We start from the raw sequence: 52810 nt of genomic DNA, 5'->3' as shown, positions 1-52810 counted from the left end.
CCCCCGAGGCGCTCCGATCGTCGTGCGTCGTCCTCCTGCGTCCTGCGTCGTTCTCGTGCGTCGTGCGTCGTGCGTCGTGCGTCGTTCGTCGTTCCTCGCGCCCCCGAGGCGGTGACCCTTTCCGTTCCCGGGTGCTCCGGCGGTCCGTGCTCCGTCCGGTCCGGCGCCCCCGCCGGTCCGTCCGCACCTCCCGCCGGGAGGTCAGTACGAGTAGACCGGCGCGAAGACGAGGTTGAAGTTCTTGTTGGACTGGTCCGCGTAGACGGTGCCCGAGTTGTCCTTCACTCCGAGGGTGTTGTTCTGGTTCGACGCACCGGCGCCGGTGGCCGTCTGCTGGGTGGAGTTGTAGTTGCCGTCGACCGACCCGAAGATGTTGCCGCTGCCGAAGTCCGAGACCACGCCGCTGTTCGAGCCGTGACCGGCAGCCGCACCGTTGTCGGCCGCCGCGGCACCCGCCCCGGCCAGCAGCAGGCCGGCGGCGAGCGGGACGGACGCGACCAGCGCGGCCAGACGTGTGGTGCGGAAGCGCGCCATGGGATTTCCTCCGTGGATTCTCACCGGGTATGACCAGATGGAAAAAGTGTTTCCGGAGTCCGTGGCCAGACGGGGCTCCGGGGCTGCGACGCCGAGGGACAGACTTCCGCAACAAATCGACAAAGCACCAGCACCACTGAGCCTTTTCCCCCATTAGCGTGACGCGGTGGCAGTGGCGCATAATCCCGGGCCGAACGGTTCGTCGACAGACACACCGCCCGCCAGCTGCCGTTTCGCCCGGACGGCGGCAGCGGGAGTCCCGTCCGGACGGGCGCGTGGGCGGGGATTTCCGGCGAGTCGTGCGAGCCCCGGGGTGCACGAACGGTCCGTCCACGCCCCGTCCTGGTGCGACGACCCCGCGAAGTCGATATTTCGCCATTTCGCGAAATCCTCATACCATCCGGATGACTTACTATGATGGTCGGTTGAACGGCGCGCGAATATACTGACCATCATCTTGTGATGATCGGCGGATTCCCCCGGTTCAGAGCATCTTCCCCGGGTTGAGGATCCCCAGCGGATCGAACGCCGCCTTGATCTGCCGCTGCAGCTCCAGCCCGACCGGGCCGAGCTCGCGGGCCAGCCACTCGCGCTTCAGCAGGCCGATGCCGTGCTCACCGGTCACCGTCCCGCCCAGCTCCAGGCCGAGCGCCATGATCTCGTCGAAGGAGCTCCGGGCCCGGGCCGTCTCGTCCTCGTCCCCGGCGTCGAAGATCACCACCGGGTGGGTGTTGCCGTCGCCCGCGTGCGAGACCACGCCGATGGTCAGCCGGTGCCGGTCGGCGATCTCCGCCACGCCGTTCAGCATCGCGGCCAGCGCGCTGCGCGGCACCGCCACGTCGTCGATCATCGTGGTGCCCAGCCGTTCCAGCGCGGGCAGCGACAGCCTCCGCGCCTGCAGCAGGAGTTCGGACTCCGCCCGGTCCTCGGCCGGCACCACCCCGGTGGCCCCGGCGGCGGTGCACAGCTCGCCGACCGCCGCCAGCCGCTCCCGCCGGTCCGGGCCGTCGAAGGCGACCAGCAGCAGCGCCCGGGTCGACTCCGGCAGCCCCATCCGGGCCATCCCGTTCACCGCCCGGACGGTGGTGGTGTCCATCAGCTCCATCAGCGAGGGCGTGTGCCCGGCCGACACCACCGCGCACACCGCCGCCCCCGCGGCGTCCACCGAGTCGAACTCCGCCGCCAGCACCAGCTGCGGCCCCGGTGCGGGCCGCAGGGCCAGCACCGCCTCGACGACCACGCCCAGCGTGCCCTCCGAACCGACCAGCAGCCGGGTCAGGTCGTACCCGGCCACGCCCTTCGCGGTGCGCCGCCCCGTCCGCAGCAGCCGCCCGTCGGCCAGCACCACGTCCAGCCCGAGCACGTACTCGGCGGTCACGCCGTACTTCACGCAGCACAGGCCGCCGGCGCCGGTGCCGATGTTGCCGCCGATGGTGCAGGACTCCCAGCTCGACGGGTCCGGCGGGTAGGCCAGCCCCAGGGCCTCGGCGGCGCGCGACAGTTCGGCGTTGACCACGCCCGGCTGCACCACGGCGATCCGGTCGACCGGGTCGAGGTGCAGGATCCGGTCCATCCGGGTCAGCGACAGCAGCACGCAGCCGTCCACCGCGTTCGCCCCGCCCGACAGGCCCGTCCGGGCGCCCTGCGGCACCACCGGCACCCGCAGCTCGGTCGCCGTCCGCATGACGAACCGCACCTGCTCGACCGTCTCCGGGAACACCAGCACCGCGGGCTCGCCCGCCGCGCAGAAACCGGCCATGTCCCGCGCGTACGCGGCCGTCACGTCCGGATCGACCGCGACCGCCCCGTCCGGCAGCCCCGCGCGCAGCCGTTCGACCAACCCACCCACGGCAACCTCCACTCGACTCGCCCGCACTCTCCTCCTGCCCGCCCGCCCGGACAACCACCCGCCGCCCCCTCCCGCGGTGTCGGTCCGCTCCGGCACCCTGGTCCCATGCGCGCACCCCGGATCCAGTGCCCCGACTGCGACCGCCCGGTCGCCCTCATGCCCACCCGCCGCACCGGCTACGGCGTCGTCCACGACCACAAGCGCGACCGCCGCTCCCTCACCCTCTGCACCGCCAGCATGCGCCAACTCCCCCTCGCCGAAGCCACCCTCTGGCAGGACGCCCTCCCCGGCCTGCCCGGCCCGGACGTCCCGCCCACCCTGTTCTGACCCCCGCCGCCGGCGCCTGCCCGGATTGAACGGTGGATCGGATGCCAAAATTCGGTATCCAATTCATATAGTGCATTTGTATGCTCATCCTGTCGGGTGAATGACTCGACGTACCCAACAACTTGGGGGACGAGCAGATGACCGAGCCGCAGAACACCACATGGAGCCTGGAGCCCGGCGACACCATCGAGCGCAAGCAGCTCCACACCCGTTTCGGCGGACGGACCCAGGGAGGCATCGGTCCGTCGGCGAAGACCCCGAACGTCATGATCTTCACCGACCCGGTCGCTGGGGAGAAGCACGGCTACTACGACGGCTGGATGCCCGACGGGCACTTCCACTACAGCGGTGAAGGACAGTACGGCGACCAGCGCATGCTCTCGGGGAACGCCAGCATCCTCAACCACAAGGTAGAAGGACGCGCACTGCGCGTCTTCAAGGGTGCCCGCGGCCTGGTCACCTACCTCGGTGAGTTCGAGATCGCCGCTGCCGACCCGTCCTACGAGGCGGACGCGCCGGAGACGAACGACGGACCGCTCCGGAAGGTCATCGTCTTCCGACTTCGCCCCGTCGACACTCGACCCCAAGCCCCGACATCACGCCTCGGCCGGCTGCTCGGGGCCACCGATAGCACCAACCCCGTACAGCGCCTCCCTCTGGAGCAGCAGCTAACGGAGAAGATGTTCGTTGACCCTAACCGTGAGGCGTATGAGGCGGAGCGGAAGGAGTCGAAGCTCGTCTCCGCCCTGGGCGACTACCTGCGGACCAAGAACCACCAAGTGGGACGGCACCAGATCATGCCAACCGGTGAGACTCGCCCTCTCTACACCGACGTGTACGTCGAAGCCCTGAACCTGCTAGTCGAAGCCAAGGGAAGCGTCACACGCGAGAACATCCGAATGGCGATCGGCCAACTCGCCGACTACTCGCGGTACCTCGGCACTCCCCGCAAGGCCATCCTGGTCCCCAGCCAACCCCGCACCGATCTGCTCGACCTGGCAGCCAGCCAGGGGTGTGCTGTCATCTGGCCTGACGGGAAGGGCTACCACAGCACCGATCCGACGATCACGCTCTGACCGTTCGGGGCCAGCCCTTCGCCGGGCCGGCCCCGAGCCTCGCACGAACCGGATCAACCGCCCCAGCGTTCGCGGTGGTTACGGACCCGCACGGGGTCGATGAGGTGCTGGGGATGAGTCCGCAGCTCGCCCACCAACTCGCCATGCTTGACGACGCCCAGTTCATCCGTGAGGACGATCGCGCCACCGTCGAACATCACGTGACAGGTCGGACAGAGGCAGAGCACGTTGTCCGTGGTGTCTGGACCGCCGTACGGACTGCCCAACGCTTGGATGTGGGCACCCTCGCTATATACGCCACCCGGCAGAACCACCACCAGGCCGCAGATCTGACAGGCACTCCCATGCCAGGACTTCACCTGCCGCACGACCGCCCCGCTGCGGACGGTCCGCTGCACCTCCGTCCGCGCCCGTGCGGGCGTTGCGTTTCCGGACGGTAGTGGGGCGGGAATGGTCATCGATACCGGCTGCACGTCCTGGTCAGGGGCTCCGGGTACGTCGACCTCCTGATCCGCTTCCAAGCGGAATTGCCAGATCCGGTGCCCGTCGGAACCGACCGTGCTGCCGTAACTCGCCACCCGGTACAACCCGTCGTAGCGGTACCCGCTGAGCGGCGCAAAGTGCGAGCCTCGGTGCGCCCCGCGCAGCACCCGAACGAGTTGACCCTCGAGGTGGCTGGTGACCAGTGCTGCGTTCCCGGGATCGTCCAAACTCTGGTCACTGACCTGGTTCTTCGCTGCATCCTGCCCGCCGTGCCCGGTGTAAACGATGACGTCGCCATAGTCCTGGTCGTCCTTGTACCCACCAGAGACCACGATCGACTCAGCACCACTACGCTTCGTCCCGCAGATCCCCGCCTGCAACGGACGGTGCACCCCTGCCTCGTGCGCCTCACGGCGCGAACTGAACTCCTGGCCGATCTCAACACCGGGAACCTCACCGATCACGAGCCGCCCCCTCTCATCCATGACTGACCTGACAGATGATCTCTGCCAGAGTCGAGGCGCGGGCCGACACCGCTGCGCGCTGCAACGCCCCCATCCCGATACAGGAGCCCATGCTGTCGTACGACTACGAAGCTTTCAAGAAGCACAGGCGGTCCGTTCGCTCTGGGAACGGCAACGGCCTCCCGACCGCATCGCTGCTGGTCGGGGGCCGTTACTGGACGGAGGGTGTGGAATTTGAACCCACAGTGACACGAGGCCACGATAATTTTCGAGAACGCCCGGACGGTGTTGCGCCGCACCCCTCTGAGCGGAGTGAGAGCGCCCCTGGGATGCAAGGAAGTAAACGCACGTTCCACATATGTCCCAAGGTCCCATAGCTGGTTCACCGGATCACGACTCTCCCGTCGGCGCCTGCGGCCTCTTCGTCCCGAAGCAGGCTTTCAAGCCCCGCTGGTCTCGGAGCAAGTTCAAAGCTGCAGGTCAGGGCCTCGGTCAACATTGGTCTCTACTGGCATCCTGGGGCTCTAACTCCAAGATCGTCTCCATGGTTTCTCCGGAGCACGCGCTGGCGACGCTGCGCCAGGTGGAGAAGGAAGCACCAGAGCGGCTCAAGTCGTGGAGGGCATCGATGCCGTACACACCCCGCAAGGCTGACACGCTCGGGACTCGGCGAGTCGCGGGTGCGCGCAACAACTAGCCACCCAGGCCGCCCTTCCGTATTGAGGGCAGCACGGCAGCAAGCGGGAAACCCTGGCAGGGGTAAACCGGCTCCAGGTACCCTTGAACCACAACTTCACACGCTCCACTACTTCAACCGCGTCCCACCGCATGGGGGCCGCAGTTAGACCAGGAGATACCAGATGCCGCTCACCGAGCAGGCGCAGCACGCTCTCATGCTGCTAACCCGTCGCGCCGACAACACGTGCGACCTTTTCATCCTCGACCGCGTAGACCGCGCGAAGGACGAGATCATTCGGCTGAACTCCAGCAGCCTGGCTCCGTTCCAGGTGCGCAGCGCCATGGCACATGCAGGCGCAGTGCTGCAGGAACGGCGCAAGCTCGTGCCGTCGATGCGGCTGAGCGAGCTGGAGCCGCAGGAGGAGCCCGGCGTGGAGGAGATGAGCTTCGCCACGGTCGACACCTGCTACTGGCTGCAGACCACGCCCTCACTCACCGAGTCCCAGCGTGCCCTGCTTCTGGAGATGGCCGCTGGTCTTGAGCCGGATGCCCTCGCGGCGCGGCGCGGTATCTCGCTGCCCCGCGTACGCGAGCAGATCTCCCGAGCACGGAAACTGGCCCGGACGGCATACGCCTCGGAGGTCGCTGCCGCATGATGCGCCCTCGCTCCTTCCGACTCGCCCCGTGGGTAGTTCGCGCCCTCATCCCGGAGGGCTACATCGGCGCCTACGTGCTCTACCGCCGCGGCGCGCCGCACTACATCGGTCGCAGCGACACATGCATACGGCGCCGACTTCTTCAGCACTGCGCTTCGTCTCGCGGCGAGTACTTCACGTATGACGTGCACACTTCCGCAGAGCAGGCGTTTACCGCCGAATGCAGCCTGTTTCACGCCATGCGCCCCCACCTGACCAACATCCTGCACCCGGACCGCCCCAACTACTCCCAGGTGATATGCCCGTTCTGTCCGGCAACCCTTCGGGCCGTACTGGAGCAGCGCCTGACCATCCCCGCCCCGAGAACCGCTCCCGCGGAAGGAACCCGATGAACACCACCCCGCTCTTCCAGCCCCCCGAGCCCGATAAGCCCTCGACTAGCCAGAAGCCCGTAGCCGACATCATCAAGGTCGACACCGCGCTTAAGTCGATGCGCGACTCCGGCTTCGACCTGACCGCGGCCATCGGCGAGCCCATCGACAACTCCATCGAGGCAGGCGCAAGCCAAATTCAGGTCATCACGACCTTCGGCCCCAACAAGACGAGCATCGACGAAATCGCCATCGTCGACAACGGCCGCGGCATCAAATCCGACATTCTCGCCCACGTCCTGTCCATGGGCTACAGCACCCGCTACGGACAGCGGGGCAGCCTCGGCCGCTTCGGCGTCGGCATGAAGCTGGCTGGCCTGAGCCTGGGCCGGCGCATCGAGGTTTACACCAAGCAGGTCAGCGACGGCACCATCCGCCATTGCTACCTCGACCTCGACGAGGTATCGACCGGCGAACAGACCCACATCCGGGCCCACGAGGTCGACGCCTGGCCCACGGCCTACGCCGACGCCATGGTCACCCCTGACGGGGCCCCGCTCGACTCCGGCACCCTAGTGATCTACGGCAAGATCGACCGCCTCACCTCGGGTGGCCACTACGCCACCAGTCTCAACGAGAAGCTCGCTGAACTGCGCAGCTTCATCGCCCGCACCTACCGCAAGTTCCTCGACCAGGGCCTGAGGATCAAGCTCAACACCACTGAGATCACGCTCCTTGACCCGCTGTTCCTCCTCGACAACCCGCGCATCGCCAAGAACTACCCCAAGGAGAACGTGCAGGGCGTTCTCATCGATGAGGCCGACATCCAGATCGCCGACGGTCACAGCATTCACGTCACCGTCACCATTGCCCCAGTCCAGTTCCGGTGGCGGGAGGGTGAGGGCGGTCTCAAGGACCGATACGGCCGGGATATCAAGAACGAATTCCAAATCTCCGACAGCGCCGGCAAGATCAGCATGGTTCGCAACAACCGGGAGATCAACTACGACATCGTGGCTCGACTGCTCCCCTCCGGAATCGACAAGGTCGACCGCTACATCGGCATCGAAGTCGCCTTCCCGGCCGAGCTGGACGAGTTCTTCCAGGTCCGCAACGTCAAACGCGGTGCGGTCCCCGTCGACAAGCTTCGCAACGACCTCAGGACCTGGTTGGAGCGTCCCGTCAAGCAGGCCCGCAAGTCGATCCGCGCCCACTGGGGCGAAGTCGCTACGCAGGAGCGCGCCGCTGCCCACCAGCACGCCGAGGCCACGGCCGCCGCGGCCCGCGCCGACAAAACCATGCTCCCGGGGCAGGCAGGCAAGCACCTCACCGAGAAGGACACCGAGCAGATCATCGAGGAGCTGATCGAGGACCTCGGAGTGGCCGATGACCAGGAACAGGCCGAGCAGGTCCGCGAGCAGGTGAAGGAGAAGCCCTTCACTCTGGTCGACGGCAACTGGCCAGGCAAGGAGATGTTCGAGATCGACCATCTCAACGGCAAGGCGATCGTCCGTCTCAACCACCGGCACCCGTTCATCCGCGATGTCTACGACAGGCTCAAGGCTGTCGCCGACGGCGGCGTCAACAGTACCGACGCAGAAGAGATGATCAAGCTCATTCGCAAGACTGAGACTGCACTCGACGTCCTGATCCTGGCTTATGCTAAGGCCGAGAATATGCACCTCAACCCTGACCAGTTCGACGATTTGCGCAGCTACTGGGGCCAGCACACCCAGGCATTCATGCGCGAGCTCTCCAGTGACGAGTAAATTCTGGTAATTCCCGACTGGGAAGAACTCTCCAGCTGTAGAACCGCTAGGCCCGGTCAGAGCACCTGACCGGGCCTCTGCACGTCAGCCGATTGGAGCGATGGACGGCCAACCAAGAAACTTTCCACGCGGCCGGTTCCCATCCCGCCGGTCCTGGTGCAGATGCTGGGGGAGCACATCGCGGAGTTCGGTGTCGCGCCGGACGGTCGGCTCTTCCGGGCGGCGCGGGGCGGCGTCGTGCTCACCAAGGAGACCGCGGAGGTGTGGAAGGCCGCACGGAAGTTGGTCCTGCCCCCCGAGCAGGTGGACAGCCCGTTCGCCGACGTCCCGTACTCGGCGCGGCACACCGCCGTGTCGGGGTGGCTGACCGCGGGCGTGGACAAGGCGGAGGTGGCGCGTCGGGCAGGGCACAGCATCGCCGTCCTGCTTCGGTTCTACGCGAAGGTCATCAACGACCGCGAGGACCACTCCAACGCCCTGATCGAGCGCTTCCTGAACGGCGACGACCTGGCCGAGTAGGCCCGCCGCCGGGCCCGAAAACGTTCCACCGGTGTTCCACACACAGGGTGGACCGGGCCGGGATACGGGGTGCACGAGGTGAGACAAGATGACGAAAGAGCGGGTGCCGACCGGAGTCGACACCCGCTCTCACCTGGCGGTTTCACCCACCTGCGCGGAGGGTGTGGGATTTGAACCCACGGTGGCGCGAAGCCACGACAGTTTTCAAGACTGGTCCCTTAGGCCGCTCGGGCAACCCTCCTAGGCGGAGGCCAGCCTAACGGGTCGGAGCGGCCCGGGGGCACACCGTTTCCGGGGTGGGAGGGGTGGGGTCAGTTGTCGCCCTTGCGTTCGCCGAGGGTGACGGTGGTCTTGGCGGCCTTGCCGTCGCGCTTGTACTCGACCTCGACCTTCTCGCCGGGCTTGTGCGTCCAGATCTCGCTGACCAGGGTCGGGCCGCTGTCGATGGCGATGCCGCCGAGCTTGGTGATGACGTCGCCGGCCTTGAGGCCGGCCTGGTCGGCGGGGCCGCCGGGGGTGACGGCGGGGGTGCCCTGGACGGCGGTGGTGGAGATCTGGGCGCCGTCGCCGTTGTAGTTGTCGTTGCGCAGGACGCCGAGGATGGCGTAGACGGGGGTGCCGTCCTTGATGAGGGTCTGGGCGACCCACTTGGCCTGGTTGATGGGGATGGCGAAGCCGAGGCCGATGGAGCCGGCCCGACCGGTGCCGCTGGTGTTGGACTGGATGGCCGAGTTGATGCCGATCACCGAGCCGGAGGCGTCGAGCAGCGGGCCGCCGGAGTTGCCCGGGTTGATCGAGGCGTCGGTCTGCAGGGCGTTCATGTAGGAAGCCTGCGCGCCGGTCTCGTCGCCGGAGGCCACCGGGCGGTCCTTGGCGGAGACGATGCCGGTGGTGACGGTGCCCTCCAGGCCGTAGGGGGCGCCGATGGCGATGGTGGCGTCGCCGATGGCGACCTTGTCGGAGTCGCCGAGCGGCAGCGGGACGAGCTTGTCGGTCGGCGGGTCGTCGAGGCGGACGACGGCGACGTCGTAGCCCTGGGCGCGGCCGACGACGGAGGCGCTGTAGGAGGAGCCGTCGGAGAACTTGACGGTGAGCTTGCCGCCGTTGGCGGCGGGGGCGACCACGTGGTTGTTGGTCAGGATGTGGCCCTCGGTGTCGAAGACGAAACCGGTGCCGGTGCCGGACTCGCTGGAGCCCTCGGCCTTGATGGTGACGGTGGACGGCAGCGCCTTGGCGGCGATCCCGGCGACGGACTCGGGGGCCCGGTCGAGGTTCTGGTGGGTGTTGCCGACCGTGACGGTGGTGCTGCTGTGGCTGGCGCCGCTGCTGCCGCCGTTCCGGTCGTTGTTGGTGACGGAGGCGCCGATCGCGCCGCCGGCCAGGCCGGCCACCAGGGCGACGGCCGCGACCAGGGCGACCAGCGAGCCGCGCTTGCGCTTGCCGGGGCCGCCGGGGCCGCCCTGCGGCGTGCCCCAGGGGGTGCCGGGGCCGCCGGGGCCGCCGCCGCCCGGGAGGTCGCCGCCGGAGGGGTGGCCCCAGCCGCCGACCGGCTGGCCGGCGCCGAACGGGTGGTGCGGCTGCTGCGGGGCGGCCGGGTCGCCGGGGGCGGCCGGGCCCTCCTGGAGGACGGGCGCGGGCAGGGCGCTCAGCGCGGTCTCGGTCACGACCGGGGCGGGCGCCGGGGCGGGCGCGGCGGCCTGGTCCGGGCGGGCGAACGGGCTGACCGGCTCGGCGGCCGAGCCGTACGGGTTCTGGAACGGCGGCGGCGCGTCCAGCGGAGCCGGGGCGGCGGGCGCGGCGGGCGCGGCCTCGGCGGGCACCTTGCCGAGCTGGATGGTCCGGTCCGCCGCGGGCACCTCAGGGGCCGGGGCCTGGGCCGGGGCCGGGGGCAGCACCGGCGGCGGTGCGTCCAGGTAGGCCGGGGCGGCCGGGGCGGCCGGGGCGGCCGGGACGGGCGCGGCGGGCGTACCGGAGCCGGCGGCCACCGCCTCGGTGCCGGCGGGCTCGGGGGCCTTCTCCGGCGGGGTGGTACCACTCGCGTGCTCGGTGCTCACGGACGACCTCCATCGCTGAACAGAACCTTCGGCCGCGAACCGCGGCGCCGGGGTCACGGTCCACAACCTCGGGGCACAGTTTTTCCTATACCGGATTCGGACACCGTAAGCGGGCCCCTGAAGAAATCATGAGAAGCCTTAGGCCGCTCTGACATGCACATCAGCGGTCCCGCCATGCGGACGGAGCGCCCCCGGTCTTGGCGTTCCCCCCGCCGGGGGCTAGCCTGTCGCTCCTGTAAACCGAAGAACGTCGCGGGAGCTTGGACCAGCCAGGCTGAGAGTGCGCCGGTTCGACCGTAGGGCATGGCGGTGACGCCACCACGGCCGAGGGGGCGCTGACCGCCGGAACCTGTCCGGATAATGCCGGCGTAGGGAGTATCGGCCATGACGGCTGTTCCGTCTGCCCAGATTTCCGATCTTGCCCCCGGGGCCCGCCCCGAGGCTCCGCTGACCCTCGACACCGCCCCGCCGCGCACCCTGGACTTCCGGGCGCTGTTCGCGCTCTGGGCCAACCTCGGGGTGAGCCTGATCGGCTTCACCAGCGCCGCGACGGTGCTCGGGAAGCCGGGCCACGAGCTGGGCTTCGCGGCCGCCGTGACGGCGGTGGTCGCGGGCACCGCGATCGGCACCGCGATGCTGGCGGTGGCGGCCCTGGTGGGCGCCCGGACCGGCGCGCCGGCGATGGCGGTGCTGCGCGGCCTGTTCGGCACCCGGCTGTCGTACGTGCCGACGGTGCTGAACATCGTGCAGTGCGTCGGCTGGGGCGTGTACGAGCTGACGGTGGTGGCCTGGGGCGCGCAGACGGTGTCCGGCACCGAGGGCTGGCGCTGGCTGTTCGTGCTGCTGGCGGGCGCGCTGACCACGGTGCTGACGATCTGGCCGCTGGGCGCGATCGCGGTGCTGCGCAAGTACGTGGCGGTCGCGGTGGGCGTCGCGATGGTGTACTTCACGGTGCAGTTCGCCCGGCAGGGCGTCCCGGACCCGGGCGCGGGCAACTGGCACGGCTTCCTGGGCGCGACGGACGCGGTGATCGCGGTGTCGGTGTCCTTCGTGCCGCTGGCCGCGGACTACACCCGGCACGCGCGCAGCTCCTCGAAGGCGTTCTGGGCGACGTTCTCCGGCTACACGGTGGCCCAGGTGTGGTGCTACGTGCTGGGCATCGTCGCGCTGCTGCAGTCGGGCGGCGACGAGAGCCGGATCTTCGAGTCGTTCACCGGCGTGGCGGCGGGCTGGGCGTTCCTGCTGGTGCTGGTGCTGCGGGAGACCGACCAGTCGTTCGCGAACGTGTACTCGACGGCGATGTCGGTCCACAACCTGTGGCCGCGGGTGGACCGCCGGGTGCTGACCGGGGCGATCGGCGTGCTGGTGACGGTGCTGGCGCTGCGGATCAAGGAGTTCACCGACTCGTACTACGGGTTCCTGGGCCTGATCGGCTCGGTGTTCGTGCCGCTGTTCGCGGTGCTGGCGGCGGACTACTTCCTGGGCGCGGGGCGGCGCGGCTGGAACCTGGGGCAGGACGCCCCGGCGCGCTGGGTGATGCTGCTGCCGTGGGCGGTGGGCTTCGCGGTGTACCAGCTGCTCGCCCCGTCCGCGATCGGCGGCTGGTGGACCGGGTTCTGGGAGGGCGTGCAGCGGGCGGTGCACTTCACCCCGCGGGCGTGGTCCTCGGCCTCGCTGTTCTCGTTCCTGGTGGCGGCGCTGGCCACCCTCGCGGTGACGGCGCTGGAGCGGCCGAAGGACGCCGCCCGCTCCTGAGCGGGCGGCCCGGAGCGGCTGTTCACCCGCCCGCCACCGTGCCGGGGGCCGGCGGCCACCGGGCGCCGCGTACCGTGGTCGGCGTGGACACCCAGCACAGCGCGGCCGGTTCGCCCGCCGCCCGGACGGACCGCGTCGACCGCTCGGCGGTCAAGGTGATCGCCCACCGGGGTTCCTCGGCGGCGCTCCCGGAGCACACCGAGGAGGCGTACCGGCGGGCGCTGGAGGAGGGCGCGGACGGGCTGGAGTGCGACGTCCGGCTCACCGCCGACGGGCAGCTGGTGTGCGTGCACGACCGCACGGTGGAGCGGACCTCGGACGGGCGGGGCACGGTGTCGGCGATGACGCTGGCTCAGCTCTCGGCGCTGGACTTCGGTTCGTGGAAGCACCCCGGGGAGCCGCGGCGCAGCTCGGTGCTCACCTTCGAGCGGCTGCTGGAGCTGGTGGCGGACGCCGGGCGGCGGGTGGAGCTGGCGGTGGAGACCAAGCACCCGGTGCGGTACGCGGGCCGGGTGGAGGGCGAACTGCTGCGGGTGCTGGGCCGGTTCGGGCTGCTGCCGGCCGCGCCGGAGGAGTCGGCGGTGCGGGTGATGAGCTTCTCGGAGCTGGCCCTGCACCGGGTGCGGCGGGCCGCCCCGGCACTGCCCCGGGTGTACCTGTGGGAGCGCCGGCTGCCGGTGCTGGGCCGGACCAGGTCGCTGCCGGGCGGGGCGTCGATCGCCGGTCCGGGCATCGAGCTGGTGCGGCGCGACCCCGGTCTGGTGACGGCGCTGCGCCGGGCCGGGCACCGGGTGCACGTGTGGACGGTGGACCGGCCGGAGGACGTCGAACTCTGCCTGGAGCTCGGCGTGGAGGCGCTGATCACCAACCGCCCGGCTGAGGTGCTGGCCCGACTCGGCCGCTGAGGTGCCGGCCCGGCTCGGCCGCCGAAGTGCCGGCCCGACTCGGCCGCCGAGGTGCCGGCCCGACTCGGCCGCCGAGCGCGCGGTCCCGCGACGGGTGGCGGTCGGCGGACGGCGCCCGGCCGCGCCGCCCGGCGGGTGGCACCCGGGGCCCAATCGCGTGACAGAAATACCGAACGGGGTATTTCCGGGCGGTGTTTCCCGCCGATCGGCGCCGCTGAACGTGAGGCGCCCCTCACCTTTTGCCCGCGGCCCGCGCGGATGTCGCCGCGGATGTCGTTAATGCCGCCATCGGATCGTCGAACGTCCGTTTCCGACGCATTACCGGCGGGCATCCATCCCTCGGCAGAAGCTGAAGGAGGTCCGGGGGTGGCGTTGATGGTGGCGCGAGCTGTGCCAGTTCAGGCCGGGTCGACCTCATCGGCCATGGCGGTTCCGCACGGGCCGGCCAGTGTTTCGACCGCGCGGCGCAGGCTGCGCAGCGATCTCGGTGACCGGTCGATACCGGAAGCGGTGATTGACGACGCGGTGTTGATCCTCTCCGAACTGCTCAGCAATTCCTGTCGCCACGCTAGACCGCTGGAGTACGACGACGCCGCGGTCGGCCAGGAGGCCGAGGGCGGCACGGTGCTGGTGGGCTGGCAGATGCGCGGCGACGGCCTGCTGACCCTCGAGGTGACGGACGGCGGGGCGGCGACCCGGCCGGTTCCGGCCAGTCCGTCGGTGACGGCGCACGGCGGCCGGGGCCTGAGCATCGTGGGCAAGCTGGCCCGGGACTGGGGCGTGCGGCACGCACCCGGTCAGGTGACGGTGTGGGCGCAGCTCCCGGCGTCCGGGCAGGTCGCGGGCGGCGGGCGGCGGCGCAGCGCCTGAGCGGGGCCCGGGTGGGGCCGCGCGGGCGAAGTAGGCTGCCCGGTGCAACGTCCGACGTCTCCGGGAGAGCCGCACCATGGCCAAGAAGGCCGCGAAGAAGCAGCCCAGCCAGTCCACCGCCGTCGAGGGCGAGGTCCCGGTCGTCGGGGCGCGCGAGGCGTGCCCGTGCGGTTCGGGCCGCCGGTACAAGGCGTGCCACGGCCGTCAGGCGGCCCACGCGGTGCAGGAGTTGGTGCACCGCCCGTTCGAGGGCCTGCCGGGCGAGGCCGACTGGGTGGCCCTGCGCGAGCTGGTCCCGGCGGCCACGGTGCCGCTGGTGCTGGCCGCCGGGGTGGCGGACGGGGCCGTGGGCGAGGTCCCGTCGGTGACGCTGGCGACGGTGCTGCCGCTGGCCTGGCCGGCCCTGCGCCGCCCGGACGGGTCGATCCTGCTGGGCCTGCAGACGCAGTCCTCCTCGGGCGACCTGAGCCGCGACCTGGCGGACGCGCTGGAGCTGGCGCTGGCCACCGAGCCGGGCACCCCGGTGCCGGCCCGCCGGACCAACCCGGGCGGCCGCCGGCTGCAGGAACTGCTGGACACCTCGGCCGCGTTCGAGCCCGAGGTGCACACCGGCTTCGAGTTCTGGCTGGAGGACGCCGAGTCGGCGACCGGGGAGGTGGCGGCCTCGCTGGAGCGGGCCAACGCCTCGGCGATCCCGACCGAGAAGCTGGCCGGGGTGGACTCCGCGTACTGGTGCGGCACCCCGGACAAGAACCACCTGCGCTGGGTGATGACCGTGCCCGAGGAGCAGCTGCTGGACGCGCTGGCCCGGCTGTCGGCGGCCGGTGACAGCTCGCTGGGCGAGGGCACCAAGCTGGTGGGCTCGTTCCGGGCGCACGGCCTGACCGTCCCGGTGTGGGACCTGCCGGTGGAGATGACCGCCGCCGAGGTGGAGAAGCCGGCCGTGGAGTTCGCCGCGAAGCTGGCCGAGGTGCTGGCCGCGCCCGCGCCGCTGACCGCCGAGGAACGCCGGGCGCGGGCCAACCTGGTGAGCCGTCAGGTCACTCTGAACTGACCGCGATCGCCCGCCGGGCGGTCCGGGCCGTATTTCCGGCTCCGTCAAAGCCCTTTCCACGTGGACAAATTGGCGCGGAGCCGGATCTTTGTTACTGTTTGAAAGGTCCGACCGCTGGTGCATCCCCCGTCGCCAGCGGTCGGACTTTTTCGCGCTCCGGGCCGGGGGACCCGCCCGCTGCCCCCGGTGCCCCCGGTGTCCCGGTGCCTCAGCGCTGCGGCAGCGCGACCGCGCTGGCCGTGATCAGCCCGCCCAGCAGCGTCCCGACCTCCGGCAGCCACGGCCGCCCCGGCCCCGGCCGGCGCACCCAGTGCACCGGGCCCGCCCCCGTCCGGGACGGCGGCAGCACCAGGTAGCCGCCCGGCCCGTGGTAGCGCAGCACGCCCGGCACCCACGGCCGCTCGGCCAGCTGCCCGCCCAGCTCGGCCAGCGTGTACGGCGCGGTCAGCAGCACGAACCGGCCCGGCGTGCCGAGCACCGGGCCGCACGGGACGCCGATCTCGTCCAGGTGCCGCAGCAGCCACGGCCCGGCCGGGCGGGGCAGGCTCACCGCGCCCAGCGCCCGCCCGGTCGCCACCAGCACCGGGGCGCCCGGCGCGCGCCGCTCCCACCACCAGCGCACCATCCGCGGGTCGGTGGTGGCCGCCTCCAGCGGCGGGTCGTGCGGGTGCCCGCCGGGCATCGCGCAGGCGCGGTCGCCGCAGGAGCACGGCCCCGGCGCCCCGCGCAGCGCCCGGGCCCCCGGCACCACCGGCCAGCCGCTCCCGGCGGCCCCCAGTGCGGCGGTCAGCGCCAGCACGCGGCTGCGGCGGCCCGGCCACCACCGGCCGGCGCGCTCGGACAGCTGCTCTCGGCGGGGTGGGCGCATGGCGGCTCGTTCCTTTCCGCGTTCGCATCGGGGCGCACGGCACGGTCGGTGCGATCGTCTGATCGGTCGGACGGCGTGGTCGGGGTGGCGGGCGGTGCGTGTGCGTCTCGGCTACCCGCCGCTGGAACGAGAATCCCCCATACGCCCGGATGGACGCGGCCGCCGGGCCCCCGGTTCCACCGTACGAGTGAGCGCGCTCCGCCCCGGGTGGCGTCCCGGCGGGCCGCACGTACGATCCCTGGCACGTTCGGCCGCCGCACTCCTGGACATGCCCCGATCGGCCTGTGTACAAGTGGGAGAAACATGCCGAGTAGTGAGTAAAGACATCGTTTCGGTCGGTCTCGGTGGTCTTGCGTGACACGTTCCGGATTGTGGGGAGTTGCGACATGACCGACGTCCACCCGTCGACGTCCACGGCGCCTACGGCCACGGCATCCTCGGCCCCGGTGCCCGCGGACACCGCGCTGCCGCCCGGACCGCTGCCGTTCCTGGGCGAGGCGCCCGCCGCCGACCTGCAGGACCGTTTGGCCGGATGGCTGTCCGATTTCACCAGCCTGCAGGAGCACCTGGAGCTGCTCGCCCGGGCCGACGGCCTGGCCGGCACCCTGGACGCGCTGCTGGACTCCGGCGCGGCCCTGCTCGGCGCCCGCCGCGGCCTGGTGGTGACGCTGCCGCCCGGCCCCGACCGGCAGCCGGCGCGCCCGGTCGGGCTCGGCCTGGACCGGGCGATGCTCGGCACGCTGGAGACCGTCCCGGTCGAGCACGGCCCGTTCGCCGGGCTGCTCGGCCGCCCCGGTCCGGAGGGCCGGCTGCTGATCGCCGACCTGGCCGCCGACCCGGCCGTCGGCCCGCGCTTCCGCGAGGTCGCCGGGCAGCTCGGCCTCGGCGCCTGCTACGCGCTGCCGCTGACCGCCGTCGACGGGCGGCCGCTCGGCGCCGCCGCCTGGTTCTACGACGAGCCCGGCAGCCCCGACGAGCGCCGCGAGCAGCTGGTGCGCCGCTACTGCGAGTTCGCCGCCCCGCTGCTGGACCGCCAGCTGGAGGCGGACCGGGCGGTGCGCGCCACCGAGGCGCTGCGCCGCTCGCTGCTGCCCGACCACCTGCCCGCCCGCACCGGGCTGAAGGTCGCCGCCCGCTGCGTGCCCGCCGCGCTGGAGCGGGCCGCCGGGAGCGACTGGTACGACGCGATCGCGCTGCCCGACGACACCCTGGGCCTGACGGTGGGCAGCGTGCTCGGCGGCGGCCCGGGGGCCGGGCCGGGCGCGGGGGTGGGCGCCGCCGCCGCGATGGGCCGGGTGCGGGCCGCGCTGCGGGCCTACGCGGTGCTGGAGGGCGAGGACCCGGTCTCGGTGCTCGGCGACCTCGAACTGCTGCTGAAGACCACCGAGCCGACCCGCTCCGCCACCGCCGTCTACGCCTGCGTCGACCCGGCCGAGCGGCGGATCGCGCTGGCCGGGGCGGCCAACTGCCCGCCGGTGCTGCTCACCCGCTACGGCGCCAACTTCGTGGAGACCTCGCTGTCCGCGCCGCTGGGCATGCTGAGCTGCTGGGAGGCGCCCGGGGTGGAGCTCACCGCGGAGCGCGGCGACGTGCTGGTGCTGTACACCGAGGGCCTGGCCCGCCGCTTCGCCCCGAACCTGCACGCCGGGCAGAGCGCGCTGCGCCGGGCCGCCGCCGACGCCCCGCGGGACGTCCGGATCGACCCGGACCGGCTCTGCGCCCACCTGCTGGAGCGGGCCGGCGGCGGCGAGCCGGGCGTGGACGACCTGGTGCTGCTGGCCGTCCGCTTCGAGTAGGCGGACCCCCGCGCCCCGGACACCGGACGCCCTTCCTCCGTTCGAACGGCCCTACGTACCATGGGGGCGACATCCGCCCGCACGCCCCGCGATCCGGGGACGGGCGGGCGGCAGCGCGCGCGAGGAGGCGACGTAGTGACCGAGGACCGCAGCCCGGCGGTGTCCGAGAACCCCGAGGGTTCCGCCGAGGGCGAGGAGGAGAAGCCGGTCAAGAGCCGCAAGAACGGCCTGTACGACGGCGTCTCCGACGAACTCGCCGCGTCCATGCGCACCGGCTGGGCCGACACCGAACTGCGCGGCCTGGCCCCCGACGTCCAGGCCCCGTACGCGGCCGCGCGCCGCGCGGAGCTGTCCGCCGCGTTCCCCGGCGAGCGCCTGGTCGTCCCGGCGGGCAACCTGCGCACCCGGGCCAACGACACCGAGTACGCGTTCCGCGCCGCCAGCGAGTACGTCCACCTGACCGGCAACCGCACCGAGGACGCCGTCCTGGTCGGCGAGCCGGTCGACGGCGGCCACGAGTTCGCGCTGTACCTGCTGCCGCGCTCCGACCGGGAGAACGGCGAGTTCTGGCTGAGCGGCCAGGGCGAGCTGTGGGTCGGCCGCCGGCACTCGCTGACCGAGTCCGAGCAGCTGTACGGCCTGCCGGTGCGCGACGTGCGCAAGGCCGCCGAGGAGCTGGCCGCCACCGCCGTCCCGACCCGGATCGTCCGCGGCTACGACGCCGCGCTGGAGGCCGCGCTGGCCGAGCAGCTCGACGCGGAGAAGGACGACGAGCTGCGGGTGTTCCTGTCCGGCCTGCGCCGGGTCAAGGACGAGTGGGAGATCGGCGAGCTGCGGGCCGCCTGCGACGCCACCGTGCTCGGCTTCACCGACGTGGTGCGCGAGCTGGACCGGGCCGTCGCCACCTCCGAGCGCTGGATCGAGGGCACCTTCTGGCGCCGCGCCCGGGTCGAGGGCAACGACGTCGGCTACGGCACGATCGCCGCGGCCGGCCCGCACGCCACCACCCTGCACTGGGTGCGCAACGACGGCGACGTGCGCCCCGGCGAACTGCTGCTGCTGGACGCGGGCGTGGAGACCCACACCCTCTACACCGCCGACGTCACCCGCACCCTGCCGGTCAACGGCCGCTTCACCCCGCTGCAGCGCAAGATCTACGACGCGGTGTACGACGCCCAGGAGGCCGGCATCGCCGCGGTGCGGCCGGGCGCGAAGTTCCGCGACTTCCACGACGCCGCGCAGCGGGTGCTCGCCGCCCGCCTGCTGGAGTGGGGCCTGATCGACTCCTCGGTCCACGACCTGGAGAAGGTCCTGGAGCTCGGCCTGCAGCGCCGCTGGACCCTGCACGGCACCGGCCACATGCTCGGCCTCGACGTGCACGACTGCGCGCACGCCCGCCGCGAGGAGTACGTGGACGCGGAGCTGGAGCCGGGCGTGGTGCTGACCGTCGAGCCCGGCCTGTACTTCCAGGCCGACGACCTGACCGTCCCCGAGGAGTACCGCGGCATCGGCGTGCGGATCGAGGACGACATCCTGGTCACCGCCGACGGCAACGAGAACCTCTCCGCGGGCCTGCCCCGGCAGGCCGACGAGGTCGAGTCCTGGATGGCCTCGCTGACCTCCTGACCCGGCGGAACACCGTCCGGGCCGGGGCCGGCCGCGCTCAGTGGCGCCGGCCCCAGCCCGAACGGGCCGAACGGGCCAGGGCGTTCTTCTCATCGCGGACACGGATCGGCACGGGCATCGGCACGGGCATCGGACGCTCTCCGGACGTGGTGGCGGACGGGTACGGGGAGTGGCCGCGCCGACCCCCCGAGTGATGACTCCCCATCCTCCCGGGAGGTTGCCTCCGGGTTCCAAGGATTTTCCGGCCGCCCGGACCGCTGGCTACACTCGGCGCGAAACCACCCGCGGCCGCCCCGGGAGCACCACATGGCCGAGCCCGTGCCCGTCACCATCGGAAGGCGCCCGGCGCCGGTGCACACCGTCGCGGTGTACGCCTTCGCGGGCATGGCCCCGTTCGAACTCGGGGTGGTGGTCGAGGTGTTCGCCCTCGCCCGGCCCGAACTCGCCGGGCTGCTCGCCGCCCCCTGGTACGACGTCCGGGTGTGCGCCGAGCGCCCCGGCCACCCGCTGGAGGCGGTCGGCGGGTTCTCCCTGACCCCCCGGCACGGCCTGGAGGAACTCGCCGCCGCCGACACCGTCGTGGTGGTCGGGGTGCCCGACCCGTACGGCGACGTGCCGCCCGCGGTCACCGCCGCGCTGCGCACCGCGCACGCCCGCGGCGCCCGGGTGGTGTCGATCTGCTCCGGTGCCTTCGCGCTGGCCGCCGCCGGACTGCTGGACGGCCTGCCCGCCACCACGCACTGGCGGTACGCGGCGGAACTGCACCGCCGCTACCCGGACGTGCGGGTCGACCCGGACGTGCTGTACGTCGACAACGGGCAGGTGCTGACCAGCGCGGGCAGCGCCGCCGGCATCGACCTGTGCCTGCACCTGGTCCGGCAGGACCACGGCGCCAAGGTCGCCAACACCGTCGCCCGCCGCTTCGTCGTCCCGCCGCACCGGGACGGCGGGCAGGCCCAGTTCATCCAGGCCGCGGTGCGGCCGGTGGAGGAGCCGGAGGACGGGGTGGCCCGCTCGATGCGCTGGGCGCTGGAGCAGTTGGCCCGGCCGCTGACCGTGCCGCTGCTGGCCCGGGCGGCCGGCATGTCCGACCGCTCGTACCTGCGGCACTTCACCGCCCGCAACGGGGTCAGCCCGATGCGCTGGGTGGCGGTCCAGCGGATCGCGGCCAGCCTGCCGCTGCTGGAGTCGCCGGAGGGCAGCGTGGAGGAGATCGCCGCGGCGGTGGGCTTCGAGTCGGCGGCGACCTTCCGCCACCACTTCGGCCGCACCATGCGCACCTCCCCGACCGCCTACCGGCGCACCTTCGGCCGGGCGGCCTGAGCCCGCCGGGCCGTCCGGTGCCGGGCCGCCGTCAGCCCTGCTGTTCCTGCCCCCGTCCCGGTTCCTGCCCCTGCTCGCGCTCCAGCCGGTCGGCGTTGGCGTGGATCGCGTCCCGCAGCCACGGCGCCAGGCCGGGGGCGAGCTTCTCGTACGTCTCGGTGAAGCGCGGGTCGGCGACGTACATGTCGCCGAGGCAGCGGTGCATCTGCGGGCCGCAGTCGTAGAAGTTCAGCCCGATGTGCCGCCGGTGCTGCTCGGCCACCGCCATCGCCTGCTCGCCCGCCGGGGCCGCGCCGGCCGTGAACGCCGCCACCAGGGCGTCGTTGATGCCGTCGGCCTCGGCCTTGATCCGCTCCCAGTCCGCCTTGGTGTAGCGGGCGGTGCGCTGCCGGGACTGCTTCCAGGCGGCGGTCTCGCCCCAGCGCTGCTGGGCCTCGTCCTCCCAGCTCTCCTGGTAGTCCTTGCCGAACACCTCGAACTTCTCCTCCGGGGTCAACTGGATCCCCAAGGTCCTCGCCTCCATCGCTCGCTCGACCGCCGCGGCGAGTTCCTCCAGCTTGCGGATCCGGTCGCCGATCAGCTCACGCTGCCGGCGCAGGTGCTCGCTGGGGCCGACCGTCCGGTCGTCCAGGATCGCCGCGATCTCCTCCAGCGGGAAGCCGAGTTCGCGGTAGAACAGGATCTGCTGCAGCCGGTCCAGCTCGGCCTCGCTGTAGCGCCGGTAGCCGGCCGGGGTGCGGCCGCTCGGCGACAGCAGGCCGATCTCGTCGTAGTGGTGCAGGGTGCGCACCGTGACTCCGGCGATCGCCGCCAGCCGACCGACCGGGTAGCCCCCGTCGTCCATCGCGTTCCCTCCTTCCCGCCGCTGTTGCGACCAGCCTGGGGCCTCACGCGACGTGAGGGTCAAGCCCGGTCGTTCAGTCGGCGACGCCGCCCTGGGCGAGCACCTTGCCGATCCGCAGCCGCACCAGCAGTTCGCCCGGGACGCCGTTGCGGGCCGCGTACTCCTCGGCCCGGTCCTCGCCCATGTAGCGGGCGGCGATCCGGCCCGCCCAGTGCCGGACCTCGTCCAGCTCCTCGCTGACCGAGGCGACGCCCTCGACCAGCACGAACGCGAACGGCGGCCGGTCGTCGTCCACGCACAGCGCGGCCCGGCCGTCGCGGCGCAGGGTGCGGCCCTTGACGGTGTCCCGGCCGGTGTTGAACACCAGGTCGTCGCCGTCGAGCAGGAACCAGACCGGGGCCAGGTGCGGACTGCCGTCGGCGCGGGTGGTGGCGAGCTTGCCGAAGGGGGTCCCCCCGGCCGAAGGCTGGGGGAGGGTGCCGTGGGAGAGGAAGGCGCGCCACTCGGGCTCGGTCATCGTGGGCATGGCCGCCATCCTCCCGGCTCCCGCCCCGCGCCGCCTACTCGGACTCGCCGTAGCGGACCAGGTAGGCGGCGAACCGGTCGAGGTCCTCGTCGCCCCAGGAGGTGAAGCGGTCGGTGAAGGCCCGCCGCCGCTGCTCGTACGCCTCCGCGAGGAGCTGCTCGCCGGCGTCCGTCAGGTGCAGCAGCTGGCCGCGCTGGTCGTCCGGGTCGGCCTTGCGGCCCAGCAGCCCGAGCCGCTCCAGCGCGCCGACCTGCCGGCTCACGGTGGACTTGTCGAGCATGAAGTGCGACGCCAGGTCGGCGGCCCGGCAGGAACCGCGCTCCTTGACCAGGTCGAGCATGCTGTACGTGACCAGCGAGAGTTCCGGGTGCAGCTGGGCTGCCTTGTGGCGGGCCCGGCGGGCGAACGCGGTGAGCTCCCGCTGGATGGTCTCCAGCGCGGCGTCGCGGTCGGGCATGGCGGTGGCTCCTTCGTCGTGCGCGGTGTTGCGGACCACGGTAGGGGTAGCCGCGCTCAGACGCCGACCGCCTCCTCCATCTCCTCGTCCTCGGCCTGCTCGACGGGCTGGACGGGGGCCGTCACGAGGGCCCGCTTCCGCTCGGTGCGGGCGGCCAGCAGGAGCAGCACCGCGCCGGCCGCGAGCCAGCCGAACAGGGTGGCGACGTGGCCGCCGAGACCGGCCCGGCCGCCGAAGTAGACGTGGTCGCGGACGCCCTCCAGGAAGCCCGCGCCGTTCCAGAAGGAGTGCAGGGCGCCGTAGAAGCCGTTCTGCAGTTCGGGCCGGAAGATGCCGCCGGAGCTGGTGAAGTTGAGCATCACGAACAGCGCCATCATGGTCAGCGTGGTCCACCGGCCGAGGAAGGTGTGCAGGGCGGTGCCGATCGCGATGATGCCCGCCGAGTACAGCCAGCTCATCGCCCAGACGCCGAACAGGCCGTGGTCGACCAGGTGGAAGACCGGCCCGGCCAGCGCCGCGCCGAACAGGCTGACCACCAGCGCCACGCCGAGGCCGAGCAGCGCCCGCACCCGCATGGCCAGCGCCGCGCCGGCCGCGCCGAGCACCGCCACCGAGCCGTAGGAGCCGATGCTCAGCGCCACCAGCAGGAAGAACAGGCCCTGCCCGGTCGGGTCGCCGGCCGGCAGCGGGGTGAGCTCCTGGACGGTGAGCGGCTTGCCCTGCTGGGCGGCGACCTTGGTGAACACCTTCTCGGCGACGGTCACCGAGGTGTCCGAGTTCGCGGAGGCGACCAGCAGGGTCGGCGCGTCGGCGCCCGGCAGGTAGGCGGCGACCAGGTCGCGGTCGAGCAGCCGGGCGCGGGCCGCGTCGGTGTCGGCCACGGTGACGACGTCCAGCCCGTCACCGGCCTTGTCCTTGAGCGTCTGCGCGAGCACCTGGGTCTGCGGGCCCTGGCCGACCACGGCGACCGGCATCCGGTGCGGGGCGGGGGCGTGGAAGGCGGAGAGGTAGGCGATCCCCATGCCGAGGCACATCAGCAGCGGGGTGACCAGGTGGGTGAGGACGTGCCGCAGGACGGGCCGCAGGTCGGGGCGCGGGGCGGGCCGCAGGGCGGGGCGGGACGCTGCCGGGAGCGAGGACATCGCATCTCCATGGTTGGCAAGTACAACTAATATTTAGTTGCACTTTACAACGCGACGATGGTTCGCATCCACTCCTCCACCCCGCCCCGTGACACAGCTCACCCGCCTACAGCAGGTCGTCGATGTCCCTCAGCAGCCGGCTCTTCGCCCGCGCCCCCACCATCGACCGCACCGGCTCGCCGCCCTTGAACACCATCAGCGTCGGCATCGACAGCACCCCGTACGCGATCCGGGTCTCCGGGTTCGCGTCCACGTCCAGCGCCACCACCGCCAGCCGCCCCGCCTGCTCCTGCGCCAACTCCTCCAGCACCGGCGCCAGCTGCTTGCACGGCGGGCACCACTCGGCGGTGAACTCCACCAGCACCGGCCCTTCGGCCGCCAGCACCTCGGACGCGAAGTCCTGGTCCGTCACCACGCGCACGCCACTCATCGGCTCCTCCTCGCTCTCGTCGGCTCCCGCCGCATCCGTCATCACTCCTCGGACCGGGCCAGCTCGCAGCGCGGCTCGCCGCCCCCGGCCCCGGCCAGCGCGTCGCGCGCGGCCTCGGCCCGGGCCAGCTGCCCCGCCACCACCTCCCGGACCTCGCTCAACCGGGCCACCATCGCGTCCAGTTCGGCCAGCTTCGCCCGGTACACCTCCAGCGAGGCCGGGCACGAGTCACCCTCCGGATGACCCGCCCGCAGGCACTCCACGAACGGCCGGGTGTCCTCCAGCCCGAACCCGAAGTCCTGCAGCACCCGGATCTGCCGCAGCAGCCGCAGGTCCTCCTCGTCGTACGCCCGGTACCCGTTGCCGCCGCGCCGCGCGGGCAGCAGCCCCCGGGACTCGTAGTAACGGAGCGCCCTGGTGGTGGTCCCCGCCCGCTGTGCCAGCTCGCCGATCCGCATGCCACGACGGTAGACCTTGACCCCGGCGTCAACGCCAGCCCCGATGCTTCGCACGCACCGGTGCCCCGCGCGCACCGGTGTTCCGCGCGCACCGGTGTTCCACACGTACCGGTGCCCCGCGCCTACCGGTGCCCCGCGGTGATCGTTACGCTCGCCCGATGACCGAACTGACCACGGCCCTGCTCGCGGCCTACGACGAGCACATGCGCGGCCTCGGCACCATCGGCGAGGGCGAGACCCCCGACAGCGACGGCCCGCTGCTGCGCAAGTACGGCGGCTTCCGCGGCTTCGTCACCTCCCCCCGCCCCGACCTCGGCCTGCGCGGCCGGGAACTCGACGACCTCATCGCCCGCCAGCGCGACTTCTTCGCCGCCCGGGGCGAGGCCGTCGAGTGGAAGACCCGCGGCCACGACCTCCCCGCCGACCTCCCCGAGCGGCTCACCGCCGCCGGCTTCGTCGGCGAGGACGATGAGACCGTCCTGATCGGCCTCGCCGCCGAACTCGCCACCCCCACCCCCGCACCCGAGGGCATCACCCTCCGCCGGGTCACCGCCCTGGACGACATGCGGCGGATCGCCGCGGTGCAGACCGAGGTCTGGGGCGAGGACTGGTCCTGGCTCGCCGGCAACCTCGCCTCCCGCGCGGGCGACACCGAGAACTTCCTCGTCCTGGTCGCCGAGACCGACGCCCCGCGTCCCGAGGTGGTCTCCGCCGCCTGGCTCACCAGCACCCCCGGCACCGGCTTCGCCGGCCTCTGGGGCGGCTCCACCCTGGCAGCCTGGCGCGGCCGCGGCATCTACCGCTCGCTGGTCGCCCACCGCGCCCGCTGGGCCCTCGACCACGGCATCCGCCACCTCCAGGTCGACGCCTCCCCCGACAGCACCCCCATCCTGCGCCGCCTCGGCATGCACGCCGTGACCACCACCACCCCGTACGTCTGGACCCCGCCCGCCGCCTGACCCGTCCGCACCGTCCGCACCGTGCGCAGCAGCGGGGGCGCTGCGCGCGGCGGCACGAGGGCGGTGGTACGAGGGCGGTGGTACGAGGGCGGCAGTACGGGCGCGGCGGTACGAGGGCGGCGGCACAGGCACACCGCCGCACGGGCGCACGGGCTTTGACCTGCGGAGACGCGTCCGGAGAAAAATTCCCGGAAAACCTCCGGCGGCATGTAGAGATCGCCTCCTCCTGCTCCGACCACTGGACGCAAGCACGCAACCGCACGAACCCAACCGAGGAAGTGGTCCCCGTGAAGTACCTGCTGATGACCTACGGCAACCAGGAGAAGTGGGACTCGCTGCCGGCCGAGGGCTGGACCGAGGCGATCGCCCAACAGGACGCGTTCAACGAGCGCTACCGGGAGAGCGGCGAACTGATCGGCGCCTACGGGCTCGGCGACGCCGCGGTGAGCCGCCTGGTCCGCCGCCAGGAGGGCCTGCCGGTGGTGAGCGACGGCCCGTACCTGGAGACCAAGGAGTACATGGCCAGCTTCTACCTGCTCGACGTCGACAGCGAGGAGCGGGCGCTGGAGATCGCCGCCGACATGCCGTGGGCCGACCGCGAGCCGGTCGAACTGTGGCCGATCCTGCACGAGGCGAAGTGACCCTCCCCGCCCCCGCCGACCAGGACCTGCTGCGCGAACTCGCGCCGCAGGTCCTGGCGGCGCTGCTGCGCCGGCACTCCGGCGCGTTCGACGCCTGCGAGGACGCGGTGCAGGAGGCGCTGCTCGCGGCCGCCGAGCAGTGGCCCCGGGACGGGCGTCCGGGCAACCCGCGCGGCTGGCTGGTGACGGTCGCCGCGCGCCGGCTGGTCGACCTGGTCCGGGCCGACCGGGCCCGGCGCGAACGCGAGGAGCGGCTGTTCCTGGCCACCCCGCAGTCCGAACTGCTCGGCCGCCCGGCCGACGCCGGACCGGATGCCGACCGGGACGACTCGCTGGCCCTGCTGTTCCTGTGCTGCCACCCGGCACTGACCGCCCCCAGCCGGGTCGCGCTCACCCTGCGCGCGGTCGGCGGCCTGAGCACCGCGCAGATCGCGGCGGCGTTCCTCGTCCCGGAGGCGACGATGGCGCAGCGGATCAGCCGCGCCAAGCAGACCATCCGCACCTCCGGCCTGCCGTTCGCGCTGCCCGGCCCGGACGAGGAGGACGGGCGGCTGCGCGAGGTGCTGCAGGTGCTGTACCTGGTCTTCAACGAGGGCTACGCGTCCACCGCGGGCGACGGCCTGACCGCCCCGCCGCTGTCCGACGAGGCGATCCGGCTGACCAGGCTGCTGCACCGGCTGCTGCCCCAGGACGCCGAGGTGATGGGCCTGCTCGCGCTGATGCTGCTGACCGACGCCCGGCGCCCGGCCCGCACCGGCCCGGACGGCGAGCTGGTGCCGCTGGCGGAACAGGACCGCGGCCGCTGGGACGCGGCGGCGATCGCCGAGGGCACCGCCCTGGTCGAACGGGCCCTCCCCGCCGGGCGGGTGGGCCCCTACCAACTGCAGGCGGCGATCGCGGCACTGCACGACGAGGCACCGGACGTCGCGGCCACCGACTGGCCGCAGATCCTCGCCCTGTACGACCTGCTGCTGCGGGTCGCCCCCGGCCCGGTGCCCGCGCTGAACCGCGCCGTGGCCCTCGCCGAGGTGCACGGCCCGGCCGCCGCCCTGAAGGAACTCGACTCCCTGGCCGACGAGTTGGACCGCCACCACCGCTACCACGCGGTCCGCGCCGAGCTGCTGCTCCGCACCGGCGACACCCCCGCCGCCACCACCGCCTTCCGCCGCGCCGCCGCCCTCGCCCCGTCCCTCCCCGAACGCCGCTACCTCACCGAACGGGCCCACCGCCCCGGCACCGCCGCCCCCGACGCGTAGCCGCCCGACGGCGGGCCCGGCCCGGGGCCCGCTCCCCTTTCCCGCCCCCCTTTCCCACCCTCCGCGTGCCCCCGCGCAGCGGGTCAGCGTCCGACGGCGACCGCCACGGCGGCGTCGATCGCGCCGTAGAGCTCGGAGCGCAGGCCGAGGCGGCTGGCGCGGATGTCGACGGCTTCGGCGACGGCGGGCTGGGCGTAGCGGTCGACGGATTCGCGGATGCCGTGGACGAGCGGGGCGCCGGCCTGGCCGAGTTCGCCGCCGATGATGATGGCGGCGGGGTTGAGGCAGTTGACCAGGTCGGCGAGGACGCGGCCGATGGTGCGGCCGGCTTCGCCGATGACGCGGGCGGCGGCGGGGACGTCGGCGAGGCGGTCGAGCGGCGGGAGGTCGACGGCTTCGCCGGGTCGGGCGCCGGGGGCGAGGACGTGGATCAGGCGGCGGCGGACCTCGACGATGGAGGCGACGGACTCCAGGCAGCCGCGGTTGCCGCAGCGGCACCAGGTGCCGGTGTCGGGGAGTTGGATGTGGCCGATCTCGCCGGAGATGCCGCTGGCGCCGCGGTAGATGCGTCCGTCGAGCAGGAGTCCGGCGCCGATGCCGGTGGACGCCTTGACGTAGACGAGGTCGTTGACGGTGTGGCCGGCGCCGTAGGCGCGTTCGCCGCGGGCGCCCATCTCGGCGTCGTTGCCGACGGTGACGGGGCGTTCGAAGACCCGGCCGAGTTCGGCGGCGGGGTCCATGCCGATCCACTGGGAGAGGGTGGAGGGGGCGCGGACCACGTTGGTGCGGGTGTCGAGGGCGCCGGGGATGCCGGCGGCGATGGCGGTGATCTCGTCGAGGTGGTGTCCGGCGGCGTCGAGGGCCTGTCCGGCGAGGGTGCGGGCGGCGTCGAGGACTTCGCGCGGGTGGTTGTCGACGTCGAGGTGGGCGGTGGCCTCGCCGAGGACGGTGCCGGCGGTGTCGGCGACGGCGGCGGTGACGTGGGTGTGGCCGAAGTCGAAGGCGAGCACCAGGGCGTGGGCGCGGCGCAGGGTGACGGCGGCGGCGCGACGGCCGCGGCCCGCGGGCCGGGAGGGGCCGGCGGCAGTGGGAGTGGTGGTCTCGCTGACCAGGCCCTCGTCGAGCAGGTCGGTGACGGCGCTGCTGACGGCGGAGCGGGAGAGCCCGGTGAGCCGGCTGATCTCGGCCCGGCTGAGCGTGCCGTGTTCGCCGAGGACGGCGAGCAGGGTGGCCCGGGTGCGCAGGCGGCGGGCCGAGGGGGCCGTGGTGGCGGGGGCTGTCATGCACCGAACGGTAGCGGACCTACCGCCCATTTTCACCGTTGAACGGATTATTTGACAATCTGCTCGGCCTCTTGACGGACGAATTGGCCTATACCTATCGTCTAGGTCAGCAGCAGTAGCACCTCATGCACCGGTCCGCAGGACGCGCCGGGAGAGGAAGGCCGATGAACGCCACCCAGAGCCGCCATCGCTGGTGCGTCGAGATTCCGCACGCCAACGAGGTCCGCTCCGGCCGCCACCTCTTCATCGTGGACGCCGCCGCCGAGGAGGACGCCCGCCGCGAGGCGATCGAACGCGCCGAATCGGCCGAGGCCCGCCGCCACCGCCGCGACGCCGATCTGGACCTCGCCCAGGTCACCGTGGTCCACCTGGGACTGCTCCGCACCCACTGATCCCCCGCCGGCCGCCGAGCCGCCGGGGGATCCGCCGTTCCCCGGGGCGCCGCCCCCGCCTCCGCACGTCACGCCGCCCCGTACGCGCCCGCGCCGCCACCCGTCCGGCCGCCGCGCGCCTCCCCCGCCTCCCAGCCGTCGAGCGCCTCCCTCCGCCGTCGACGCCCCGCGGTTCGTCCCCGCCCTCCGGGGTAGCCGGGGACGGGTGTGACTTCACCCTGTCGGGTTTGTATGCTTCGCTCGACTTCTACAGCCATGTAGAAGTTCGGGCGGCGGCAACGGGTGAGGGGGCGTCATGTCCGTGCGCAGGGCGAGGAACGGTCACGGCGGCGCACGGAGCCGCGGCCGCCGGGTGCGCAGGATCGTGCTGTGGAGCACCGCGGGGACGCTCTCGCTGGTCGTCCTGGCCGGCGGGCTGGTCTACTACCGGCTGAACGGCAACCTGAGCACCTTCGGCGACGACGGCGTCAGCAAGGACCGTCCCGCCGCCGCGAGCGCCGACGCCCAGGGCCGCACCCCCGTCAACCTGCTGCTGATCGGCTCCGACTCGCGCGACGGCGCCAACAAGGACCTCGGCGGCGGCCGGGACGGCGGCGCCCGCTCGGACACCGCGATCCTGCTGCACGTCTACGCCGACCACCGGCACGCCGTCGGGGTGTCCGTCCCGCGCGACTCGCTGGTCGAGATCCCGCCCTGCATGCTGCCGGACAAGACCTGGACCGACGACCAGCCCAGTGCCATGTTCAACAGCGCCTTCTCGGTCGGCGACACCGAGCAGGGCAACCCGGCCTGCACCCAGAACACGGTGGAGAAGCTCACCGGGCTGCGGATCGACCACACCATGGTGGTCAACTTCCAGGGCTTCGCCGACATGACCGAGGCGGTCGGCGGCGTCGACGTCTGCCTGCCCAAGGCCCTCTACGAGGGCGACCTGGACCCCAACCTCGGCCACCGCGGCAAGGAGCTGTTCAAGGCCGGGCACCAGTCCATCTCCGGGCAGGCCGCGCTCGACTACGTCCGGATCCGGCACGGCCTCGGCGACGGCTCCGACATCGGCCGCACCAAGCGCCAGCAGGCGTTCCTCTCCTCACTGATCAAGCAGGTCAAGTCGGAGGGCATGGACCCCACCACGCTGCTGCCGCTGGCCGACGCCGCCACCAAGTCGCTCACCGTCGACCAGGGCCTCGGCTCGGCCTCGAAGCTGATCGACTTCGCCATGTCGCTCAAGGACGTCGACCTGCACGACATCAAGTTCCTCACCGTGCCCTGGCGCTACCAGGGCGAACGGGTCGCCCTGGTGCACCCCGACGCCGACCAGCTGTGGGCCGCCCTCAGGGCCGACCGCACCCTGGACGGGCAGGACGCCTCCGCCACCCCCGCCCCGTCGGCGTCCGCCGCGCCCACCACGTCCGCCGCGCCCACCGCGTCCGCGAAGGCCGACGGCGCCGGCATCGAGGTCGCCGTCTACAACGGCACCGGGACCGCCGGACTGACCACCCGGGCCGCCGAGACCCTGGAGGGCTCCGGGTTCACCGTCACCGGCCGGGCCAACGCCGCCTCCCGCACCCACCGCACCACCCTGGTCGAGTACGGGCCCGGCGAGAAGGCGCAGGCCGAGAAGGTCGCCGCGCTCTTCCCCGGCGCCCGGCTGCAGGCCGCGAGCCGGGCCGGAATCGCCCTCACCCTCGGCGCCGACTACGCCGCGGCCGGCACCCCCGCCGCCCCGCCGGTGCCCACCGGCCCGCTGCCCACCAGCGTCAGCCAGGCCCGCTCCGCCGACGAGGACGCCTGCTCCGACCTCACCTACGGCTGAGCCCGGCCGGCGGACGGAGCGGACGACGGCGATGGACCCGCGCACCGGCGACGGCCCCACCCGGCAGGACCGGGCCGACTTCGAGTACGCCCTCGGCCGGGCCCTGGCCGACCCGGCGGTGCGCGCCGCACTGGCCCTGGCCGAGGACCCGCTGCGGGCCGCCCGGCTGCGGACCCTGGCCCGGCAGCACGCCGCCCGGATCCTGGCCGCCGCCGAACCCGAGTACCTGGCCTACCGCCGGCTGCGGGACGCCGCGCCCGAACCGGCCGCCCTGGCCAGGGAGCGGGGCGAGCGGCTGACCGGCTGGCTCGGCGCCCTGGCCCTGGTGGTGCCGATCGTCAGCGGCAGCGCCGCCGCCGTGTTCTTCCTGCTCGGCGCCGTCCTCGGCCTGTCCCGCCCGCACGCCGGGCTCACCGTCCCGCTGCGCACCGCCGCCTGGAGCGCCGTCGCGATCGCGGTGGCCGGCGCACTGGCCGGGCTGCTCGGCCTGCTGCTGACCGCCGCCTGGCGGCGCACCGGACCGCCAGGTCCCCCGCGGCACGAACAGCGGATCGCCGAGGCCCGCGCCGCCTGGCGCGGCGCACTGCTGGAGCGCGGGCTGCGCCCCTTCCTGCTGGCCGGGCCGGGGCGGGCGCCGGAAACCTCCGGCGACTAGGGGTTCGCACCGCACCCGGGTGGCAATAACCTCTCCGGGACCGCTCCGGATCCGTTCCGGGCCGCTTCTGAGCGCTTCACAATGCGCGGGCAATTCATGGGGAAATGCCGGGTTCCGGCCGAACCGAAGGTAAAGAGAAGGCAATAATTTCCCCGTTGTTGCCGCATTCCTTCCCGGCTGCATGGCTACGCTTCGTCGGCCGTACGCCTTTCGCGCCGTGAAGGAAAAAATCCGTGAGCACTCCCCAGCCGGGCCAGTACCCGCCGCCGGGCCAGTACCCCCCGCCGCAGGCCGGCGGCTACCCGCCGCCTCCCCCGGGCCCGTACGCCCAGCAGCCCGGCGGGTACGCCCAGCAGCCCGGCCCGTACGCCCAGCCCGGCGGGTACCCGCCGCCGCCGGGCCAGTACCCCCCGCCGCAGGCCCAGTACCAGCAGCCCGGCCAGTACCCCCCGCCGCAGGGCCAGTACCAGCAGCCGCCGGGCGCGCCCGGACAGCCGGTCGTGTACGCGCCTCCCGGTGGTTACGGCGCGCGCACCGTGTCGCGCTGGCGGCCCAAGCAGATCCTGTCGGTGGTCACGGCCGGGCTGGGCGCGATCGTGATCGGCATCGTCTGGCTGTTCGTGCCGAACGACGGCGCGAACACCGCCAAGGTCGGCGACTGCATGTACAAGTCCGGCGGCACCTCGGTCAAGCCCACCTTCAAGGTGGTGCCGTGCAGCGACGCCAAGGCCGTCTACCGGGTGATCAAGGTGGTGCAGAGCAGCGACCGGACGGCCTGCACCTCGATGCCCGAGCACCCCGGCTGGTACTCGGAGACCAGGAAGCGGAAGAGCGTCACGGTCTGCTTCGTCCCGAAGTCCCCGCTGGCGCCCTCCGCCAAGAGTTCCTGAAATCCCCCGGGACGCCCCGGCCCGCCCGGTACCCGGCGCCCGGACGACGCCTCCGGCCTGCGGTGGAGCGGTTTTATTCGGAGCGGTTCGGTCCGCCTCCTGGTTAGACTCCGAACTCCTTTTCCGCGGGCCGAGAGGACGGTGTCCCCCATGCGCTGGTCGCAGCTGTACGTACCCACCCTGCGGGAGGACCCGGCCGACGCCGACGCCGCGAGCCACCGCCTGCTGGTCCGCGCCGGGTACGTGCGGCAGCTGTCGGCGGGCCACTACTCGCTGCTGCCGCTGGCGGCCAGGGTCCGGGCCCGGATCGTCGCGGTGGTGCGCGAGGAGATGGAGCGGATCGGGGCGCAGGAGTTCCTGCTGCCCGCGCTGCACCCGGCGGAGCTGTGGCGGCGCACCGGGCGCTGGGAGTCGATGGGCGAGGAGATGTTCCGCCTGACCGACCGCAAGGGCGCCGAGCAGGCCCTCGGGATGACCCACGAGGAGGTGTTCGCGCACCTCGCCGGGGAGTTGCGCTCGTACCGGCAGCTTCCGCAGGTCTGGTACCAGTTCCAGACCAAGTTCCGGGACGAGGCGCGGCCCCGCTCGGGCCTGCTGCGGGTACGCGAGTTCACCATGAAGGACTCGTACAGCTTCGACCTGGACGAGGCCGGGCTGGAGCGCTCCTTCGAGGCGCACCGGCAGGCGTACCTGCGGATCTTCGAGCGGCTCGGGCTGCCCGCGTTCGGGGTGCGGGCCTCCAGCGGCAGCATGGGCGGCAGCGCCTCGGTGGAGTTCATGAGCCCCTCGGCGGCGGGCGAGGACCTGGTGGTGCGCTGTCCGGGCTGCGGGTACGCGGCCAACACCGAGAAGGCGCTGTCCGCGCTACCCGCCGTCGCGGACCCGCTCGACGGGGCGGTGCCCGAGGAGTTCGCCACGCCCGCGGCGCGCAGCATCGAGGAGCTGGCCCAGCAGCACGGCGTCGCGCCGGAGCGGCAGCTGAAGACGCTGGTGCAGGTGGTCGACGGGGCGCCGACGCTGGTGCTGCTGCGCGGCGACCACGCCCTGGTCGAGCAGAAGCTGCTGGACGCGCTGGGCGCCTCGGCCGCCCGGCCCGCGACCGCCGAGGAGATCACCGCGGCGCTCGGCGCCTCCCCCGGCAGCCTGGGCCCGCTGGGCGGCCACGGCCTGCCCGTGGTCGCGGACGCGGCACTGCGCGGCCGCACCGGCCTGACCTGCGGCGCCAACCGGGACGGCTTCCACCTGCGCGGGGTGTCCGTCGAGCGGGACGTCGAGGTCGGCCGCTGGGCGGACCTGCGGGAGGTCGTGGCGGGCGAGCCCTGCGCGGAGTGCGGCGCGGCCCTGGAGGTGCTGCGCACCATCGAGGTCGGGCACATCTTCCAGCTCGGCCGCCGCTACACCGAGGCGCTGGACGTGGCGGTCTCCGGGCCCGGCGGCGAGCGGGTGGTGCCGCTGATGGGCAGTTACGGCATCGGCGTGGAGCGGGTGCTGGCCGCCCTGGTGGAGGCGCACCACGACGAGCGCGGCATCCGCTGGCCCGCCGCGGTGGCCCCGTTCGACGTCGTGCTGACGGTGCTGCCCGACAAGGGCGGCGCGGTGGCGGAGGCGGCCGAGCGGCTGTACGGGGAGTTGGGCGCGGCGGGCGTGCGGGTGCTGCTGGACGACCGGGCGGAGCGGCCCGGGGTGAAGTTCGCCGACGCCGAACTGATCGGTGTGCCGCGGCGGTTGACCGTCGGTGCGCGGTCGCTGGCCGCGGGGGTGGTGGAGCTGACCGATCGGGCGGACGGCGCCGTCCGCGAGGTGGCGCTCGGCGCGGTGGTGGCGGAGCTGGCCGGGTCGGCCGGCTGAGCGGCGGGCCGTCGGCCGGCTGAGCGGCGGGCCGTCGGCCGGCTGAGCGGCGGGCCGTCGGCCGGCTGAGCGGGCGCGTCGGCCCCCGGGGTGCCGGAAGCCGACGCGTACACGACGAACACAGCGGGCGGATTCCGTGCAGAACCGGTGTGCACCGTGTGGGGGCGGCGTGGACCGGACGTCCCCGCCTTAACGGAGGGTTGCGCTCCATGGCGCTCCGGCCGTCCCGCCCCGGCTAGCAGTCCGCCGGTCGGCCGGTCGGGGTTTCACCGGAAAAACCCCCGAACCGATGCGTCGTTCCGGCGGATTCCCGGCCTCCTGTGGTAAATGGCCCGATGGGAGGCGGTGCGCGGGCCGAAGCGGCCCGTCCGGGGGCGCGGCTGATCCGGCATCAGGGTGCTGACCTGGGGTTCCAACTACCCGCGTGCACCCGGGATGAGACGGATCTTCACATCGATGCTGACGATCGTTCACCTATTCGCCCGATGATACGATCATCCCGCTTGGGGGAGCGGCGGGTTCACCCTGCGATGACGGGGATTCAGCAGTCGGCCGCCAGTCGCCTGAAGAGAGTCTTATGACGAAATACACAGCGAACCCATTGCTCTGGGTTCTCTTCCTCGTCCTGGCCGCCGCGGTCCTCGTCGTGGTCCGCCAGCGCAAGGCAGCCGCGGCACTCCGACAGGAGATCGGCGGGCTCCGGGAGCACTACACCGACCTGGAACACCACTATACGCAGTCGGTCGCCTCCGCTCAGGAACAGGCGGACGAAGCAACCAGAACGGTATTGAAGTCCGCCATGCGGACGCTCCAGGGCCTCGCAGCGGAACAGCAGTTGATCCTCTCCCGGCTGCAGGGGAAGTACGGCGACTCGGCGATCCTGCAGGACCTGCTGGAGGTCGACCACACCAACTCCCAGTTCGGCCGCCGCGCCCAGTCCATCGCCGTCCTGTGCGGCGGCTGGCTCGGCCGCCACCGCGACGTCGCCTCGGTGTACGACGTGGTGCGCTCCGCCCAGGGCCGCATCCGCCACTACCGCCGGGTGGAGATCCTCTCCCAGGTGGACTTCGGCGTCTCCAGCCGCGCGGTGGAGCCGGTCGCCCTGGCGCTGGCCGAGCTGCTCGACAACGCGACCTCGTACTCCAGCCCCGACACCGTGGTGGAGATCAACATCCGCACCGTGCCCAAGGGCGTGGTGATCGTGGTGGACGACGCCGGCGTCGGCATGAACGACGAGGAACGGGCCCGCGCGAAGCGGCTGCTGACCACCGACCGGGTCACCGGCGTGGCCGGCCTCGGCAACCCCCCGCAGTTCGGCCTCGCGGTGATCGGCGTGCTCTCCGAGCGCTTCGGCTTCGAGGTCTCGGTGGACTCCTCCTCCCCGTACGGCGGCGTCCGCTCCGTGCTGCTGCTGCCGCACGAGCTGCTGACCGGCATGCCCGAGCGGCGCCCTCAGCCGCCCGCCGCCGCCACCACCGGCTCCGCCCAGCCGGGCGCCCAGGCCCCGGCCCAGGCGCCCCTCCCCGCGGCACGACCGGCGGCGCAGCCGGCCGTGCTGCCCGCCGCCGCGGCCACTCCCCCGGCGGTCGAGTCGTTCGGCGCCACCGAGGACGGCCTGCCCATCCGCCGCCGCAAGCGGCCGATGGCGATCGTCCCGGCCGCCGAATCCGCCCCCTACGGCGCGCCCGCAGCCTCCGCGCAGACCGCTTCCCGCTCCGGGGAGCAGACCGCGGCGATCCTGGGGGCCTTCCAGCGCGGCACCAGGTCCGGTCGCGCCACCCAGCGGGACGACGCGAACCAGACGACCAGCACCCGCGGTGCAAGCAGTGAAGGGCATGAGTTCTCGTGAACGACGATCTGTCTTGGATGCTCGACAGCGCGCTGGAGATCCCGGGGGCCCTGCACGCGGTCCTGATCTCCGCCGATGGCCTGCTGATGGCCCGCACCAGGGACATCGACAAGGACAACGCGGACCGGGTGGCCGCCGCGATGAGCGGCGTGCAGTCGCTCAGCCGCTCGCTCGGCTTCTTCTGCGACAACCCGACCCAGCGCTGGCAGCAGACCCTGGTCGAGTTCGACGGCGGCTGGGTGTTCCTGATCTCCGCCGGTGACGGCGCCTACCTCGGCGTCTCCGCGCTGCCGGACGTCGACATGCAGGACATCACCTTCCGGATGCAGCAACTGGTCGGCCAGCTCGGCAAGTTCCTCGCGGCGCCGCCGCGCGAGGACCTCGGGGTCCGCCGGTGAGGGCGGGCGGCGAGGACCTCGAGTTCGAGCCGGCGGACTTAGTCCGCGCCTACGTCATCACCAAGGGCCGGGAGCTGCCCGACGACCAGGAGCTCTCCCTGATCACCCTGGTCACCGCCGCCCCGGTGGAGGGCCGCCGGCCCACCCAGCTCACGCCGGAGGAGGAGCGGCTGCTCGACATCTGCTCGGCCGGCTACCTGTCGGTCGCCGAGGTGGCGGGCCACACCCGGCTCCCGCTGGGCGTGGTCCGCATCGTGCTGGCCTCGCTCACCGAGAGCGGCCGCCTGATGGCCCGGCCGCCCGTCCCCCGGGCCCGGAACGCCGACAAGGACCTTCTGGAGGAGGTGCTCAATGGGCTCACCCGCAAGTTCGGCTGACCGCCGCGGCCTGACCACCGAGGACTACGTCTCCGGCGGCGCGACCCAGACCGCGGTGAAGATCCTCGTCGTCGGGCACTTCGCGGTCGGCAAGACCACCTTCATCGGCTCGATCTCCGAGATCGAGCCGCTGTCGACCGAGGAGACCATGACCCGGGTCTCCGAGAGCGTCGACGACCTCAAGGGCGTCCGGGGCAAGACCACCACCACGGTCGCCCTGGACTTCGGCCGGCTCACCCTCAGCGAACGCGTGGTGCTGTACCTGTTCGGCACCCCGGGCCAGACCCGCTTCGTCCAGATGTGGGAGGACATGGCCCGCGGCGCCCTCGGCGCACTGATCCTGGTCGACCCCGAACGCCTCGCCGACTCCTTCCCCGTCATCGACCTGATCGAGCAGTACGGCCTGGACTACGCCATCGCCGTCAACCACTTCGACGGCAACCCGGAACGCGCCGAACGGGCGCTGCGGGAGGCCCTCGACCTGCTCGACGAAACCCCGGTCGTCACCTGCGACGCGCGCAACGAGAAGTCGTCGGCCGCCGCACTCACCACTCTCGTCCGCTATTTGCTGGACCGCGCCAGCTAGGAGCAACACGCAGTCATGGACGCTCACTCCCCCGCCCCGGTACCCCCGCCCGGGTGCCCGGCCCACGGCGGCCGAGTGCCGCTGTACGGTGCCGAGTTCGCCGCCAACCCGCAGTCCTACTACGACTACCTGCGGCACTACGGCCCCAGCGCTCCGGTCGAGCTCGCCCCCGGGGTGAACGCCACCCTGGTCACCGAGTACTCGGCGGCCCTGCAACTGCTGCAGGACCCGGCCTCCTACCGCCGGGACTCCCGGCGCTGGCGCGACCTCAACGAGGGCCGGATCCCGCCGGACAGCCCCGTGCTGCAACTGCTGCTGCACCGCCCGAACGCCCTGTTCTCGGACGGCGTCGAGCACCTGCGGCTGCGCCAGGCCATCACCGACTGCATGGCCCGGATCGACCAGCGCCGGCTGGCCCGCAGCACCCGGCAGGTCTCCGACTTCCTGATCTCCCAGTTCGGCTACCGCGGCTCCGCCGACCTGCTGAGCTCGTACGCCAAGCAGCTGCCGCTGTTCGTCTTCAACGAGCTGTTCGGCTGCCCCGCCGACATCGGCGACCGGGTGATGTTCGGCATCTCCGGCATGTTCGACGGCGTCAACGCCGAGAAGGCCGCCCAGGTCGCGTTCGGCGCGATCGGCGAGCTGATCGCGCTCAAGCGCGGCCGCCCCGGCGAGGACGTCACCTCCTGGCTGCTGCAGCACCACGCCCAGCTCAACGACGAGGAGATGACCCACCAGCTCACGCTGCTGCTGGGCGCCGGCGTCGAACCGCTGGGCAACCTGCTCGGCAACACCCTGCACCGGCTGCTCACCCACGACGCCTACGCGCACCAGGGCGGCCTGATCGACGAGGCGATCGACGACACCCTGTGGGAGAACCCGCCGATCACCAACCTCGGCCCGCACTACCCCGTCGCCGACGGGGAGTTCGCGGGTCAGAAGGTCGAGGCCGGCGACCTGCTGATGGTCAGTTACGCCGCCGCCAACAGCAGCCCGATCCTGGCCGCCGAGCGGCGCGCTAGCAGCCGCGCCCACCTGGCCTGGAGCGCCGGCCCGCACGCCTGCCCGTCCAAGGACCCGGCCCGGCAGATCGCCATGACCTCGCTGGAGAACCTGTTCAACCGGCTGCCGGACATCGAACTCGCCGTCCCCGAGGAGACGTTGAACTGGCGGCCCGGCCCGTTCAACCGCGCCCTGGTCTCGCTGCCGGTCCGCTTCACCCCGGACCGCAAGGAGCGGCCGGAGGACACCGCCGCCCGGGTCCAGCCCGCCAAGTCCGCGCAGCCCACCGAGAAGGTGGGGCGTTGGAGCCAGTTCCTCAACTGGTTGGCCAGGTGACGTTGGCAACATTTATATGTTCATGATTTCTGCATAAATCCTGAAAAACCCGGGTAATCAGCGCGAATGCCCGCGCCATATGCCATGGCGCCGATGACCGGAGAACAGGAGGGTGTCATGGACCGCATATCCAGAGACGCCGCCGAGACCCGCAGCCCGCTCCTTCCCGGGCCACCCGCCCTCGGCGGCCCTCCCCACCGCACCGATGTCCCCCGGCCCGACCGCCGGGGGACATTTCTGTTGCCACCCGCGCATTCCGGACGGACCGTCGGAAGCCACACGGCCCGTCAGCTGCTCTCCCTGTGCGAACTGGTGGGCCTGGACACGGGCGATTCCGCCGAATACACCCGTGCCCTGACCGACGCGCTCGGACCGGTGGTGCGCCGCTCGCTCGACCTGCCGCCCGCCGTCCCGACCTTCCTCTCCGACGACCACACCCCCGTCGAGTTCTCGCTCTCCTTCTCCCCCGGCACCTCCCCCACCCTGCGCTTCCTGTTCGAACCCTCCAGCGGCTTCGGCACCCTGGCCGAGAGCAGCCGGCTCGGCCTGCGCGCCCTGCACGGCCTCGCCCGGCGCTGGGGCATCTCCACCGAACAGCTCGACCTGGTCCAGGACCTCTTCCTCCCCGACGCCCCGCAGGGGGACTTCGCGCTCTGGGCCGCCCTGGAACTCGCCCCCGGCGGCACCCCCCGGATGAAGGCGTACCTCAACCCCGCCGCCTCCGGCCCCGACCGGGCCGGGGCCACCGTCCGCGAGGCCCTGCGCCGGCTCGGCCACCACCGGGCGTACGACAGCCTGCCGGCCGCCGACCGGCTGCTGTTCCTCGCCCTCGACCTCGGCGACTGGGACACCCCCCGGCTGAAGGTGTACACCGCCCACCACCGGCTGCGGGCCTCCGCCGTCGGAACGCTCAACCGGATGGACGGCGGCCCCGCGCCCGCCGAGACCGAGGCGTTCCTGCACACCGCCACCGGACTGCCCCCCGGGCGCGACGGCGTCTTCGACCGCCGCCCCGTGCTCACCTGCCACTCCTTCACCGACCAGGCGGCGGACCGCCCCAGCGGCTTCACCCTGCACGTCCCGGTCCGCGACTACGCCCGCGACGACCGCGAGGTGCTCGGCCGCGCCGAGACGCTGCTGCCCCGCTACGGGATCGCCCCCGAACCGCTCCGCGCCGCCCTGGAGGCCCTCACCCCGCGGCGGTTGGAGGACGGCGTCGGCCTGATCGCCTATCTGGCCATGGTCCACCAGCAGGGCAAGGACCCCCGGCTGACCGCGTACCTGTCCTCCGAGGCGTACCGGGTCCGCCGGCCCAACGAACGGCCCACCGGACCGCGCCCCGTCCGCTGACCGGCCGGCCGGCCCTCCTGCCCCTGCCCTCCCGGCGCCCCTGCCCTCCCGGTACACCGGCACCGACGGCGCACAGGCAGCGACACCCCGGCACCGACGCACAGGCACCGACGACGTACAGGCACCGACGGCCGCAGCTGCCGAAGGAGACCCCGTGACCCCCTGTATCACGGACCTCCCGAGGAACCCTCCGCTGCGGCCGGGCGCCGACCGGCCGGCACGAGCCCCTAGGCCCCCGCCAACTGCTCCAGGTAGCCGTTCACGTCGACGTGCACCGACGCGCCCGCCGACAGGCCGTACCGGCGGCCGATGCCCTCCAGGAAGCCGTCGACCTCCTTGTGCATCACCTCGGCGTCCGGCAGCACCGACTCGCCCCGCACCAGCCGCACCACCCAGCGCGCCTGCGCCTCCACCAGCCGGGTGATCGAGCCCACCGGGCGGATCAGGCCCAGGAAGTACAGCCCCGGCCGGTCCGGGTCCACCACCCGCCGGTACAGCCGCACCGGGCCCTGCCCACCCGCCGGGTGGTCCGCCTCCAGGAAGGGCATCGTCCAGCCGAACCCGGTGCAGAACACGATCGCGTCCGCGTCCTGCACGCTCCCGTCCGTGAAGCGGACCTCCGCCCCCGCCAGCGACTCGATGCCCGGACGCGGCCGGACCGCGCCCTGCCGGATCCGCGGCAGGATCTCGTCCGAGACCGTCACCGGCGACTGGAAGATCCGGTTCGGCGGCTCCGGCAGGCCGTACTCGGTCAGCGGGCCGCGCGCCACCCGCAGCGCCTCCTCGATGAACTCCTGCTGCTCCGTCAGCGACTTGGAGCTGAACCACGGCGCCACCGCGATCGTGTCCACCGACATGCCGAACAGCTGCTTGGGCACCACGTGCTGGCCGTTGCGCACCGAGAGCACCGTGCGCTCGGCGTGCCGCGACACGTCCGCCGCGATGTCCACCGCCGAGGCCCCCAGCCCCACCACGACCACCCGCTGCCCGGCGAACTCCGCGCCGTCCACGTACTCCATCGAGTGCAGGATCCGCCCGGTGAACGACTCCGCGCCCGCCGGCAGCGGATCCGGCAGCAGCGGCACGTCGTGGTGCCCCGCCGCCACCACCACCTGGTCGAAGGTCCGGACGGACTCCACCCCGTCCGCGTCCCGGCTCACCACCGTCCACGCCCCCGAGCCGTCCGCCCGCACCGACACCACCTCGGTACGCAGCTCTATGCACGGCAGCAGCCCCGCCCACTCGGCGAACTCCCGCAGGTACAGCGCCATGTCACGGTGGCTCGGGTACAGCGGCAGCTCCTCCCCCATCGGGAAGGACTCGAAGCCGGTCAGCTGCTTGGCGCTGTTCAGGTGCAGCGCCCGGTACGCCGGTCCCGGCTCGCCCGCCGACGAACGCCGCCAGATCCCGCCCACACCGGGGGACTTCTCCAGGCAGACGAAGTCCAGCCCCGCCTCGCGCAGCGCGTACGCCGCCGCCAGACCCGACAGACCCGCACCGATCACGCAGACACTCACCGCGGCCTCCAGACCGTGTTCCACTCGAACTGACCGCTCCCCCAGCGATCTTGACGCCACAGAGCATATGCAGCCTTCACCCGCCTTCCCAGGGGCCTTCCGGCCGCCTTGCCCGGGTCCGCGGGCGCAGCCCACACTGATCGTCGGGAACTGAGGAGGCGTCATGACGGAACACGAACCGGCCGAACCGGCCCGCCCCTCCAACCCCTCTGCCCCCTCTGCCCCCTCCGGCTTCGAACCGGTCGGCTCCGACCCGACCGGCTTTGAACCGGCCGGTCTTGAACCGGCCGGCTTCGGGGCGCTGCTGCGCGAACTGCGCACCCGCGCCGGGATCAGCCAGCAGACCGCCGCCGGCCGGGCCGGACTGAGTACCCGGGCCCTGCGCGACCTCGAACACGACCGGGTCCGCCGGCCCCGCGAGCGCACCGTCCAACGCCTCGTCGACGCGCTCGCCCTGACCGGCCCGCGGGCCGACGCACTCCGGGCCGCCGCCGCCCGGAACGACGGCCCGCCCGGCACCGGCCGCGGCACCACCCTGCTGCTGCTCGGCCCGCTGCTGCTGCGCCGCGGCCGCGACACCGTACCGATCGGCAGCCCCACCCTGCGCCGCCTGCTCGGCCTGCTCGCCCTCACCCACCCCGCCGCCGCCACCCGGCAGGAGATCACCGACACCCTGTGGCCCGCCGGACCGCCCGACTCGCAGCAGAGCCTGCTCCACACCCACGTCAGCCGGCTGCGCCGCCTGCTCAACCCGGACGACCCCGACGACCCCGCGTCCGGCGTCGTCCGCACCCCCACCGGCTACCGGCTCGGCCTGCCCCGGCACCGGACCGACCTCGGCCGCTTCGACGACCTGATGGCCCGCACCACCTGCCTGTGGCACGCCCCCGACCCGGAAGCCGCCCACCAGGACCTCGCCCGCGCCCTGCGCCACTGGCGCGGCCCCGTCCTCGCCGACGCCGACCCCGCCCTGCGCCGGCACCCCGCCGCGGTCGCCGCCAACGAACGCCGCGTCCGCGCCGCCCTGCTGCACGCCGACACCGCCCTGCTGCTGCGCCGCCCCGACCGGGCCGTCCCACTGCTCCGGGAGGTGGCCCACACCGAGCCCCTGCACGAGGCCCTGCACGCCCGGCTGATCCTCACCCTCGCCGCGAGCGGCCACCAGGCCGCCGCCCTCGACACCTACACCCGGCTGCGCACCCGCCTCGACGAAGAACTCGGCGTCACCCCCGGCCCCGAACTCCACGACGCCCACCTCCGCGTCCTGCGCGGCCTGTCCGACCTGTCCGGCCTGCCCGGCCTGCCCGGCCTGCGCGTCCTGCCCGGCCTGCCCGGCCTGCCGGGGCCCTCCGCAAGCGGGCCGTCCACCCCGGCCGCCCCGACCGCTCCCCCGAAGCCCGCACAACTTCCCTCCTCTACCGGACAGTTCATCGGACGACACCAACAGCTGCGCGAACTCGACGCACTCCTCCCGACCGCCCCGGGCGACCTGACGGGCCGTCCCCGGCTCGTCCTGGTGACCGGCCCGCCCGGCATCGGCAAGACCGCCCTCGCCACCCACTGGGCGCACCGGCACCGCGACCGCTTCCCGGACGGCCAGCTCTTCGCCGACCTGCGCGGGCACTCCACCCGGCCCGCACCGCACCCGGACGACGTGCTCGCCCGCTTCCTGCGCGCCCTGGGCACTCCGCCCGACCGGCTGCCCGCCGATCCGGACGAGGCCGCCGCGCTCTACCGCACCCTGCTCGCCGACCGTCGACTGCTGATCGTCCTCGACGACGCCCGCGACGCCGAACAGGTCCGCCCACTGCTCCCCGGCGCCCCCGGCTGCGCCGTGCTGGTCACCAGCCGCAACCGGCTCACCGGCCTGCTCGCCGCCGACGGCGCCCACCGCCTCACTCTCGACGCCCTCGACCCGGCGGAGGGCGCCCTGCTGCTCGGCACCGTCCTCGGCCCCTGCCGGGTCACCGCCGAACCGGCCGCCGCCCATCGCCTGGTCCACGCCTGCGGCGGCCTCCCGCTGGCCCTGCGGATCGCCGCCGCCGACCTGGTCTCCCGCGGCACCGCCCTCGCCGACTACGCCCCCACCGCTACCGGCCACGACGACCCCAACAACCCCGCCGACCCCGACGGCCCCACCCCCGGCGAGGCCCTGCTCGTCCGGCTCGATCTCGCCGACGACCCGCGCGCCGGCCTGCGCGCCGCTTTCGACCTCTCCTACCGCGCCCTCCCCGCCCCCGCCCGCCGGATGTTCCGCCTCCTCGGCCGGGCCCCCGCCGCCGGTCTCGGCACCGAGGAGGCCGCCGCCCGCGCCGCCACCGACCGCCCCGAGGCCGCCGCCCTGCTGGCCCGCCTCGCCGACGCCCACCTCGTCCGCGAGCAGCCCCCCGGCCACTACCGGCTGCCCGGCCTGCTCCACCCGTACGCGGCGGCGCTGGCGGCGGGCCGGGCGGTGGGGGCAGCGAGGGCGGCGGCGGCAGCAGCCGACATCAACGCATTGTGCGGCGTCAATCAGCACCCCGACTCCAATCAATTGATTGATGTCGACCACCCGGTCGAACGGCGGCACGCCCCGCACCCCGACGACGTCACCGTGCTGGGCCTGATCTGCTGGAAGCTCGGCCGCCTGACCGAGTCCGCCGAGCACTTCACCCGCGCCGCCCGCGACCTGGGCGGCCGCACTGCCCCCGCCCCCGACACCACCGCCCCCACCGCCACCGCCCCCACCGCCCCCGCCGACCGGGAGGCTGTCGCCCGGACCAATCTGGCGGTCGTCCAGCGGGCGCTCGGGCTCCCCGGCGAGGCGGTCCGCTCGATCGGCGGGACCCTGCCGGTGCACCGCCGCCACGGCAACCGGTTCAGCGAGGCCGTCGCACTGACCTGCCTCTCCGCTGCCCACACCGACCTCGGCGACCACGCCACCGGGCAGTTGCTCGCCCACACCGCGCTCACCACCGCTCGGGCCGTCCGCAGCCGGGCGCTCCAGGCCAACGCCCAACTCGCCCTGGCCACCGCGCACTTGCGTGCACGTCGGCCCTCCGAGGCGGCGGCCGCGTACCGCGAGGCACGGCGGCTGGCCGAGGCCGCGGGCGACCGGCACCCGCAGGCCGCCGCCCTGGTCGGGCTCGCCGCCGCCCTGCTCGACACCGATCCGCGCGGCGCGCTGCGCACAGCCGAGCACGCCCTCGTCCTCGCGCGCGAAGCCGGGTTCCGGATGTTCGAGGGGGACGCGCTCACCGTCCTCGCCCGGATCCGCGTCCGCCTCGGCGAGCCGCACACCGCCCTGGCCCTCGCTGTCGACGCCCTCGCCCTGCACCGCACGACCGGCCACCGCCCCGGCGAGGCCCGGACCCTCCTGGTGCTCGCGCTGGCCGCCGACGCCCTCGGGGCCGACGCCGACGCCGTCCGGCACCGCCGGGAGGCGCTGCACCTCGGCCGGGCGATGGGCGGAACTCCCCTGCGCTGACCCGGAAGTTCCGCCGAACTTCCGCCCCTCCGCGTTTCCCCTGTTCAGCGCCCCTCCGGCCCGCCCCCTTCCTTCTGGTCCGGCTGCGGCCGCCCGTACAGCCCGGCTCCTTACGGTGGTCGCACCTCCCCCCTCCGGACCCCGAGGTGACGCCTTGAGCCGTTACGACAGACTCGCGTACACGCCCGCCGTGCGCCGCGTCCAGCAGGAGATGGGCAGCGCGGCCGCGGCCCAGCGCCGCCTGCGCACAGCCGACGGCGGGCCAGCCGGCGGGCCAGACGGCGGACCCGAGCCGCTCGGCGCCGCCGAGGCCGCCTTCGTCCAGGGTCTGGACGGCTTCCTGTTCGCGACCGTCAACGAGGACGGCTGGCCGTACATCCAGCACCGCGGCGGCCCGCCCGGCTTCGTCCACGTCCTGGACCCGCACACCCTCGGCTACCTCGACGTACGCGGCAACCGGCAGTACCTCACCACCGGCAACCTGCGCGGCGGGGACGGCCGGGTCGCCCTGTTCTTCCTCGACCACGCCCGGCAGGCCCGCCTCAAGGTGTTCGGCCGGGCCACCGCCGTCCCCGCCGACCGGGACCCCGCCCTCGCCGAACGGCTCGCCACCCCGCGCACCGACGGCCGGGTCGAGCAGTTGGTCACCGTCCGCGTCGAGGCGCACGCCTGGAACTGCCCCAACCACATCACCCCGCGCTTCACCGAGCGCGAACTCGCCGACGTCCTGGGCCCGGTCCGCGAACGGCTCGCCCGGCTCGACCTGCTGGAACGGGAGAACGCCCGGCTGCGCGCCGAACTCGCCGCCCGCACCGACCTCCCGAAGGGCTGACCCCGCCGTGCCCACCGACCTGACCGGCCCCTCCTCGACCTCCCCCGCGTCCCCCGCGTCCCCCGCGTCCCCCACGTCCCCCGCGTCCCCGGCGACCGCAGCGCCCCCGACACCCCCGGCACCCGCAGCGCCCCCGGCCGTCCTCGAACCCGCCATCTGGTCGCGCGACTTCCGCCGCTACTTCACCGCCCGCAGCGCGGGCCTGCTCAGCTGGGCGATGCTCCCGGTCGCCGTCTCGGCCGGGCTGCTCTCGGCCGGCCGCGGCCTGGACGCGGCGGGCTACGCGATGGCCTTCCTGGTCGCCCCGTTCGCCGGGCTGGTGCTGTTCGGCGGCGTCCTCGCCGACCGGTTCACCGCCCGCCGGATGATGATCGTCGCCGACCTGGCCAACCTCACCGCGCACGTCCTGCTGGCCGTCCTGTTCTGGCACGGCGTCGACCGGCTCTGGCAGCTGTACGCACTGCTCGCCGTGGCGGGTACCGCCAACGCCCTGTTCCAACCCGGTGCCTCCTCGACCGTGCCGCTGGTCTCCCGCGACGTCCAGGGCGCCAACGGCGTGCTGCGCACCTCGGAGGCGATCACCGGCCTCGGCGGGCCCGCGCTGGCCGGCGTGCTGGTCGGCTTCGGCTCCACCGGCTGGGTGATGGCGCTGTCCGCGCTCGCCTACGCCACCAGCGCGGTCTGCCTGTTCACGCTGCGCCTCGGCGCCGTCCCCGCCCCGCCCGCGGGGCAGTCGTTCCGGCACGACCTGGCCGTCGGCTGGCGGGAGTTCCGCTCCCGCAGCTGGCTCTGGAGCGTCATCCTGATCTGGATGGTCTACGCCGTCCTCGCCTGGGGCCCCCAACTCTCGCTCGCCGCGGGCGTGGTCGTCCCCGCCCACGGCCCCACCGCGTTCGGCCTGATCAACTGCGCCCTCGGCGCGGGCACGGTGGTCGGCGGCCTGCTCGCCATCCGCTACCGGCCCCGGCGTCCGCTCGCGGCCGGCGCGGTCGCCATGTTCGCCTACCCGCTCTACCCGCTGGGCGTCCTGCTGCACGCCCCGGTCTGGCTGCTCGCCGCCGCCCAGGTGCTGGTCGGCGCCGGCATCGGCGTCTGGGGCGTGATGTGGTCCACGGCCGTCCAGACCCAGGTGCCCGGCGAGGTGCTCAACCGGGTGCACGCCTACGAGGTGGCCGGCTCGGTCGGTCTCTACCCGCTGGGCTCCGCCCTGGCCGGGCCCGCCGCGCACGCCTTCGGCACCACCCGGGTGCTCGCCGTCGGCGTCCTGGTGGCCCTGCTGATCCCCGTCGCGCTGCTCCTCGCCCGCCCCGTCCGCACCCTCCCGCGCGCCCCGCAGCGCCCAGGCCCCCGCTCCAACCCCCGCTAACCGCAGCCCAGTTGCCCCCACCACCCCCGCCCCGGGAACACCGCCGGGGCGGGCCACCCGGCCGAGGGGGCACCCCGCACGGGCCGCCGGGTTCCGGCACAACGGAGGCATCGACGTACCGGAGGAGTTGGCCCCACCGGAGCCGGAGCCGGAACCAGAGCCGGAGCCGCTGCCGGTCCGCGAACAGAGCCTCAGCGCCTTGAGGTCCGCCGGAACGTTCCACCCGCCACAGAGCTATCACTACCTGCCGGGCGAAGCGCTCCGGCAAATGGCCGAGGCTTCCCCGGCAGCCGGATCGGCTCTCCTCGGTGTTCTGAGTACTCCGGCGCTCGCGTAGCACTGGCTGCGACAGCGTTCGATCCAATGGGTGGAAGGCTGTCGCAGGACCAACTCGGCTACGGGCGACGGGCTCGCCCTACGGACGGGTCGAACCATGCTCCAGGTAGACCGTCTCGGAACCGGCTCGGGCGATGCAGGCGGCGTGGACGCGACGGGCAAGACGCGGGATGAGGAGTTCATCGAGCTGGTCCGTGGTGTGGAAGGCGTACTCGCCGATCTCCACCTGGTCGACGGAGATGTGATCGAGCTCACGGGCCGGGAGGATGCCCCCGTCGAAGACGAAGAGGAGCTTGTCGCCCTCGGTGGGGTGGGGTGCCCAGTCGGCGACGAGGAGTCGGCCGATCGGCGGGGTGATGCCGAGCTCTTCCTTGACCTCCCGGACGGCGCCTTCGCTCGGGGTCTCGCCCGCGCGCAGGTAGCCGCCGGGGATCTCCCAGCCGGGCTTGTAGGTCGGCTTCACGAGGAGGACGCGGTCGTCCTCGTCGAAGAAGAGGACGCCGGCGGCGGTACGGGGCTGGGCCACGACCTCTTCGGGTTGGAAGTCGCTCATGGCAACGACTGTAGTCGTCCGCCGCGATCACGCGACGATGCTGAGCCGTTGGGCGACGCCGGCGAGCAAGTGGCTCGGTCTGCCTCGCTGTTGGCGGACCCAGGCGGTGACGAGGTGTCGCGGGATGAAGTGGTAGCGGACTTGCTCGGGGGCGAGTTCCTCGGCGTCCAGGACGAGGGCGAGCGCCTCGTCCGTGCGGTTCTGCGCGCTGTAGGCGCGGGCGATTTCGAGCGTGTGCCGGACGCGGCGTTCGAGTGGCCCTCAGCTCAGACGAGAAGCGCGACTTCATGCGCGACGGCCTGCACATCAGGCGCGGTGCCGTCGCCCCCGACCGGATCGCCCGGGCACGCGACCTGGTCACCGCCTGGTACCGCGAGTCGATGAACCCCGAACTCATCAGCGCCTGCACGCAGCGGACCTTCGCCCCGGAACTCGGCAGCCACCTCGACCTGCTCGCCCTCTTCGCCGAGTCTCCGGCCGCCGAACTCGCCCAGGACCTGCTCGGCAACGTGCGGCCCGTCTCCACCGTCCAACTCCAGATCCGCATCCCCGACGGCCAGTTCGAACAGGGCCGGCCGGAGAAGGCGATGCACGTGGACGGCGTCTCCTGCCCGCACCTCGACCCCGAGGAACTGCGGACCTTCTCGCTGCTCGTCGGCGTGGTGCTGTCCGACATCACCGACCCGGAGGCCGGCGCACTGCGCTACCAGCCGGGCGGGCACCTGGCCATGACCGAGTGGTTCCGCACCCAGTGGTCGCTCGGCATCACCGAACAGGTCCCGCCGGACCTCGACACCCGGGCCGGCACCCCGTTCCTCGGCCGACCGGGAGACCTGCTGCTGATGCACCACCTCGTCCCCCACCCCGTCGGCCGCAACCTCGGCCCCGAGCCCCGGCTCATGGCGTACTTCCGCGTCGAGCACCCCGACCATGCGCGGCGACGGCTGCAGGCGCTGCAGAACCCGTGGCTCGACTATCAGGGACTGCCGCAGGCGGCGTGAACGCCGAGCAGGGCCAGTACCGAGCCCATCCACTGACTCCCGAGACGGAGGGACACCTGTGAGACCGATCCCAGCAGAACAACTCGCCGCCGCAGCCCGCGCGCTGGAAGCCGGGGAACTCGTCATCGTGCCCACCGAGCGCTGGTACATGATCTGTGCCGACGCCACGAACCCGGCCGCCTGCAACAGCATCTTCGACGGCAAGCAGCGTCCCCGGACCAAGTCCCTCGTGCTCGTACTCCCCTCCCTGGAGGAGTGCGAGAAGCAGTTCGTCGTCCACCCCGAGGCCCGGCAACTGGCCGACGCCTTCTGGCCCGGCAACCTCGCCATGCTCCTGCCCTGGAGCAGTATCGAGATCGGCGAACACCACCCCGCCGTCGGGTCGCCCGCGCTCACCACCCTCTCGTCCGGCCCGCTCGGCGCCCTCGCGGCGGCAGCCCGTACCCCGGTGGCCGCGACGACCGTCAACATCTCGGGCGACGCGGGTACCGACGCGCCGGGCCCGGCGATCACGGCCGAGGAGGTCCGGGGTTTTCTGGAGTCCACCGGTGTCAGGGCGACCGTCCTCCTCGACGGCGGGGTCTCGCCAGCCGCGAATCACCTCACCATCGTCGACTGCTCGATGCCTGCCGCACGCCTCGTCCGCCCCGGCCTCGTTCACGAGCGGGCGCTTGCCGCTGTCCTCGGACGCCGAGTGGCATAACCGACTGCTCGCACCGCTGGGGCTCCATACACAGGCTCCCCTTCGGCGGCTCCCAAGCCGGCTGTCCAAGCCCCGACAGCATCCTGCACAACAGCGACAAGACCCACCGGCTGCTGGAATCCCCTCCGGAGACGGCCGTCGGCTGACGCAGATCTGGCACGACAAGGTCGGATCGGCCCGGACAACGAAGAAGCCCCAGGTCGTTGACCTGGGGCTTTCTGCTGGAGCGGGTGACGAGAATCGAACTCGCGCTCTAAGCTTGGGAATCAGTGCTCCTATGCCGCCGAGCTGGTCGCTGAACTGCAGAAACTCTGCCACTTTGCCACTCTAATCCGACTTCAGTCGACCGCAGTTTACCGGTGCTCCCCGGCCCATCCGGTGCGCATCTGGTGCAACGCGCGGCCGGACCAACCCATGACAGCTACCGCGTCTGCCCGCATGATTGTCGGGTCGACAACCGTGACTCCAGCTTCGAGCATCCGTCCCCCATGATCCATATCATCAGCAAGTTGCCCTCATCCTCGCCGGATGGTCACATCGATCGCGACCTCCACTGGCGGGGATGAAACAGGTTGACCCGTAGGCTCCCGAGTGCTGTCGCCCCTAGATCAAATTGACCCTCCACCACTCCATGTGATGATCAGCCAGGTGCATTAGGACGTCATATGACAGGCGTAACATCACTCCAATGGCTGCCGAGAGCAGCTTGGACAGAGCTGTGCACTCGTGAGCGAGGCTACCGAGGTGCAGCATGGCCAGAAAGCAGGCTCTGTGGCACGTCAGCACCTCGGCGCGACTCTTCGCGCGATCAAAGTTCGGCACGGCTTGCTCGTCGGCAAAGCTGAGGCGGGGAGGGCCTAGTGGTTGGCAAGGAACTCTCCGCCAAGGACATCAAGGACAAAGACATCCGCAAGGCAGTCGAGCCGCTACTCAAGAAGGGCTGGACCCTCCACAAGGAGGGGCATGGGACGAGGTTGTACTGCCCCTGCCCTGGCGGAGGGTGCACCACCATCCCGATTGGCAGCACTCCGAAGTCTCCGACCACCAAGGCACGGCAGGTCACCAACGCCGCAAGCAGGTGCCCGAAGCCGAAGGACTCCCCGCAGCGGAGCCTAACAGGCGGACGTGACTAGTGAGTAACCATCCTCTCACTTTGCACCTTGCACCAGTTTGTCCGTATTTTGGCGTTGACGAATGACAACAGGTCTGCCACTCTAGGCCCCAGGAGAGGGGGACACGTGGACTACGAGCTCACCTTCGTTGTATCTGGCACTAGTGTCGACGACACTGACGCTGTGGAGACGCTTGAGAACGAGCTGGACGCCATGCTCTTCCGCGGCGGCGGCGTTGACCTGCTCACCATTGTGATCGCCGGTGACAACGCTACGGACGCAGCAATGCAGGCCGTGTCTAACATTGAACGAGCTGTATCGGACCTGCAGGTGCTGCGACTCGACAGGAACTTGGTCGGTGTCGCCGAAATCGCGCAGCGCACTGGCCGCAGTCGCCAGAACGTCAGCCAGTGGATCAACGGCGACCGACAAGGCAAGACGCCCTTCCCACTGCCCGAAGGAACCGCAGGTCGCTCCCATGTTTGGCTCTGGAGCGAGGTCAATCGGTGGCTCAGGGGTATCAGCCTCGACGACGGATTCGAGTACCCAACGCGCGACGAGATGGCGATCATCGATAGCGCGCTTATCCGCGCTCGCCAAAAATCTACACGAGCTAGCGTGGCGGCTCACAGCGACGCCATGATCGTTCCGGTTAAGCATGGCCACCTTCTCGTGGACATCACCATCGAGCCCGATATTCACGGGATGAGGTTCTCGGGCTTCGCCCACACCGTACCCAGCGGGGCTAAACCTCCGGCATTCCCTGCGCCCTCCGAGTTCAAGCCACTCAATAAGGTTGCCGCATGACCGGGGAAGGAGTGCAGGTCAGCCCAGCCGACTACAACGAGCTGGTCAATCGCACTCGCCTAGAGACTATTTTCGCGACCGAGTTGCATGCTCGCCGCTTGAGTCCTGCCTTGCCCGCACGGGTGAGCGTGAACTCAGAGATCGGCCTGGCAGTCGGCGAGAACCTCGTCGACTACCAGCTCCAGATCCAATGCCACTTTGTTGACGATAAGGACGAACCTGTTGCTGAGGCGTCGACGGTCGTAGCTGCTCGCTACCTGGTGGCTGAGGGGACCGAGCTGCCAGAAGCCGTCTTCCACCTTTTTGGAGAACGGGCGGCTGCCTTCATGATCTACCCCTATGCCAGGCAACATCTGACTGACCTCACGACCCGCCTCGGTCTACCGGGCTTCTACCTCGACGTAATGGTCAGAGATGCTATCCCAGAGGTAGATACCGCTGCAGTGGCGCCACAATGAACCGATACTGGGTTTAATAAGCAAGGCCGAGCTTGATCACTGACCTAGGAGCTGTCCGGGCGATCACGTAGAGGTGGAGGAAATTGGCGGGCCGAGGGTTGTTGGCCCCTGGTAGAACATGGGTCGATGGGTATTCAGGAGCGTGACCGCAAGGTGTACCGGCCTCTGCGGCGGGCCGGCCTCGAGGTGA

At 72.4% G+C, this 52810-nt stretch carries 47 protein-coding genes, 1 tRNA gene and 1 riboswitch; of the genes, 33 read left to right on the top strand and 15 right to left on the bottom strand.

What is annotated here, in order from left to right:
• Window positions 1-201: 201 nt before the first annotated feature.
• Together ACFUEL_RS01920 and ACFUEL_RS01915 are read right to left on the bottom strand one after the other, a co-directional pair.
• Window positions 202-534, bottom strand: coding sequence for a hypothetical protein (locus ACFUEL_RS01920; protein WP_380233939.1), 333 nt, complete (start codon window positions 532-534; stop codon window positions 202-204).
• 484 nt (window positions 535-1018) lie between these two features.
• On the bottom strand, window positions 1019-2383 hold the full coding sequence (locus ACFUEL_RS01915) for an FAD-binding oxidoreductase (RefSeq protein WP_380233938.1): 1365 nt from the start codon (window positions 2381-2383) through the stop codon (window positions 1019-1021).
• Between the two features lie 105 nt (window positions 2384-2488).
• Between ACFUEL_RS01915 and ACFUEL_RS01910 the strand changes: the two genes are divergently transcribed.
• Together ACFUEL_RS01910 and ACFUEL_RS01905 are read left to right on the top strand one after the other, a co-directional pair.
• Window positions 2489-2710 (top strand): hypothetical protein, encoded by a 222-nt coding sequence (locus ACFUEL_RS01910; protein WP_380233937.1) that lies wholly within the window; start codon window positions 2489-2491, stop codon window positions 2708-2710.
• 137 nt (window positions 2711-2847) lie between these two features.
• Complete coding sequence (locus tag ACFUEL_RS01905) at window positions 2848-3786, top strand: restriction endonuclease (protein WP_380233935.1); 939 nt, start codon at window positions 2848-2850, stop codon at window positions 3784-3786.
• Between the two features lie 53 nt (window positions 3787-3839).
• Here ACFUEL_RS01905 and ACFUEL_RS01900 read toward each other — a convergent pair whose 3' ends face one another.
• Window positions 3840-4733: a YDG/SRA domain-containing protein gene (locus tag ACFUEL_RS01900; protein ID WP_380233934.1), complete on the bottom strand. Its 894-nt coding sequence runs from the start codon at window positions 4731-4733 to the stop codon at window positions 3840-3842.
• Between the two features lie 860 nt (window positions 4734-5593).
• On the opposite strand from ACFUEL_RS01900, the gene ACFUEL_RS01895 reads away from it, so the two are divergent.
• The 3 genes from ACFUEL_RS01895 (at window position 5594) to ACFUEL_RS01885 (ending at window position 8726) form a co-directional block, all read left to right on the top strand.
• Entirely contained in the window at window positions 5594-6067 is a 474-nt protein-coding gene (locus ACFUEL_RS01895; RefSeq protein ID WP_380233933.1) for a hypothetical protein, read from the top strand.
• Between the two features lie 388 nt (window positions 6068-6455).
• Window positions 6456-8207: an ATP-binding protein gene (locus ACFUEL_RS01890; RefSeq protein WP_380233932.1), complete on the top strand. Its 1752-nt coding sequence runs from the start codon at window positions 6456-6458 to the stop codon at window positions 8205-8207.
• A gap of 156 nt (window positions 8208-8363) precedes the next feature.
• Window positions 8364-8726 carry a hypothetical protein gene (locus ACFUEL_RS01885; RefSeq protein ID WP_380233931.1) on the top strand — a complete coding sequence of 121 codons (363 nt, stop codon included), beginning with the start codon at window positions 8364-8366 and terminating at the stop codon, window positions 8724-8726.
• Window positions 8727-8881: 155 nt separating this feature from the next.
• Here ACFUEL_RS01885 and ACFUEL_RS01880 read toward each other — a convergent pair.
• Together ACFUEL_RS01880 and ACFUEL_RS01875 are read right to left on the bottom strand one after the other, a co-directional pair.
• Window positions 8882-8967 (bottom strand) — tRNA-Ser (locus tag ACFUEL_RS01880).
• 70 nt (window positions 8968-9037) lie between these two features.
• On the bottom strand, window positions 9038-10780 hold the full coding sequence (locus ACFUEL_RS01875) for a S1C family serine protease (RefSeq protein WP_380233930.1): 1743 nt from the start codon (window positions 10778-10780) through the stop codon (window positions 9038-9040).
• A gap of 242 nt (window positions 10781-11022) precedes the next feature.
• Window positions 11023-11174, top strand: a riboswitch (TPP riboswitch).
• On the opposite strand from ACFUEL_RS01875, the gene ACFUEL_RS01870 reads away from it, so the two are divergent.
• From ACFUEL_RS01870 to ACFUEL_RS01855, 4 genes are all read left to right on the top strand, one after another.
• Window positions 11165-12535, top strand: coding sequence for a purine-cytosine permease family protein (locus ACFUEL_RS01870; protein WP_380233929.1), 1371 nt, complete (start codon window positions 11165-11167; stop codon window positions 12533-12535). Its footprint overlaps the riboswitch before it by 10 nt.
• Before the next feature lie 83 nt (window positions 12536-12618).
• The gene (locus ACFUEL_RS01865) at window positions 12619-13440 is read left to right on the top strand and encodes a glycerophosphodiester phosphodiesterase (RefSeq protein ID WP_380233928.1); all 822 of its coding nucleotides are present in this window, start codon (window positions 12619-12621) and stop codon (window positions 13438-13440) included.
• Window positions 13441-13815: 375 nt separating this feature from the next.
• On the top strand, window positions 13816-14310 hold the full coding sequence (locus ACFUEL_RS01860; RefSeq protein WP_380233941.1) for an ATP-binding protein: 495 nt from the start codon (window positions 13816-13818) through the stop codon (window positions 14308-14310).
• 76 nt (window positions 14311-14386) lie between these two features.
• Window positions 14387-15364 (top strand): DUF5926 family protein, encoded by a 978-nt coding sequence (locus ACFUEL_RS01855; RefSeq protein WP_380233927.1) that lies wholly within the window; start codon window positions 14387-14389, stop codon window positions 15362-15364.
• A 208-nt stretch (window positions 15365-15572) separates the two neighbouring features.
• On the opposite strand, the gene ACFUEL_RS01850 is transcribed toward ACFUEL_RS01855, so the two are convergent.
• A complete protein-coding gene (locus ACFUEL_RS01850) occupies window positions 15573-16232 on the bottom strand; it encodes a bifunctional DNA primase/polymerase (protein WP_380233926.1) in 660 nt (219 codons plus the stop codon).
• A gap of 446 nt (window positions 16233-16678) precedes the next feature.
• Between ACFUEL_RS01850 and ACFUEL_RS01845 the strand changes: the two genes are divergently transcribed.
• From ACFUEL_RS01845 to ACFUEL_RS01835, 3 genes are all read left to right on the top strand, one after another.
• Window positions 16679-18028, top strand: a complete 1350-nt coding sequence (locus ACFUEL_RS01845; RefSeq protein ID WP_380233924.1) for a PP2C family protein-serine/threonine phosphatase — start codon at window positions 16679-16681, stop codon at window positions 18026-18028.
• Between the two features lie 135 nt (window positions 18029-18163).
• Window positions 18164-19654, top strand: coding sequence for an aminopeptidase P family protein (locus tag ACFUEL_RS01840; protein WP_380233923.1), 1491 nt, complete (start codon window positions 18164-18166; stop codon window positions 19652-19654).
• Window positions 19655-19960: 306 nt separating this feature from the next.
• Window positions 19961-20977 (top strand): helix-turn-helix domain-containing protein, encoded by a 1017-nt coding sequence (locus tag ACFUEL_RS01835; RefSeq protein ID WP_380233922.1) that lies wholly within the window; start codon window positions 19961-19963, stop codon window positions 20975-20977.
• 31 nt (window positions 20978-21008) lie between these two features.
• Here ACFUEL_RS01835 and ACFUEL_RS01830 read toward each other — a convergent pair whose 3' ends face one another.
• The 6 genes from ACFUEL_RS01830 to ACFUEL_RS01805 form a co-directional block, all read right to left on the bottom strand.
• Window positions 21009-21821: a MerR family transcriptional regulator gene (locus ACFUEL_RS01830; protein WP_380233921.1), complete on the bottom strand. Its 813-nt coding sequence runs from the start codon at window positions 21819-21821 to the stop codon at window positions 21009-21011.
• Window positions 21822-21894: 73 nt separating this feature from the next.
• Window positions 21895-22338, bottom strand: coding sequence for a PPOX class F420-dependent oxidoreductase (locus ACFUEL_RS01825; RefSeq protein WP_380233940.1), 444 nt, complete (start codon window positions 22336-22338; stop codon window positions 21895-21897).
• A gap of 43 nt (window positions 22339-22381) precedes the next feature.
• The gene (locus ACFUEL_RS01820; protein ID WP_380233920.1) at window positions 22382-22804 is read right to left on the bottom strand and encodes a MarR family winged helix-turn-helix transcriptional regulator; all 423 of its coding nucleotides are present in this window, start codon (window positions 22802-22804) and stop codon (window positions 22382-22384) included.
• A 56-nt stretch (window positions 22805-22860) separates the two neighbouring features.
• Window positions 22861-23946, bottom strand: coding sequence for a hypothetical protein (locus tag ACFUEL_RS01815; RefSeq protein ID WP_380233919.1), 1086 nt, complete (start codon window positions 23944-23946; stop codon window positions 22861-22863).
• Between the two features lie 106 nt (window positions 23947-24052).
• Complete coding sequence (trxA, locus tag ACFUEL_RS01810) at window positions 24053-24376, bottom strand: thioredoxin (RefSeq protein WP_380233917.1); 324 nt, start codon at window positions 24374-24376, stop codon at window positions 24053-24055.
• Between the two features lie 41 nt (window positions 24377-24417).
• Entirely contained in the window at window positions 24418-24834 is a 417-nt protein-coding gene (locus ACFUEL_RS01805) for a MerR family transcriptional regulator (protein WP_380233915.1), read from the bottom strand.
• 158 nt (window positions 24835-24992) lie between these two features.
• Between ACFUEL_RS01805 and ACFUEL_RS01800 the strand changes: the two genes are divergently transcribed.
• From ACFUEL_RS01800 to ACFUEL_RS01790, 3 genes are all read left to right on the top strand, one after another.
• Entirely contained in the window at window positions 24993-25793 is an 801-nt protein-coding gene (locus ACFUEL_RS01800) for a GNAT family N-acetyltransferase (RefSeq protein WP_380233914.1), read from the top strand.
• A gap of 287 nt (window positions 25794-26080) precedes the next feature.
• Window positions 26081-26434 carry a YciI family protein gene (locus tag ACFUEL_RS01795; RefSeq protein ID WP_380233913.1) on the top strand — a complete coding sequence of 118 codons (354 nt, stop codon included), beginning with the start codon at window positions 26081-26083 and terminating at the stop codon, window positions 26432-26434.
• Entirely contained in the window at window positions 26431-27690 is a 1260-nt protein-coding gene (locus tag ACFUEL_RS01790; RefSeq protein WP_380233912.1) for an RNA polymerase sigma factor, read from the top strand. Before ACFUEL_RS01795 ends, ACFUEL_RS01790 begins: the two co-directional genes overlap by 4 nt.
• Window positions 27691-27773: 83 nt before the next feature.
• Here ACFUEL_RS01790 and ACFUEL_RS01785 read toward each other — a convergent pair whose 3' ends face one another.
• Window positions 27774-28973 (bottom strand): ROK family transcriptional regulator, encoded by a 1200-nt coding sequence (locus ACFUEL_RS01785; RefSeq protein ID WP_380233911.1) that lies wholly within the window; start codon window positions 28971-28973, stop codon window positions 27774-27776.
• A 164-nt stretch (window positions 28974-29137) separates the two neighbouring features.
• On the opposite strand from ACFUEL_RS01785, the gene ACFUEL_RS01780 reads away from it, so the two are divergent.
• The 11 genes from ACFUEL_RS01780 (at window position 29138) to ACFUEL_RS01730 (ending at window position 40469) form a co-directional block, all read left to right on the top strand.
• Window positions 29138-29365 (top strand): hypothetical protein, encoded by a 228-nt coding sequence (locus ACFUEL_RS01780; RefSeq protein WP_033250350.1) that lies wholly within the window; start codon window positions 29138-29140, stop codon window positions 29363-29365.
• Between the two features lie 295 nt (window positions 29366-29660).
• On the top strand, window positions 29661-31178 hold the full coding sequence (locus tag ACFUEL_RS01775; protein WP_380233909.1) for an LCP family protein: 1518 nt from the start codon (window positions 29661-29663) through the stop codon (window positions 31176-31178).
• Window positions 31179-31209: 31 nt separating this feature from the next.
• On the top strand, window positions 31210-31833 hold the full coding sequence (locus ACFUEL_RS01770) for a hypothetical protein (RefSeq protein WP_380233908.1): 624 nt from the start codon (window positions 31210-31212) through the stop codon (window positions 31831-31833).
• Window positions 31834-32066: 233 nt separating this feature from the next.
• Window positions 32067-32723: a hypothetical protein gene (locus ACFUEL_RS01765; RefSeq protein WP_380233907.1), complete on the top strand. Its 657-nt coding sequence runs from the start codon at window positions 32067-32069 to the stop codon at window positions 32721-32723.
• 150 nt (window positions 32724-32873) lie between these two features.
• Window positions 32874-34571 carry a proline--tRNA ligase gene (locus tag ACFUEL_RS01760; protein ID WP_380233906.1) on the top strand — a complete coding sequence of 566 codons (1698 nt, stop codon included), beginning with the start codon at window positions 32874-32876 and terminating at the stop codon, window positions 34569-34571.
• Between the two features lie 577 nt (window positions 34572-35148).
• Window positions 35149-36420, top strand: a complete 1272-nt coding sequence (locus ACFUEL_RS01755) for an ATP-binding protein (protein WP_380233905.1) — start codon at window positions 35149-35151, stop codon at window positions 36418-36420.
• The gene (locus ACFUEL_RS01750; RefSeq protein WP_030457517.1) at window positions 36417-36818 is read left to right on the top strand and encodes a roadblock/LC7 domain-containing protein; all 402 of its coding nucleotides are present in this window, start codon (window positions 36417-36419) and stop codon (window positions 36816-36818) included. The genes ACFUEL_RS01755 and ACFUEL_RS01750 overlap by 4 nt, the downstream gene beginning before the upstream one ends.
• The gene (locus ACFUEL_RS01745) at window positions 36815-37195 is read left to right on the top strand and encodes a DUF742 domain-containing protein (protein WP_380233904.1); all 381 of its coding nucleotides are present in this window, start codon (window positions 36815-36817) and stop codon (window positions 37193-37195) included. The genes ACFUEL_RS01750 and ACFUEL_RS01745 overlap by 4 nt, the downstream gene beginning before the upstream one ends.
• Window positions 37170-37781, top strand: a complete 612-nt coding sequence (locus ACFUEL_RS01740; RefSeq protein ID WP_380233903.1) for an ATP/GTP-binding protein — start codon at window positions 37170-37172, stop codon at window positions 37779-37781. The genes ACFUEL_RS01745 and ACFUEL_RS01740 overlap by 26 nt, the downstream gene beginning before the upstream one ends.
• Before the next feature lie 15 nt (window positions 37782-37796).
• Entirely contained in the window at window positions 37797-39119 is a 1323-nt protein-coding gene (locus tag ACFUEL_RS01735) for a cytochrome P450 (protein WP_380233902.1), read from the top strand.
• Between the two features lie 312 nt (window positions 39120-39431).
• A complete protein-coding gene (locus tag ACFUEL_RS01730; RefSeq protein WP_380233901.1) occupies window positions 39432-40469 on the top strand; it encodes a tryptophan dimethylallyltransferase family protein in 1038 nt (345 codons plus the stop codon).
• 227 nt (window positions 40470-40696) lie between these two features.
• On the opposite strand, the gene ACFUEL_RS01725 is transcribed toward ACFUEL_RS01730, so the two are convergent.
• Window positions 40697-41986, bottom strand: coding sequence for a flavin-containing monooxygenase (locus tag ACFUEL_RS01725; protein ID WP_380233900.1), 1290 nt, complete (start codon window positions 41984-41986; stop codon window positions 40697-40699).
• 163 nt (window positions 41987-42149) lie between these two features.
• Here ACFUEL_RS01725 and ACFUEL_RS01720 point away from each other — a divergent pair, with 163 nt between their 5' ends.
• The 3 genes from ACFUEL_RS01720 to ACFUEL_RS01710 all read left to right on the top strand — a co-directional run bounded on the left by ACFUEL_RS01720 (window position 42150) and on the right by ACFUEL_RS01710 (window position 47650).
• Window positions 42150-45452, top strand: a complete 3303-nt coding sequence (locus ACFUEL_RS01720; RefSeq protein ID WP_380233899.1) for a BTAD domain-containing putative transcriptional regulator — start codon at window positions 42150-42152, stop codon at window positions 45450-45452.
• A gap of 154 nt (window positions 45453-45606) precedes the next feature.
• Window positions 45607-46284, top strand: coding sequence for a pyridoxamine 5'-phosphate oxidase family protein (locus ACFUEL_RS01715; protein WP_380233898.1), 678 nt, complete (start codon window positions 45607-45609; stop codon window positions 46282-46284).
• 7 nt (window positions 46285-46291) lie between these two features.
• Window positions 46292-47650, top strand: a complete 1359-nt coding sequence (locus ACFUEL_RS01710) for an MFS transporter (protein ID WP_380233897.1) — start codon at window positions 46292-46294, stop codon at window positions 47648-47650.
• Between the two features lie 415 nt (window positions 47651-48065).
• Here the strand turns inward: ACFUEL_RS01710 and ACFUEL_RS01705 are convergent, their stop codons facing one another.
• Complete coding sequence (locus ACFUEL_RS01705; RefSeq protein ID WP_380233896.1) at window positions 48066-48539, bottom strand: NUDIX domain-containing protein; 474 nt, start codon at window positions 48537-48539, stop codon at window positions 48066-48068.
• 254 nt (window positions 48540-48793) lie between these two features.
• Here ACFUEL_RS01705 and ACFUEL_RS01700 point away from each other — a divergent pair, with 254 nt between their 5' ends.
• The 4 genes from ACFUEL_RS01700 (at window position 48794) to ACFUEL_RS01685 (ending at window position 52620) form a co-directional block, all read left to right on the top strand.
• Window positions 48794-49540, top strand: coding sequence for a phytanoyl-CoA dioxygenase family protein (locus tag ACFUEL_RS01700; RefSeq protein WP_380233895.1), 747 nt, complete (start codon window positions 48794-48796; stop codon window positions 49538-49540).
• 58 nt (window positions 49541-49598) lie between these two features.
• Complete coding sequence (locus ACFUEL_RS01695; protein ID WP_380233894.1) at window positions 49599-50243, top strand: L-threonylcarbamoyladenylate synthase; 645 nt, start codon at window positions 49599-49601, stop codon at window positions 50241-50243.
• 1238 nt (window positions 50244-51481) lie between these two features.
• Entirely contained in the window at window positions 51482-52162 is a 681-nt protein-coding gene (locus ACFUEL_RS01690) for a helix-turn-helix transcriptional regulator (RefSeq protein ID WP_380233893.1), read from the top strand.
• Window positions 52159-52620, top strand: coding sequence for a hypothetical protein (locus ACFUEL_RS01685; RefSeq protein ID WP_380233892.1), 462 nt, complete (start codon window positions 52159-52161; stop codon window positions 52618-52620). Before ACFUEL_RS01690 ends, ACFUEL_RS01685 begins: the two co-directional genes overlap by 4 nt.
• The last annotated feature ends 190 nt before the right edge of the window (window positions 52621-52810 follow it).

The organism is Kitasatospora sp. NPDC057198 (genome assembly GCF_042670125.1).
Lineage (GTDB): Bacteria > Actinomycetota > Actinomycetes > Streptomycetales > Streptomycetaceae > Kitasatospora.
The sequence above is the reverse complement of the archived record's forward strand: the minus strand, read 5'-3'. Positions and strand labels throughout refer to the sequence as shown.

Bases quoted from the DNA above. Each gene is read 5' to 3' on its own strand.
- ACFUEL_RS01855 (WP_380233927.1), top strand. From the start codon at position 14,387: ATGGCCAAGAAGGCCGCGAAGAAGCAGCCCAGCCAGTCCACCGCCGTC.
- ACFUEL_RS01910 (WP_380233937.1), top strand. From the start codon at position 2,489: ATGCGCGCACCCCGGATCCAGTGCCCCGACTGCGACCGCCCGGTCGCC.
- trxA (WP_380233917.1), bottom strand. From the start codon at position 24,376: ATGAGTGGCGTGCGCGTGGTGACGGACCAGGACTTCGCGTCCGAGGTG.
- ACFUEL_RS01785 (WP_380233911.1), bottom strand. From the start codon at position 28,973: ATGACAGCCCCCGCCACCACGGCCCCCTCGGCCCGCCGCCTGCGCACC.
- ACFUEL_RS01835 (WP_380233922.1), top strand. From the start codon at position 19,961: ATGGCCGAGCCCGTGCCCGTCACCATCGGAAGGCGCCCGGCGCCGGTG.
- ACFUEL_RS01850 (WP_380233926.1), bottom strand. From the start codon at position 16,232: ATGCGCCCACCCCGCCGAGAGCAGCTGTCCGAGCGCGCCGGCCGGTGG.
- ACFUEL_RS01805 (WP_380233915.1), bottom strand. From the start codon at position 24,834: ATGCGGATCGGCGAGCTGGCACAGCGGGCGGGGACCACCACCAGGGCG.
- ACFUEL_RS01740 (WP_380233903.1), top strand. From the start codon at position 37,170: ATGGGCTCACCCGCAAGTTCGGCTGACCGCCGCGGCCTGACCACCGAG.
- ACFUEL_RS01820 (WP_380233920.1), bottom strand. From the start codon at position 22,804: ATGCCCGACCGCGACGCCGCGCTGGAGACCATCCAGCGGGAGCTCACC.
- ACFUEL_RS01920 (WP_380233939.1), bottom strand. From the start codon at position 534: ATGGCGCGCTTCCGCACCACACGTCTGGCCGCGCTGGTCGCGTCCGTC.
- ACFUEL_RS01890 (WP_380233932.1), top strand. From the start codon at position 6,456: ATGAACACCACCCCGCTCTTCCAGCCCCCCGAGCCCGATAAGCCCTCG.
- ACFUEL_RS01735 (WP_380233902.1), top strand. From the start codon at position 37,797: ATGGACGCTCACTCCCCCGCCCCGGTACCCCCGCCCGGGTGCCCGGCC.
- ACFUEL_RS01775 (WP_380233909.1), top strand. From the start codon at position 29,661: ATGTCCGTGCGCAGGGCGAGGAACGGTCACGGCGGCGCACGGAGCCGC.
- ACFUEL_RS01870 (WP_380233929.1), top strand. From the start codon at position 11,165: ATGACGGCTGTTCCGTCTGCCCAGATTTCCGATCTTGCCCCCGGGGCC.
- ACFUEL_RS01830 (WP_380233921.1), bottom strand. From the start codon at position 21,821: ATGGACGACGGGGGCTACCCGGTCGGTCGGCTGGCGGCGATCGCCGGA.
- ACFUEL_RS01895 (WP_380233933.1), top strand. From the start codon at position 5,594: ATGCCGCTCACCGAGCAGGCGCAGCACGCTCTCATGCTGCTAACCCGT.
- ACFUEL_RS01720 (WP_380233899.1), top strand. From the start codon at position 42,150: ATGACGGAACACGAACCGGCCGAACCGGCCCGCCCCTCCAACCCCTCT.
- ACFUEL_RS01800 (WP_380233914.1), top strand. From the start codon at position 24,993: ATGACCGAACTGACCACGGCCCTGCTCGCGGCCTACGACGAGCACATG.
- ACFUEL_RS01780 (WP_033250350.1), top strand. From the start codon at position 29,138: ATGAACGCCACCCAGAGCCGCCATCGCTGGTGCGTCGAGATTCCGCAC.
- ACFUEL_RS01860 (WP_380233941.1), top strand. From the start codon at position 13,816: ATGGTGGCGCGAGCTGTGCCAGTTCAGGCCGGGTCGACCTCATCGGCC.
- ACFUEL_RS01825 (WP_380233940.1), bottom strand. From the start codon at position 22,338: ATGACCGAGCCCGAGTGGCGCGCCTTCCTCTCCCACGGCACCCTCCCC.
- ACFUEL_RS01755 (WP_380233905.1), top strand. From the start codon at position 35,149: ATGACGAAATACACAGCGAACCCATTGCTCTGGGTTCTCTTCCTCGTC.
- ACFUEL_RS01905 (WP_380233935.1), top strand. From the start codon at position 2,848: ATGACCGAGCCGCAGAACACCACATGGAGCCTGGAGCCCGGCGACACC.
- ACFUEL_RS01685 (WP_380233892.1), top strand. From the start codon at position 52,159: ATGACCGGGGAAGGAGTGCAGGTCAGCCCAGCCGACTACAACGAGCTG.
- ACFUEL_RS01770 (WP_380233908.1), top strand. From the start codon at position 31,210: ATGGACCCGCGCACCGGCGACGGCCCCACCCGGCAGGACCGGGCCGAC.
- ACFUEL_RS01705 (WP_380233896.1), bottom strand. From the start codon at position 48,539: ATGAGCGACTTCCAACCCGAAGAGGTCGTGGCCCAGCCCCGTACCGCC.
- ACFUEL_RS01815 (WP_380233919.1), bottom strand. From the start codon at position 23,946: ATGTCCTCGCTCCCGGCAGCGTCCCGCCCCGCCCTGCGGCCCGCCCCG.
- ACFUEL_RS01760 (WP_380233906.1), top strand. From the start codon at position 32,874: ATGCGCTGGTCGCAGCTGTACGTACCCACCCTGCGGGAGGACCCGGCC.